General features: G+C 71.2%; 52 protein-coding genes, 1 tRNA gene and 1 pseudogene (1 of these 54 running past the window's edge). 33 read left to right on the top strand and 21 right to left on the bottom strand.

The genetic code is table 11. The features are described from left to right. Window positions 1-638 carry the beginning of a trigger factor gene (gene tig, locus MFF64_RS27285; RefSeq protein ID WP_238192854.1) on the bottom strand. 772 nt of this gene lie to the left of the window's left edge, so the window shows 638 of its 1,410 coding nt (coding positions 1-638); it begins with the start codon at window positions 636-638; the stop codon falls past the left edge of the window. A gap of 143 nt (window positions 639-781) precedes the next feature. Continuing rightward, a tRNA-Leu gene (locus tag MFF64_RS27280) sits at window positions 782-866 on the bottom strand. 184 nt (window positions 867-1,050) lie between these two features. Here MFF64_RS27280 and MFF64_RS27275 point away from each other — a divergent pair. Further along, on the top strand, window positions 1,051-2,490 hold the full coding sequence (locus MFF64_RS27275; protein ID WP_238192851.1) for a multicopper oxidase family protein: 1,440 nt from the start codon (window positions 1,051-1,053) through the stop codon (window positions 2,488-2,490). A gap of 240 nt (window positions 2,491-2,730) precedes the next feature. Continuing rightward, complete coding sequence (locus tag MFF64_RS27270; protein ID WP_099906735.1) at window positions 2,731-3,195, top strand: hypothetical protein; 465 nt, start codon at window positions 2,731-2,733, stop codon at window positions 3,193-3,195. 72 nt (window positions 3,196-3,267) lie between these two features. On the opposite strand, the gene rpmG is transcribed toward MFF64_RS27270, so the two are convergent. The 8 genes from rpmG to MFF64_RS27230 form a co-directional block, all read right to left on the bottom strand. After that, on the bottom strand, window positions 3,268-3,435 hold the full coding sequence (gene rpmG, locus MFF64_RS27265) for a 50S ribosomal protein L33 (protein ID WP_048427126.1): 168 nt from the start codon (window positions 3,433-3,435) through the stop codon (window positions 3,268-3,270). Between the two features lie 128 nt (window positions 3,436-3,563). Continuing rightward, window positions 3,564-4,733 carry an MFS transporter gene (locus MFF64_RS27260; RefSeq protein ID WP_099906733.1) on the bottom strand — a complete coding sequence of 390 codons (1,170 nt, stop codon included), beginning with the start codon at window positions 4,731-4,733 and terminating at the stop codon, window positions 3,564-3,566. A gap of 81 nt (window positions 4,734-4,814) precedes the next feature. After that, entirely contained in the window at window positions 4,815-5,555 is a 741-nt protein-coding gene (locus tag MFF64_RS27255; RefSeq protein WP_099906731.1) for an NUDIX hydrolase, read from the bottom strand. Next, window positions 5,509-5,979 (bottom strand): DUF983 domain-containing protein, encoded by a 471-nt coding sequence (locus MFF64_RS27250; RefSeq protein ID WP_099906741.1) that lies wholly within the window; start codon window positions 5,977-5,979, stop codon window positions 5,509-5,511. Before MFF64_RS27250 ends, MFF64_RS27255 begins: the two co-directional genes overlap by 47 nt. A gap of 53 nt (window positions 5,980-6,032) precedes the next feature. Beyond that, window positions 6,033-8,324: a ribonuclease R gene (gene rnr, locus MFF64_RS27245; RefSeq protein WP_099906739.1), complete on the bottom strand. Its 2,292-nt coding sequence runs from the start codon at window positions 8,322-8,324 to the stop codon at window positions 6,033-6,035. A 104-nt stretch (window positions 8,325-8,428) separates the two neighbouring features. After that, the gene (locus MFF64_RS27240; RefSeq protein ID WP_099906729.1) at window positions 8,429-8,770 is read right to left on the bottom strand and encodes a hypothetical protein; all 342 of its coding nucleotides are present in this window, start codon (window positions 8,768-8,770) and stop codon (window positions 8,429-8,431) included. 104 nt (window positions 8,771-8,874) lie between these two features. Then, on the bottom strand, window positions 8,875-10,287 hold the full coding sequence (gene glnA / locus MFF64_RS27235) for a type I glutamate--ammonia ligase (RefSeq protein ID WP_238192850.1): 1,413 nt from the start codon (window positions 10,285-10,287) through the stop codon (window positions 8,875-8,877). Between the two features lie 103 nt (window positions 10,288-10,390). Next, window positions 10,391-10,729 carry a P-II family nitrogen regulator gene (locus tag MFF64_RS27230; protein WP_048427121.1) on the bottom strand — a complete coding sequence of 113 codons (339 nt, stop codon included), beginning with the start codon at window positions 10,727-10,729 and terminating at the stop codon, window positions 10,391-10,393. 202 nt (window positions 10,730-10,931) lie between these two features. On the opposite strand from MFF64_RS27230, the gene MFF64_RS27225 reads away from it, so the two are divergent. Next, window positions 10,932-12,434, top strand: a complete 1,503-nt coding sequence (locus tag MFF64_RS27225) for an NAD(P)H-hydrate dehydratase (protein WP_099907033.1) — start codon at window positions 10,932-10,934, stop codon at window positions 12,432-12,434. Window positions 12,435-12,624: 190 nt separating this feature from the next. Here MFF64_RS27225 and MFF64_RS27220 read toward each other — a convergent pair whose 3' ends face one another. Continuing rightward, window positions 12,625-13,317 (bottom strand): RluA family pseudouridine synthase, encoded by a 693-nt coding sequence (locus MFF64_RS27220; protein ID WP_099907036.1) that lies wholly within the window; start codon window positions 13,315-13,317, stop codon window positions 12,625-12,627. 83 nt (window positions 13,318-13,400) lie between these two features. Here MFF64_RS27220 and ftsY point away from each other — a divergent pair, with 83 nt between their 5' ends. Next, on the top strand, window positions 13,401-14,783 hold the full coding sequence (gene ftsY, locus MFF64_RS27215; protein ID WP_099907038.1) for a signal recognition particle-docking protein FtsY: 1,383 nt from the start codon (window positions 13,401-13,403) through the stop codon (window positions 14,781-14,783). Between the two features lie 24 nt (window positions 14,784-14,807). Here the strand turns inward: ftsY and MFF64_RS27210 are convergent, their stop codons facing one another. Next, complete coding sequence (locus MFF64_RS27210; RefSeq protein WP_099907041.1) at window positions 14,808-15,692, bottom strand: LysR family transcriptional regulator; 885 nt, start codon at window positions 15,690-15,692, stop codon at window positions 14,808-14,810. 92 nt (window positions 15,693-15,784) lie between these two features. On the opposite strand from MFF64_RS27210, the gene MFF64_RS27205 reads away from it, so the two are divergent. From MFF64_RS27205 to MFF64_RS27160, 10 genes and pseudogenes are all read left to right on the top strand, one after another. Continuing rightward, window positions 15,785-16,759, top strand: a complete 975-nt coding sequence (locus MFF64_RS27205; RefSeq protein WP_099907044.1) for an NAD(P)H-binding protein — start codon at window positions 15,785-15,787, stop codon at window positions 16,757-16,759. 130 nt (window positions 16,760-16,889) lie between these two features. Continuing rightward, window positions 16,890-18,467, top strand: a complete 1,578-nt coding sequence (locus MFF64_RS27200) for a sensor histidine kinase (protein ID WP_238192849.1) — start codon at window positions 16,890-16,892, stop codon at window positions 18,465-18,467. 22 nt (window positions 18,468-18,489) lie between these two features. Continuing rightward, window positions 18,490-19,194: a response regulator transcription factor gene (locus tag MFF64_RS27195; RefSeq protein ID WP_099902191.1), complete on the top strand. Its 705-nt coding sequence runs from the start codon at window positions 18,490-18,492 to the stop codon at window positions 19,192-19,194. Window positions 19,195-19,414: 220 nt separating this feature from the next. After that, window positions 19,415-19,504 carry a pyrroloquinoline quinone precursor peptide PqqA gene (gene pqqA, locus MFF64_RS27190; RefSeq protein WP_048426854.1) on the top strand — a complete coding sequence of 30 codons (90 nt, stop codon included), beginning with the start codon at window positions 19,415-19,417 and terminating at the stop codon, window positions 19,502-19,504. Window positions 19,505-19,618: 114 nt separating this feature from the next. Further along, window positions 19,619-19,708 carry a pyrroloquinoline quinone precursor peptide PqqA gene (pqqA, locus tag MFF64_RS27185; RefSeq protein ID WP_099902189.1) on the top strand — a complete coding sequence of 30 codons (90 nt, stop codon included), beginning with the start codon at window positions 19,619-19,621 and terminating at the stop codon, window positions 19,706-19,708. A gap of 18 nt (window positions 19,709-19,726) precedes the next feature. Continuing rightward, the gene (pqqB, locus tag MFF64_RS27180; protein WP_238192848.1) at window positions 19,727-20,626 is read left to right on the top strand and encodes a pyrroloquinoline quinone biosynthesis protein PqqB; all 900 of its coding nucleotides are present in this window, start codon (window positions 19,727-19,729) and stop codon (window positions 20,624-20,626) included. Between the two features lie 247 nt (window positions 20,627-20,873). Next, window positions 20,874-21,955 (top strand): annotated as a pseudogene (gene pqqC / locus MFF64_RS27175) (pyrroloquinoline-quinone synthase PqqC). Window positions 21,956-21,975: 20 nt separating this feature from the next. Then, window positions 21,976-23,115, top strand: coding sequence for a pyrroloquinoline quinone biosynthesis protein PqqE (gene pqqE, locus MFF64_RS27170; protein WP_099905054.1), 1,140 nt, complete (start codon window positions 21,976-21,978; stop codon window positions 23,113-23,115). Next, window positions 23,112-23,798: a hypothetical protein gene (locus MFF64_RS27165; protein ID WP_099905056.1), complete on the top strand. Its 687-nt coding sequence runs from the start codon at window positions 23,112-23,114 to the stop codon at window positions 23,796-23,798. Before pqqE ends, MFF64_RS27165 begins: the two co-directional genes overlap by 4 nt. Window positions 23,799-23,817: 19 nt before the next feature. Beyond that, on the top strand, window positions 23,818-24,147 hold the full coding sequence (locus tag MFF64_RS27160; protein ID WP_207768170.1) for a hypothetical protein: 330 nt from the start codon (window positions 23,818-23,820) through the stop codon (window positions 24,145-24,147). A 171-nt stretch (window positions 24,148-24,318) separates the two neighbouring features. Here MFF64_RS27160 and MFF64_RS27155 read toward each other — a convergent pair whose 3' ends face one another. Next, entirely contained in the window at window positions 24,319-25,230 is a 912-nt protein-coding gene (locus tag MFF64_RS27155) for a LysR family transcriptional regulator (protein WP_238192847.1), read from the bottom strand. Window positions 25,231-25,330: 100 nt separating this feature from the next. On the opposite strand from MFF64_RS27155, the gene MFF64_RS27150 reads away from it, so the two are divergent. Then, window positions 25,331-25,990 carry a L,D-transpeptidase gene (locus MFF64_RS27150; RefSeq protein WP_238192846.1) on the top strand — a complete coding sequence of 220 codons (660 nt, stop codon included), beginning with the start codon at window positions 25,331-25,333 and terminating at the stop codon, window positions 25,988-25,990. A 129-nt stretch (window positions 25,991-26,119) separates the two neighbouring features. Then, window positions 26,120-27,046 (top strand): cyclase family protein, encoded by a 927-nt coding sequence (locus MFF64_RS27145; RefSeq protein WP_238192845.1) that lies wholly within the window; start codon window positions 26,120-26,122, stop codon window positions 27,044-27,046. Between the two features lie 440 nt (window positions 27,047-27,486). On the opposite strand, the gene arfB is transcribed toward MFF64_RS27145, so the two are convergent. Next, entirely contained in the window at window positions 27,487-27,912 is a 426-nt protein-coding gene (gene arfB, locus MFF64_RS27135) for an alternative ribosome rescue aminoacyl-tRNA hydrolase ArfB (protein WP_207768065.1), read from the bottom strand. Between the two features lie 110 nt (window positions 27,913-28,022). On the opposite strand from arfB, the gene MFF64_RS27130 reads away from it, so the two are divergent. Further along, a complete protein-coding gene (locus tag MFF64_RS27130) occupies window positions 28,023-30,584 on the top strand; it encodes a ligase-associated DNA damage response DEXH box helicase (protein ID WP_438823098.1) in 2,562 nt (853 codons plus the stop codon). Window positions 30,585-30,633: 49 nt separating this feature from the next. Beyond that, window positions 30,634-31,347, top strand: coding sequence for a ligase-associated DNA damage response endonuclease PdeM (gene pdeM, locus MFF64_RS27125; protein ID WP_099904638.1), 714 nt, complete (start codon window positions 30,634-30,636; stop codon window positions 31,345-31,347). 202 nt (window positions 31,348-31,549) lie between these two features. On the opposite strand, the gene MFF64_RS27120 is transcribed toward pdeM, so the two are convergent. The 4 genes from MFF64_RS27120 to MFF64_RS27105 all read right to left on the bottom strand — a co-directional run bounded on the left by MFF64_RS27120 (window position 31,550) and on the right by MFF64_RS27105 (window position 36,997). Further along, on the bottom strand, window positions 31,550-31,987 hold the full coding sequence (locus MFF64_RS27120) for a DUF3429 domain-containing protein (protein WP_099904636.1): 438 nt from the start codon (window positions 31,985-31,987) through the stop codon (window positions 31,550-31,552). After that, window positions 31,988-32,785 carry a TIGR02186 family protein gene (locus tag MFF64_RS27115; RefSeq protein ID WP_238192843.1) on the bottom strand — a complete coding sequence of 266 codons (798 nt, stop codon included), beginning with the start codon at window positions 32,783-32,785 and terminating at the stop codon, window positions 31,988-31,990. Then, a complete protein-coding gene (locus MFF64_RS27110) occupies window positions 32,785-33,708 on the bottom strand; it encodes a sulfite exporter TauE/SafE family protein (RefSeq protein ID WP_099904632.1) in 924 nt (307 codons plus the stop codon). The genes MFF64_RS27115 and MFF64_RS27110 overlap by 1 nt, the downstream gene beginning before the upstream one ends. A 136-nt stretch (window positions 33,709-33,844) precedes the next feature. Continuing rightward, the gene (locus tag MFF64_RS27105) at window positions 33,845-36,997 is read right to left on the bottom strand and encodes a hypothetical protein (protein ID WP_309296462.1); all 3,153 of its coding nucleotides are present in this window, start codon (window positions 36,995-36,997) and stop codon (window positions 33,845-33,847) included. Between the two features lie 792 nt (window positions 36,998-37,789). Between MFF64_RS27105 and MFF64_RS27100 the strand changes: the two genes are divergently transcribed. The 7 genes from MFF64_RS27100 (at window position 37,790) to MFF64_RS27070 (ending at window position 46,266) form a co-directional block, all read left to right on the top strand. After that, window positions 37,790-38,251, top strand: a complete 462-nt coding sequence (locus MFF64_RS27100; protein ID WP_238192841.1) for a MerR family transcriptional regulator — start codon at window positions 37,790-37,792, stop codon at window positions 38,249-38,251. Between the two features lie 200 nt (window positions 38,252-38,451). Continuing rightward, window positions 38,452-40,245, top strand: coding sequence for an acyl-CoA dehydrogenase C-terminal domain-containing protein (locus MFF64_RS27095; protein ID WP_099905284.1), 1,794 nt, complete (start codon window positions 38,452-38,454; stop codon window positions 40,243-40,245). Between the two features lie 195 nt (window positions 40,246-40,440). Then, complete coding sequence (locus MFF64_RS27090) at window positions 40,441-41,649, top strand: acetyl-CoA C-acetyltransferase (protein ID WP_099905286.1); 1,209 nt, start codon at window positions 40,441-40,443, stop codon at window positions 41,647-41,649. A gap of 5 nt (window positions 41,650-41,654) precedes the next feature. Then, window positions 41,655-42,185 (top strand): DUF2059 domain-containing protein, encoded by a 531-nt coding sequence (locus MFF64_RS27085; RefSeq protein ID WP_238192840.1) that lies wholly within the window; start codon window positions 41,655-41,657, stop codon window positions 42,183-42,185. Between the two features lie 22 nt (window positions 42,186-42,207). Beyond that, window positions 42,208-44,409 carry a 3-hydroxyacyl-CoA dehydrogenase NAD-binding domain-containing protein gene (locus MFF64_RS27080; protein WP_238192839.1) on the top strand — a complete coding sequence of 734 codons (2,202 nt, stop codon included), beginning with the start codon at window positions 42,208-42,210 and terminating at the stop codon, window positions 44,407-44,409. A gap of 82 nt (window positions 44,410-44,491) precedes the next feature. Further along, window positions 44,492-45,424, top strand: a complete 933-nt coding sequence (locus tag MFF64_RS27075; RefSeq protein WP_238192838.1) for a diacylglycerol/lipid kinase family protein — start codon at window positions 44,492-44,494, stop codon at window positions 45,422-45,424. Further along, on the top strand, window positions 45,421-46,266 hold the full coding sequence (locus tag MFF64_RS27070; protein WP_238192837.1) for a metallophosphoesterase family protein: 846 nt from the start codon (window positions 45,421-45,423) through the stop codon (window positions 46,264-46,266). The genes MFF64_RS27075 and MFF64_RS27070 overlap by 4 nt, the downstream gene beginning before the upstream one ends. A 119-nt stretch (window positions 46,267-46,385) precedes the next feature. Here MFF64_RS27070 and MFF64_RS27065 read toward each other — a convergent pair whose 3' ends face one another. Continuing rightward, window positions 46,386-47,327: an alginate O-acetyltransferase AlgX-related protein gene (locus MFF64_RS27065; protein ID WP_099903341.1), complete on the bottom strand. Its 942-nt coding sequence runs from the start codon at window positions 47,325-47,327 to the stop codon at window positions 46,386-46,388. Between the two features lie 85 nt (window positions 47,328-47,412). Between MFF64_RS27065 and MFF64_RS27060 the strand changes: the two genes are divergently transcribed. The 5 genes from MFF64_RS27060 to MFF64_RS27040 all read left to right on the top strand — a co-directional run bounded on the left by MFF64_RS27060 (window position 47,413) and on the right by MFF64_RS27040 (window position 51,015). Beyond that, window positions 47,413-47,937 (top strand): 2'-5' RNA ligase family protein, encoded by a 525-nt coding sequence (locus MFF64_RS27060; protein ID WP_099903335.1) that lies wholly within the window; start codon window positions 47,413-47,415, stop codon window positions 47,935-47,937. Further along, window positions 47,937-48,677 carry a phosphatase PAP2 family protein gene (locus MFF64_RS27055; RefSeq protein ID WP_099903337.1) on the top strand — a complete coding sequence of 247 codons (741 nt, stop codon included), beginning with the start codon at window positions 47,937-47,939 and terminating at the stop codon, window positions 48,675-48,677. The genes MFF64_RS27060 and MFF64_RS27055 overlap by 1 nt, the downstream gene beginning before the upstream one ends. Window positions 48,678-48,753: 76 nt before the next feature. Further along, the gene (locus tag MFF64_RS27050; RefSeq protein WP_099903339.1) at window positions 48,754-49,527 is read left to right on the top strand and encodes an enoyl-CoA hydratase; all 774 of its coding nucleotides are present in this window, start codon (window positions 48,754-48,756) and stop codon (window positions 49,525-49,527) included. Between the two features lies 1 nt (window position 49,528). Continuing rightward, on the top strand, window positions 49,529-50,485 hold the full coding sequence (locus tag MFF64_RS27045; RefSeq protein ID WP_238192836.1) for a threo-3-hydroxy-L-aspartate ammonia-lyase: 957 nt from the start codon (window positions 49,529-49,531) through the stop codon (window positions 50,483-50,485). Continuing rightward, complete coding sequence (locus tag MFF64_RS27040) at window positions 50,482-51,015, top strand: prolyl-tRNA synthetase associated domain-containing protein (RefSeq protein WP_099903387.1); 534 nt, start codon at window positions 50,482-50,484, stop codon at window positions 51,013-51,015. The genes MFF64_RS27045 and MFF64_RS27040 overlap by 4 nt, the downstream gene beginning before the upstream one ends. 110 nt (window positions 51,016-51,125) lie before the next feature. Here MFF64_RS27040 and MFF64_RS27035 read toward each other — a convergent pair whose 3' ends face one another. Next, entirely contained in the window at window positions 51,126-51,494 is a 369-nt protein-coding gene (locus tag MFF64_RS27035; RefSeq protein ID WP_099903389.1) for a winged helix-turn-helix transcriptional regulator, read from the bottom strand. 135 nt (window positions 51,495-51,629) lie between these two features. Between MFF64_RS27035 and MFF64_RS27030 the strand changes: the two genes are divergently transcribed. Further along, window positions 51,630-52,238, top strand: coding sequence for an NAD(P)-dependent oxidoreductase (locus tag MFF64_RS27030; RefSeq protein ID WP_099903391.1), 609 nt, complete (start codon window positions 51,630-51,632; stop codon window positions 52,236-52,238). A gap of 81 nt (window positions 52,239-52,319) precedes the next feature. After that, entirely contained in the window at window positions 52,320-52,856 is a 537-nt protein-coding gene (locus MFF64_RS27025) for a hypothetical protein (protein WP_238192835.1), read from the top strand. 73 nt (window positions 52,857-52,929) lie between these two features. On the opposite strand, the gene meaB is transcribed toward MFF64_RS27025, so the two are convergent. Next, window positions 52,930-53,907: a methylmalonyl Co-A mutase-associated GTPase MeaB gene (gene meaB / locus MFF64_RS27020; RefSeq protein ID WP_238192834.1), complete on the bottom strand. Its 978-nt coding sequence runs from the start codon at window positions 53,905-53,907 to the stop codon at window positions 52,930-52,932. Window positions 53,908-54,094: 187 nt separating this feature from the next. Here meaB and MFF64_RS27015 point away from each other — a divergent pair, with 187 nt between their 5' ends. Continuing rightward, a complete protein-coding gene (locus MFF64_RS27015; protein WP_099901716.1) occupies window positions 54,095-55,129 on the top strand; it encodes an alpha/beta hydrolase in 1,035 nt (344 codons plus the stop codon). Window positions 55,130-55,796: the final 667 nt, after the last annotated feature.

Below are 55,796 nucleotides of genomic sequence, written 5' to 3'. Positions count from 1 at the left end.
AGGAGCTGGTCCTCGAAGCCCGGGATGAAGGTGCCCGAGCCGAGATCGAGGTTGATGTCCTCGCCGGTGCCGCCCTCGAACGGGGTGCCGTCGATCCGGCCGGTGAAGTTGATGACGACGCGGTCGCCGCTCTCGGCGTACTGGCCCTCCGGCCGGTCCTCGAACGGGCGGTTGGCCGAGGCCATCCGCTCGATCGTCTCGTTGATCTCCTCGTCGGAGGGGGTGACGACCTGCTTGGTCAGGCTCACGTCCGAGAGGTCGACGAGGTCGAAGCTCGGCATCACCTCGAGAGCGATCTTGAACGAGAGGTCGGCCTTGGCGTCGAGCGCCTTCTCGATCTCGTCCTTGTCCTCGGGCATCTGCACCTGAGGCTCGAGGGCGAGCTTGAGCTTGTTGTCCTCGACGATCTTCTGGTTGGCCTCGTTGACGGCGTTCTGGACGACGTCGGCCATCACGGAGCGGCCGTAGACCTTGCGCAGGTGGGCGACCGGCACCTTGCCCGGGCGGAAGCCCTTGAGCTGCACCTTGCCCTTGATCCCGTCGAGCTCGGTCGCGAGCCGGCTCTCCAGCTCGGCCGCGGGCAGGACCACCTGGAATTCGCGCTTGAGCCCCTCGGCCTTGGTCTCGGTCACCTGCATCGTCGTCATTCCGCCTTGCACCTTCGAATCCGGCCTGGCTGCGGGCCCGGACGGCGCTGTCATCGACGCCGTGCGACGGGACCGTCAGGACAAGGGGCCGGCACTGCTGCTTGAACCCAATCCGTCGTGTCGCCTGGCGGAGGTGGTGCGGGCGGAGGGGCTCGAACCCCCACGACTCTCGTCACTGGAACCTAAATCCAGCGCGTCTACCAATTCCGCCACGCCCGCGACGCTCGCGCCCGAGGCCTGACGCACCCGGGCGCGGCTCTATAGCATGGTCGATCGGTCGCGCAGCAAGAATTTTAGGTCACGCCTCGCCCCGCGCCCGCGCCCCGGCTACAAGGCGGATCCCCGCGCAGGCCGCCCGCCCCGCGCGAACGACTCCGCCGAAAACTCCCTTCAGCGAGGTGCCATGCCGTCGTCCCTGCCGCCCTCGCGCCGTGTGCTGCTCGCCGGCGCCGCCCTCTCCCTCGCGCCGGCCCTGGCCCGGGCGCAGGGCGGGACGTCGGGAACAACCTCCTCGCCGGCACCCGGCGCAGCGGAGGCGAAGCAGCTGGTCGCGACGCCCGCGAAGGCACGGATCAAGCCGGAGCCGGCGCCCGAGACCCCGGTCTGGACCTTCGACGGCAAAGGCGATGGATCGGTGGCGCCGCCGGTCCTGCGCGTCAAGCTCGGCGAGGCGGTGCGCCTGCGCCTGGAGAACAAGACCGAGCGGCCCCTGTCGCTGCACTGGCATGGTGTGCGCAACCGCAACGCCATGGACGGGGTCGGCGGGGTGACGCAGGCTCCGGTCGCGCCAGGGGCGAGCTTCCTCTACGAGTTCACCCCGCCGGATGCCGGCACCTTCCTCATCCGCCCCCTCGTGGTCGGCGGATCGAGCGAGCCCGCCGGGCGCGGGCTCTCCGGCATGCTGGTGGTCGAGGAGGCGAAGGCCCCGGTCGTCGACCGCGACGTGCCGCTCATCCTGCAGGATTGGCGCTTGGAGGCCGACGGGACGCTCGCGGCCTTCGGGCAGGTCGCCTTCGCGGCGAGCTCGGGCCGGCTCGGCAACGCGCTCACGATCAACGGAAAGCCGGCGCCGGAGCTGATCGAGGCCGCGCCTGGCACCCGCCTGCGCCTGCGCCTTGCCAATGCCTGCAACGCCCGTGCGACCCGGATCCGCTTCGATGGCCTCAAGGCCTGGGTTGCGGCGGTGGACGGGCAGCCGACCGACACCTTCGAGCCCCTGCGGGCCACCCTCCCCTTCCAGCCCGGCACCCGCTACGACATCCTCCTCGACGTGCCGGGGGCGTCCGAGCCGGCGGGCGCCGTGGTGGCTCTGATCGGCCAGGGGATGCCGCTCGCCCGCATCGTCGCGAAGGGTGAGCCGGTCGCGGCCCGGCCGCCGGTGGCGCCGATCGGCGAGAACAAGCTCCTGCCGCCGGAGATCAAGCTGCAGAACGCCTTCCGGCGCGACGTCGCCGTCGCGGGCGGCGCGGTGTTCGACAAGGCGAAGCCCGAAGCGGCCCCGGTCTTCACCGGCGACCCTACCCGGATCTGGACGCTGAACGGCGCCGCCGGGCGGGCGGAGAACCCGCCCCTGTTCTCGGTCAAGCGCAACACCGCCGTGGTGCTGGCGCTCACCAACACCACCGCCTTCCCGCAATCGCTGCACCTGCACGGCCACGTCTTCCGGCTGCTCCACCCCCTCGACGACGGCTGGGAGCCCTACTGGCTCGACACGTTCCAGCTGCTCGAGGGCCGCACCGCCCGGATCGCGTTCCTGGCCGACAATCCCGGCCGCTGGCTCGTCAGCGCGACGGCCCTGGAGCGGTTCGACACCGGCCTCTGGGGCTGGTTCGAGGTGACCTGACGCCCGGGCCGGCCTGCGTCCGGCGGTCGCAGGCCGGCTGCCGGATGAGCAAAGGCCACGCTTGAAGCGACGTATTCAACCTCTTGTCGCCAACGGCTTTACCGGCGTTTGCTTCAAGCTCGGCAGAAAGGCGATCAAGAGAATGTGTTAACGTGGGCCAATGCATCGGAGAGATGCTTGGCGCATGCTGGCGCACCAGCAGCGCGCAACGGGCTGCCGCGCATCGATGAGGTTCCCAGCATGGAACATCAGCCGCTTCGCCACATCCGCGACATTGCCGACGTCGAGACGGTCCCGGCTCTTCTCGAAGGCCGCCGAGCCCGGCTCGAGCGCTTCGCCGAGATTCTCGAACGCGATCCGGGCCGCAGCTTCATCACCCTGGAGGAGATTGAGTTCGTGCCTCGCAAGATGCGAGCGGCGATCCGGGCCGACAACTCGCCGCTCGCTTTCGCCTATGCCGATCCGGTCCTGCGGGCGAGCGGGCTCACCGGCGACACCTTCGGAGAGGCCCGCAGTTTCTTCGAGTTGAGCACCGGCGAGGCCCATAACCTGCTCTGCTCGTGCGTGAACGGGCGCACCGTCAAGGCCGGGCCGACCGCCAAGCGCCTGCGCCGCCTCGCCGCCCGTCGGCCGGGCCTGTGGCTCGCCTATGGCTGCGCCGCCGGTTTCGTCGCCCTGCCGGGGGCGATGTACCTGTTCGGCTGACGATCGCCCCAACGGAAAAAGGCCGCCCTCGCGGGCGGCCTTTTTCATGCTGCTAAAACCGCAGCCCGAAGATTACTTGATCTTGGTTTCCTTGAACTCGACGTGCTTACGCGCGATCGGGTCGTACTTCTTGAACGACAGCTTGTCGGTCTTGGTACGGGAGTTCTTCTTGGTGACGTAGAAATAGCCGGTATCGGCGGTCGAGAGCAGCTTGATCTTGATGGTGACGGCCTTGGCCATGGCGCGACCTCTTGTGGATGATGGGTGTTGCGCCCGGAGGACCGAAACGCAAAACGGCCGGGCAGGCCCGGCCAGAACGCGGCGCCTTCCTGCCCCATCGCCCCCCGGGCGTCAAGCCCGGCGCGACGTCACGGCGCGGCCCGGATGATCCGCCCGCCCACCACCGCGAGGTAGCCGACGAACAGCAACGCCAGTGACCAGGCGAAGCCGTGCGGCGAGGCGAGGTCCATGCCGCCGCCGACCAGCGGCGGCCCCAGCACCAGGCCGATATTGTAGAGCACCAGAAAGGCGGCGTTGGCACCGGCCAGAGCCGCGCCGTCGAAGCGGGCGCCGAGATGGGCGAGGCCGACGGTGTAGAGCGTGCCGGCGATGCCGCCCCAGACGAACAGGATCGCGCCGAGCAACCGCAGGTCGTCGGCTCCGAGCGGCAGGGCCACGGCCCCGACCGCGCCGAGGAACGCCGCGGCGAGGAGCACCCGGCGCTTGTCGACCTTGTCGGCGATGAGCCCGACCGGGATCTGGAACAGCACATTGCCGAGCGCCGCGAGGCTGACGAGGCCCGCCGCCTGCTCCGCAGTGAGGCCGAGCCGCAGGCCGTAGATCGGCAGGATGGCGAAGCCCCCGGTCTCGACCGCACCATAGACGAGGGCCGCCAGCGTCGCCGAGGGCGCGACCCGCAGGTAGCCGACGAAGCCGCGCCCGCCCTTGTGCGGGATCTCCGGCGAGAGCCCGCGGGCCATCACGAGAGGCAGCGCCCCGGCGCAGAACAGCGCGGCGCCGGCGAGGTACGGCGCCCACCCGGTGGTGCCGAGGACGCGCAGCAGCCCCGGGCCGATGGCGAAGCCGAGCGCCAGCACCGTGGCGTAGACGCCCATCACCAAGCCCCGCCGGGCCGGCGGCGCCGCCTGGTTGATCCAGAACTCGGAGAGGACGAACAGCACGCCGAGGGCGGCCGAGAACACGAACCGCAGCGGGAACCACCAGGCGAAATCGTAGACCGCCCGGAAGCCGAGGAGCGTCAGCGCCCCGACCGCGATGGCGCCGAGGAGCAGCGGCATCACGCCGAGGCGCGCCGCCACCCGCGGCACGAAAGGCAGGACCACGATGCTCGCCACCCCGGCGATCGCCGTGTTGACGCCGATCCAGGTGTTGGACAGGCCCATCCGCTCCATCTCGAGCGAGAGGAGCGGGATCGACAGGCTGAGCCCGACGCCGACCACCGCCACGCAGGCGATGGCCGCTGCGATGGCGGCGAGGCGTGCCGCGTCGAACTCGGAATCGGGGGTGAGGCTGGTCATGGTGGGGCTGGCCGTCAGGGCCGGCCCATATGGATCAGGCAGCCCAGGAAGGCCACCCCGGGTCGCCGACGGCGGCCCGCCCTACAGCTCTTCCCGTGTGTGCTCGCCATCCACGTCGCGGAAGAACGGCACCGGGAGCATCGGGCTGAACCCCGCCGCGAGCCGGGCCTCCAGCTCGTCCAGCACGATTGACGTGATGCGCGGCAAGTCCAGCTTGCGCGCCGCCGCGAGGTCGACCCAGGCGAGCTCGGTCAGTTCCGAATCGGGACCGACGATGCCGGGCGTCTCGGCCACCACCGCATCGCGGTCGACGGCGAAGAAGCGGGTGTCGAAGCGCTTGGGCCGGGAGGGCGGCGTGATCGCCCGGGCGACGAACTGCAGCAGTTCGAGGTCGGGCATCACACCGGCCTCGCGGAAGGCCGACCACGCGCCGGGCGGCGCCGTCTCGGGCGGGCCGTAATCGAGGGAGCCGACCATCAGCCCGGTCTCCTCGTAGGTCTCGCGGATCGCCGCGAGCGCCAGCACCCGGCCGAGATGGAACAGCGGCGGGTGGACCTGCTCGGCCAGGGCGGCTTCGGCCCGGTCGTTGAGGGTGCCGGCCACCGGCATGGAGCGGTCGCCGAGCTCGATCCGTCCGCCCGGAAAGACGAACAGGCCGGGCATGAACTTGTGCCCGGCATGACGCCGGCCCATCAGCACCTTCGGCTGGTCGCCCGAGCGGTCGAGAATGATCAGCGTCGCGGCGTTGCGGATCCGCAGGGGCCGCTTCTTCCGCTCAAGGGTGGCCGGAGCCGAGTTCCCGTCCGTCGGTCCTGCCGCCATCCCGCGTCTCCGTCACGTGCCGGCCCGAGCTGTCCGCTCCTTGAGCCCCGGCGCGGCGTATCGCGGAAAAGCCGTGCATGCCAAGGGCATATTGCAGCCCGACCACCGCCCCCTTGGTCGGCTGGAGCAGGAGCAGCGAGGCGATGAGGGCGAGCGCAGGCCAGAAAGTCATCTGGAACCAGAACGGCACATCGAGGCGCATCTCGGTCTCGAGGACGCCCAAGCCCACGAGATGACCGACGACGAAGATCACCAGGTAGGGCGGCAGGTCGTCGGCCCGATGGTGGTGCAGCTCGAGCCCGCAAGCCTCGCAGGCAGGCCGTACCTTGAGGAAGCGGCCGAACAGCCGGCCCTCGCCGCAATGCGGGCAGCGGTTGCGGAAGCCGCGCCACATCGCCAGCATCCAGGATGGACGAGCGTCCATCCGCGCGGCTTGCGCCTCGACAGGCTCGGCGGCGGGGCCGGCGTGGATCTCGATCATGCGCGTCTCCCGCGGCGCTTGGTCAGGCTGTCCCGGCTCGCCGGTGCGGGCCGGCCCTTGCGCGGGCCGCCGCGGGCCGGAGCGGGCACCCCAGTTCGGCCGCCGCCGGCGATCTCGAAGCGAAGAGCCCCGGCCACCGGGGCGGCTTCCATCAGCTGCACCTCGACCTTGTCGCCGAGGCGGAAGGTCTGGCGGGTGCGCTCGCCGACGAGGGCGTGGCGGCCCTCCTCGTGGCGGAAGTAATCGGCGCCCAGCGTCGAGATCGGCACGAAGCCGTCGGCCCCGGTCTCGTCGAGCTTGATGAACAGGCCCGAGCGGGTCACGCCCGAGACCTGCCCCGAGAAGGTCGCGCCGACCCGGTCGGCGAGGTGGTGGGCGATCAGCCGGTCGATGGTCTCGCGCTCCGCCGCCATGGCGCGGCGCTCGGCGGCCGAGATCTGCTGGCCGATCTCGGCGAGGTCGCCGCTCTCCATGTCCGGCGGCAGGCCGTCGGAGCCCAGGCGAAGCGCCCGGATCAGGGCGCGGTGCACGATGAGGTCGGCGTAGCGCCGGATCGGCGAGGTGAAGTGAGCGTAGCGGCGCAGGGCGAGGCCGAAATGGCCGGCATTGTCGGCGGCGTAGACGGCCTGGGCCTGCGAGCGCAGCACCACTTCGTTAAGGAAGAGCTGGTGCTCGCCGCCCTCCACCATACCGAGGATGCGGTTGAACAGGGCGGGCCGAAGGTTCGCCTCCTTCGGCAGCTTCAGGCCGATCGAGGCCATGACCTCGCCGAGCGCCCGCATCTTCTCCAGCGAGGGCTCGTCGTGGACGCGGTAGATCAGCGGCTGGCCCTTCGCCTCAAGGGTCTCGGCCGCCGCGACGTTGGCCTGGATCATGAACTCCTCGATCAGCCGGTGCGCCTCCAGGCGCTCCGGCACGATCACCCGGTCGACCCCGCCTTCGGGATTCAGGATCACCTTGCGCTCGGGCAGGTCCAGCGCCAGCGGCCCCCGCGCGTCGCGGGCCGCAGCCAGCGCCCGGTAGGCGGCCCAGAGCGGGCGCAGCACCGGCTCGAGGATCGGACCCGTGACCTCGTCCGGCCGACCGTCGATCGCGGCTTGCGCCTGCGCGTAGGCGAGCTTGGCGGCCGAGCGCATGGTGACCCGGTGGAAGCTGTGGCGGAGCTTCCGTCCCTCCGCCGTCACGGTCATGCGGACGGCGAGCGCCGGCCGGTTCTGGCCAGGGCGCAGCGAGCAGAGGTCGTTCGAGATCCGCTCGGGCAGCATCGGCACCACCCGGTCGGGGAAATAGACCGAGTTGCCGCGGACCAGCGCCTCGCGGTCGAGCGCGGTGCCGGGCCGGACATAGGCCGCGACGTCCGCGATCGCCACCGTGACGACGAAGCCGCCCGGATTGGCCGGATCGGGATCCGGGACCGCCATCACGGCGTCGTCGTGGTCCTTGGCGTCCGGCGGGTCGATGGTCACGAGGGGAAGGTCGCGCCAATCCTCGCGGCCGTCGAGCCCGACCTCACGGGTGGCCTCGGCCTCCGCCAGCACCTCGCGCGGGAAGACGTGCGGGATGCCGTGGGCGTGGAGCGCGATCAGGCTGACCGCCTTCTCCGAGCCGAGGCTGCCGAGGCGGTCCTTGACGCGGCCCTGCGTCAACCCGAACCGGTCCTCGCGGCCGAGCGTCACGGTGACGAGGTCGCCGTCCAGCGCATCGCCCTCCCCGCCCGGCGGCACCGCGATCTCGCGTCCCTGCGCCTTCTTGTCGACGGGGACGATCCGCCCGCCCCCGGTCGGGAGCGCCCGGAACACGCCGAGCGTCTCGGCCTTGTTGCGGCCGATCACCTTGATGACCCGGCCGAGATAGCGCCCGGGCGCGTCGCCGTCGGGCTCGATCTTCAGGAGCGCCCGGTCGCCGGTACCGGGGGCCGGCCCGTTGGCACGGCGCCCGCGCGGCATCAGCACGGTGATGAGGGGCGCAGGCCCGGCCTCCGGATCCCACTGCGCCGGCCGTGCGACCAGCTCACCGTCCCGGTCGCGGCGGGTGTCGATGTCGGCGACGACGACCGGCGGCAGCCGGCCGGCCTTGCGCAGGCCGGCGCGGTCCTTCTCGATCGCGCCGTCCTCCTGCATCTCCTTGAGCAGGCGCTTCAGCTCGATCTTGTCCGAGCCCTTGATGCCGAAGGCCTGGGCGATCTCGCGCTTGCCGACCTTCTGGGGCGATTCCTCGATGAAGGCGAGCACGGCCTCGCGGGTGGGCAGGGCGGCGTGCGCCGCTCTCGGATGAATTCGTTTGGCCAACAGCTCGACCCAGGAGAACATGCAAGACGGCCCCGGCCGGCAGCGCGGAGCGTTGCTTCCTGATATGGGACACGCTCAGGTGCCGAGCAACGGCCGACCGCCGTTCAACCGGTGGACGCCGATTTGCGCACCCGGTCGACGGCGCCGTCGACGTCGAAACCGGGCTCCGTCAGCTCGTCGAGGGACAGCGGGCAGGATTGCGGCATCGTCAGCGAGACCTGCGTCTCGTCGGGGCGCAGGTCCGGCACCTCGGCCTCGCGCACCGCCAGCGTCCAGATCCCGTCGAGCTTGAGGGCGGACAGGTCCTGGCCCCCGAGGCGCCGGTGCAGGTCCGCCGCCTCCCGGCGCCAGCCAGCGAGCCGGGCCTCGTCGGCGATCAGCGCAGACTTGACCAGGATGGCGAGGAGTGCGCGCAGGGTCGCGGCGGGGGATGTCGGATCGGTCATCGGGGCTCCGGGGTGTCTCGCCTCGACACGGCAAGCCGGATGCCAAAAAGGAAGGGGCCGGATCGCTCCGGCCCCCTTGTCTCGACGCTCGACGCCGGTGCGGCTCAGAGCGAGTAGTAGTTCACGAACTCGATCGGGTGCGGGGTCATCTCGTACCGCATCACTTCGGTCATCTTCAGCTCGATGAACGAATCGATGAAGTCGTCGTTGAACACGCCGCCGGCCTTGAGGAACTCACGGTCGGCGTCGAGGCTGGTGAGCGCCTCGCGGAGCGAGCCGCACACGGTCGGGATCTCCTTGAGCTCCGCCGGGGGCAGGTCGTAGAGGTCCTTGTCCATGGCCGGACCGGGATCGATCTTGTTCACGATACCGTCGACGCCGGCCATCAGCATGGCGGCGAAGGCGAGGTAGGGATTCGCCATCGGATCGGGGAAGCGGACCTCGACGCGCTTGGCCTTCGGCGAGGTCGTCCACGGAATCCGGCACGAGGCCGAGCGGTTGCGGGCCGAGTAGGCGAGCAGCACCGGAGCCTCGTAGCCCGGGACCAGGCGCTTGTAGGAGTTGGTCGACGGGTTGGTGAAGGCGTTGAGCGCCTTGGCGTGCTTGATGATGCCGCCGATGTACCACAGGCATTCCTGGCTCAGGTCGGCATACTTGTTGCCGGCGAAGAGCGGCTTGCCTTCCTTCCAGATCGACTGGTGGACGTGCATGCCCGAGCCGTTGTCGCCGTAGACCGGCTTCGGCATGAAGGTCGCAGTCTTGCCGTAGCTCTGGGCAACGTTGTGGATGCAGTACTTGTAGATCTGCATCTGGTCGCCCATCAGGGTCAGCGTGTCGAACTTCATGCCCAGCTCGTGCTGGGCAGACGCGACCTCGTGATGGTGCTTCTCGACCTTGACGCCCATCGACTGCATGGCGGCGAGCATCTCGCCGCGCATGTCCTGGGCCGAATCCTGCGGCGGGACCGGAAAGTAGCCGCCCTTGATCTGGACGCGGTGGCCGAGATTGCCGCCCTCGTACTCGGTCTGGCCGTTGATCGGCAGCTCGACCGAATCGAGCTTGAAGCCGGTGTGGTACGGGTCGGCGGAGAAGCGGACGTCGTCGAAGACGAAGAACTCGGCCTCGGGGCCGACGAAGATGGTGTCGCCGATGCCGCTGGCCTTCACGAAGGCCTCGGCCTTCTTGGCAATGCCGCGGGGGTCACGGCCGTAGGGCTCGCCGGTGGCCGGCTCGAGCACGTCGCAAACGATCGACATGGTCGAGGCCGAGAAGAACGGGTCCATGCAGGCCGTCGCCGGGTCCGGCATCAGCAGCATGTCGGACTCGTTGATCGCTTTCCAGCCGGCGATCGACGAGCCGTCGAACATCGTGCCCTCGGCGAAGATGTCCTCGTCGACCAGCGACACGTCGAAGGTGACGTGCTGCCACTTGCCCCGCGGATCGGTGAACCGGAAATCGACGTACTTGACGTCGTTTTCCTTGATTTCCTTGAGGACGTCCGTCGCGGTCTTAGACATTCTCGTTTGATCCCTTCCTAGAACGGCGTTTTGGCCGCCATGAAGCCGCGGTCCTGGGTGTCAGGCCGCGGTTTTCGTCGTCGCAGAGAGAGGGGCAGGCCGGTCAGATCGCGTCCGAGCCGGTCTCGCCGGTGCGGATGCGGATCGCTTCCTCGATCGAGGAGACGAAGATCTTGCCGTCGCCGATGCGGCCGGTCTGGGCCGACTTGCGGATCGCCTCGACGGCGCCGTCCACCAGCGTGTCGGGCAGCACGATCTCCAGCTTCACCTTGGGCAGGAAATCGACCACGTACTCGGCGCCCCGGTAGAGCTCGGTGTGGCCCTTCTGGCGGCCGAAGCCCTTGGCTTCGATCACCGTGATGCCCTGGAGGCCGACCTCCTGCAGGGCCTCCTTCACCTCGTCGAGCTTGAAGGGCTTGATGATCGCTTCGATCTTCTTCATGCCGGGCGGGCCTGGTCTGCAACGGTTCCGGCGGCATTCCTAGCATCGCGCCGCGCCGACCGCCACGGGGGATTTCCCCGGACCGGACCGGGAATGCCCAATCGATAACCAATTGCTGCGCGTTTGTTGCGCAATTCGCCGTTCTCGAGCCTGGTGCCACGGCAAAGATGCCGCGTCCGGGCGCTTCTCGGAGTATGACGCGATGGTCGGGACCGAGCTGCTCACCACCGACGAGATGCGGCAGGCGGATGCCGCCGCGATCCATGCCGGCACGCCGGGCCTGACGCTGATGCGCCGCGCCGGCGCTGCCGTGGCCGAACGGGCCCGGGCGCTCGCCGGCGACGGCCGGATCTTGGTCCTGTGCGGGCCGGGCAACAACGGCGGCGACGGGTTCGTCGCCGCGGCGCTGCTGGCCAAGGCGGGCCTCGTGGTCGAGGTGGCGCTGCTCGGAACGGTCGAGGCCCTGACGGGCGATGCCGCGGCGGCGGCGGCCGAGTGGACCGGGCCGGTGACGGAGGCCGCCGCGGCCGAGCCCGCGGGCTTTACCCTGGTGGTCGACGCGCTGTTCGGGGCGGGGCTCTCCCGGCCGCTCGAGGGCGACGCCGCGGCGCTCGTCGGGCGGATCAACGAATCCGGCGTGCCGGTGCTGGCGGTCGACGTGCCTTCGGGTCTCGACGGCGACACCGGTGCGTCCGCGGGTCCGGTCGTCACCGCCACCGAGACCGTGACCTTCGTGCGCCGCAAGCCCGGCCACCTGCTCCTGCCCGGCCGGCGCCTGTGCGGCCCGGTGACGGTCGCCGAGATCGGCATTGCGGACGACGTCGTGGCGGGGATCGGGCCTGCGGCCCACGTCAACGGGCCGGCTCTCTGGGGTGCCGCCTTCCCGCACCTCGCGGAGGACAGCCACAAATACACCCGCGGCCACGCCGTGGTGCTGTCCGGCCCGGCCCACCGCACCGGCGCGGCGCGGCTCGCCGCCCGCGGGGCCCTGCGGATCGGCGCCGGCCTCGTCACCGTCCTGTCGCCGACGCCGGCGCTCCCCGAGAACGCGGCCCAGCTCACCGCGATCATGCTGCGCCCCTGCGACGGCGCGGACGACCTCGACGACATCCTCACAGACGAGCGCCTGAACGCGATCGTCGCCGGCCCGGGCCTCGGCACCGGAGCCCCGACCCGCGACCTCGTCCGGGTCGCGGCGGAGGCGGGCCGCGGCCTCGTCCTCGACGCCGACGCCCTGACGAGCTTTTCGGGCAAGGCCGGCGAACTCGCGGAGATGATCGCGGCGGGCGGGGCCCGGGCGGTCGCGACCCCGCACGAGGGCGAGTTCGCGCGCCTGTTCCGGGGCGTGTCGGCGGTGCCGGCGGAGGGGTCGAAGCTCGCCCGGGCGCGCGCCGCGGCGTCGGTCCTCGACGCCGTCGTGGTGCTGAAAGGGGCCGACACGGTGATCGCCGCTCCCGACGGCCGCTCCGCCATCAACCCCAACGGCACGCCCTGGCTCGGCACCGCCGGCAGCGGCGACGTGCTGTGCGGCTTCATCGGCGGCCTGCTCGCCCAGGGTATGGAGCCCTTCGAGGCCGCCGCGGCCGCCGTCTGGCTCCACGCCGCGGCCGCCCGCCGGCACGGGCCGGGGCTGATCTCGGAGGACCTGCCGGAAATGATGCCGGGGGTGCTGGGGGAGGTGCTGGAGACGCTCGGGGCGGCGTGAGGGCCGGCAGGCGCGAGCGCCCTCCCCTTGGGGTTTGCCCGCGTTCCTCGACGGTCTCATCACCGTCCGCGACGTCCCGGGGCTCGCCGAAGGCGGGAATCCGGGATCCGTAACCGCTGACGATCCCGGATCAGGCGGATCGCGTTCAGCCCTGTCCTGGACCGTCGGCGGTCATGGATTCCGGATTCCGTTACTCCTCCGCCATCCCACAGGCCCGCAGCCCCTCCCGCATATGCCCCGGCGCGGGTGCCTCCACGGCAATCGCCGGCTTCTTCGGGTAGAGCGGCAGGGCGAGGGCACGGGCATGGAGCTGCAGACCCGGCCCGCCCTGCCGCGGGGCGCTTCCGTAGACCGCGTCGCCGAGGATCGGCCAGCCCATCGCGGCGCAGTGCACCCGGAGCTGGTGGGTGCGGCCGGTCACCGGGGTGAGCGCCACCCAGGTCCGCCCCGAGGAGGGATCGCGCCCCATGACCCGCCAGCGGGTGAGCGAGGGATCGCCGGCCGGATCGGTCTTCATCCACCAGCTGCGCGGGTCCTCGGAGCGGCGCGCGAGCGGGAGATCGATCTCGCCGGATGCCTCCGCGGGCCCCCCCTCGACCAGCGCCCAGTAGGTCTTCTCCGCTTGTCCCTGCGCGAACAGGGCGTTCAGCCGGGCCAGCGCCTTGGCGTGGCGGCCGAGGGCCAGGCAGCCGGAGGTGTCGCGATCGAGGCGGTGGGCGGCTTCCGGACGGCGTGGCAGGCCGAAGCGCAGGGCATCGAGGTGCTGGGTCAGCGTCTCGCCGCCCTTCGGCCCCGGATGCACCGGCAATCCCGCCGGCTTGTCGATGACGAGCACCAGGGCATCGCGGTAGAGGAGCCGCGAGAGTATGTCGTCAACGATCATGAGCCTGTCGCGGTGGCGGCGGATGCGGGCGAAGTTCGGGGCAGGCCGCCCTAGATCGTCCGCAGGGTCTGGAGCAAGTGCGGATGAGTGAGACCAAACAGCCGGGCTGGTTCGGCCGACTGTTCGGCCGGAAGGCCGAGACGCCGACGGAGACCCCTGCCGAAACGCCCGCCGAGGTTCCCGCCGAGAGCCCCGATCCCGCCGTGACGATGCCGACGGAGCCGACCGGCACCCTGTCGGAGGGCGTGCCCGATTTCGCCACCGGGGCCGATGACGTGCTGCCCGCGCCGCCAACCGTGACGGACGCCTCGCCCGAGACCGAGCCGGAGCACGACCTGCCCGACGAACTGGCCGGTGCCGACCTGGAGCCGGTCGAGGGCGTGCAGCCCGAAGGCCTGGCGCCGGCGGCCCCCGAGCCCGAGGCAGACGAGGCTCCGGAGCCCGAGGTTCGAGAATCCGAGGTTCGGGACCCCGGGATCCCGGCCGAGCCCGACTCTCTCGTGATCTACCAGCCCCCGGCGGAGCCCGAGGCGCCGGCGGAGAAGCGCAGCTGGTGGGGCCGGCTGACCGGCGGCCTCAAGCGCACCTCCTCGGCCCTGTCCGACCGGGTGACCGGGCTGTTCACCAAGCGCAAGCTCGACGCCGACACCCTGGAGGAGCTGGAGGACGCGCTGATCCAGGCCGATTTCGGCCTCGAGACCGCGACCCGCATCGCCGAGGCGGTCGGCAAGGGCCGCTACGAGAAGGGCATCGCCCCCGACGAGGTGCGGGCGATCCTGGCGACGGAGGTCGAGCGCGCCCTCGATCCGGTGGCGCAGCCGCTCGTCATCGACACGACGAAGAAGCCGTTCGTGATCCTGATGATCGGGGTCAACGGCGCCGGCAAGACCACGACGATCGGCAAGCTCACGCAGAAATTCCGGGCGCAGGGGCACAGCGTGATGCTGGCCGCCGGCGACACTTTCCGGGCCGCCGCGATCGAGCAGCTGCGGGTCTGGGGCGAGCGCACCGGCGCGCCGGTGGTGGCCCGGCCGCAGGGCTCGGACGCCGCCGGCCTCGCCTACGACGCTCTCCAGGCCGCTCGCGATGCCGGCACCGACATCCTGCTGATCGATACCGCCGGCCGGCTCCAGAACAAGGCCGGGCTGATGGCGGAGCTCGAGAAGGTGATCCGGGTGATCCGCAAGCTCGACGCGGAGACGCCCCACGCCGTGCTCCTCGTCCTCGACGCCACGGTGGGCCAGAACGCGCTGAGCCAGGTCGAGATCTTCCAGAAGACCGCCGGCGTCACCGGCCTGGTCATGACCAAGCTCGACGGCACCGCCCGCGGCGGCATCCTGGTGGCGCTGGCCGCCAAGTTCGGCCTGCCGGTCCACTTCATCGGCGTCGGCGAGGGCGTCGACGACCTCGAGCCCTTCGCGGCGCGGGACTTCGCCCGGGCGATCGCGGGATTGGATAAGGGGTGAGTGGAGGGCCGCATCGGCCCTCCCTCACTCCGCGCAATACGCTGCCATCCCCTCCGCCAGCGCGTCGAAGACCACCCGGCAGCGGCGCAAGGCGCGCAGGTCCTCGTGCATCGCCACGAAGGTCGGCAGCTCCCAGACAATCTCCGGCAGCACCCGGATCAGGTTCGGATCGCGGCCAGCCAGTACCGTGTGGCAGGCGCCGAGGCCGAAGCCGGCCCGGAGAGCCGCGAGCTGCGCCAGCGTGCTGTCGCTGCGCCAGGCGAAGCCGGCCTCGCCGAGGGCGGGGGCCGCCCGCATCATCGCCCGCAGGAACGGCGTCTCGGCGTCGAAGCCGATCACGCTGTGCCGGGCCAGATCCGCCGGGCGCTCCGGTACGCCGCACCGGTCGAGGTAGCGGCGATGCCCGTAGAGGCCGAGGCGGATCGTGCCGACCCGACGCGCCACCAGCGCCTCTTGTGTCGGCGGCGCCATGCGCACGGCGATGTCGGCGTCGCGCCGCAGCAGGTCCTGCATCCGGTCGGTGAGCACCACGTCGACGGCGAGGCGGGGGTGGCGCGCGTGCAACGCGGCCAGGATCGGCGGCAGCACCTCGGCGCCGACCACCTCGGACGCGGTGATCCGCACCCGGCCGGACAGCCCCTCCGCTTCCGCCGTCACCGCTCGGCGCAGGGCCTCGGCGGTCGCCTTCAGGGATTGCGCGTACGGCGCCAGGATCAGCGCGGCCTCGGTCGGCGCGAGGCCGGCGGGCGAGCGGGTGAACAGGGCCACCCCCAAGGACCGCTCCAGGGCCGCGATCTGCCGGCCGAGGGTCGGCTGCGTCAGGCCGAGCGCCCGCGCGGCGCCGGAGAGCGAGCCCTCCTCAAGCACGGCGAGCGCGGCGCGATAATGGTCCCAGCTCGGTTCGGTCATGCGAAAGCGTATAGCCGCTCGCCGGGATTCGGCAATTTTCGTCGTACCGTCGCCCTGGCACATCTTCACCCGCGGCGAACGAGGAGCACGCGATGACGACGAGGATGGCCCTGGTGCTGGGCGCGACGGGCGGGGTGGGCGGCGCGGTGGCGCGACGCCTCGCCGCCGAGGGCTGGACGGTGCGGGCCCTGCACCGCGATCCCGGCCGGGTGCGACGGGAGGCGGACGGACTCGCCTGGGTGCGGGGCGACGCGATGGTGCCCGAAGACGTGGTCGCGGCGGCCGCGGGCGCGTCGCTGATCGTCCACGCGGTCAACCCGCCGGGCTACCGCGACTGGGACCGGCTGGTGCTGCCGATGCTCGATGCCTCGATCACCGCGGCCCGAGCCGTGGAAGCCCGCCTCGTCCTGCCCGGCAACGTCTACGTCTACGGCCGCGATGCCGGCCCGACCCCGGGCGCCGATGCCCCCCAGACGCCCCGGACCAGCAAGGGCCGCATCCGCATCGCCATGGAGGCGCGCCTGCGGGAATCCGGCGTCCGCAGCCTGATCCTGCGCGCCGGCGACTTCTTTGGCCCCCGCACCACCGCCAATTCCTGGTTCTCCGCCGCCCTGGTGCGACCGGGCAGGCCGGTGCGCACGATCCTCGATCCCGGTACGCCGGGGACCGGCCACCAATGGGCCTACCTGCCCGACGTCGCCGAGACCATGGTGCGTCTGGCCGGGCGCGAGGTGGAGCTTCCGCGCTTCGCGACCTTCAACATGGACGGGCACTGGGACCCGGACGGCCGGCAGATGATCGCGGCGATCGCCCGGGCGGTCGGCCGCAAGGTGACGGCGCGGCGCTTCCCCTGGGCGCTCCTGCCGCTGGCCGCTCCGGTCTGGCCGCTGGCGCGAGAGATCCGCGAGATGCGCTACCTGTGGCGGGAGCCCGTGCGGATGAGCAATGCGGAACTCGTGGCGTTCCTGGGGGCCGAGCCGCACACACCATTGGACGAGGCGGTGCGCGAGACGCTGGTGGGGCTCGGGTGCTTGCCGGGGCGCGGCCCGAGCCGAGAGGAGATCTGACTTCGTCGGCGCGTGCTCATCGCGATGCCGGGCAGGGTTGGGAGGCGTTGCGCTCCTGTCGGTCGGCGCCTCGCCCTCCCCCGCGATCCCGTGCAAGGATGGTCGGAACAACGGGAGGACACGGCCAGGAATGAGATCGCTCAGGGTACGCTTCGGGCTGCTGGTCGGGAGCGCGGCCGCCCTCGTGGTGCTGGCGGCTGTCGGCCTCTACGGGGCGATGCACGCCGCCGAGCGCACCCTGGACGCCACGCTCGACGCGCAGGTGCGGCTGGAACTGATCGCCGAATTGTCCGGGCGCCTGACCGAGTTCGGCCTCGCCTCCGTCGAGGCGGTGAGCGACAATCCGGGCCGGCCCGAGCGGCTGGCCAATGCCCGCAACGAGGTCGACCGGGCGCTGAACGCCGTCGACGAGGGCCTGAGCCGGGCGGTCGCCGGGGCCGGCGGCGTCCTCGATCGCACGCAGTACACGGCCCGGGCCCGGCCGCTGGCCCGCCTGCGCGCCGCCCGCGCCATGCTCGACCGGCAAGTGGCGCAGATCCAGCGCGAGCCGGATCAGGGCCGGCGCGCCGACGCGATCCGGGGCGCCCTCAACGCCTTCGGGGCGGTGACGGGCCAACCCCTCACCTTCCTGGTCGAGGCCGAGCGCCGGGCGGTCGAGGCCTCGTCCGCCGAGGTCCGCACGCTCGCGGCCCGGATGCGCGGCGTCGCGGTGGCGGCGGCCGTGCTGATCGTGCTGCTGCTCCTCCTGCTGCACCAGAGCCTGACCCGGCCGATCCTGCGCCGGATCGAGGCGATCCGGGCCGGGGCCGCGGCGATCGGCCGGGGTGAGCTCGACACCCGCCTGCCGGTCGCGAGCCGCGACGAGCTCGGGCTCCTGGTCGCGAGCTTCAACCGGATGGCGGCGCGGCTGAAGCGCCGCGAGGCGCGGGTCGCCGCCGACCGGGCGGCGCTGGAGGAGATCGTCGCCCGCGCGACCGCCGACCTGCGCGGCGCCAATGCGCGGCTCGAGGAGATCGACCGCTCGCGCCGGCGCTTCTTCGCCGATGTCAGCCACGAACTGCGTACGCCGCTGACCGTGATCCTGGGCGAATGCGACCTCGCCGCCCGCTCCCCCGACACGCCGGACCATTTCCGGCCGGTGATCGCCACCATCCGCAAGCGGGCCCTGCGGCTGCACCGCCGGGTCGGCGACATGCTGCGGGTCGCCCGCTCGGAATCCGGCCAGATCGAGCTGGAGCTTCGCCCGGTGAGCCTCGCCGCCATCCTGGCCGAGGCGGTGGAGAGCTGCGCCCCGGAGGCGAAGCGACGCCGCATCGCCCTCGAGCTGGAGCCGAGCGCCGCCGACGTCGAGGTGCCGGCCGATGCCGAGTGGCTGCGCCAGATCGTCGAGGGGCTGATCGACAACGCGCTGCGACACGCCGCCGGCGCGACCCGGGTGGGCGTCGGCTTCGCCGCCCGCGGCAGCGGCGCCACCGTGACGGTGACCGATGACGGCCCGGGCTTCCCGGTCGAGGCCGAGACCCTGTTCGAGCGCTTCCGCCGCGGGGACGGGCCGGGCCCCGCGGCGGCCGGCTTCGGCATCGGGCTCGCTCTGGCGCGCTGGGTCGTTGAGCGCCATGATGGGGCCATCCGCCTGGAATCGGGGGGGCCGGGAGCACGGGTCACCCTGGAGCTGCCCGGCGAGGAAACGAGGGAGGATGCGGCATGAGCGGGCGACCGGGACGGCGCGCATGACGATCGTGCTCATCGTCGAGGATGACGGCGACATCCGCGCCATGCTGGCGCGGGGCCTCTCCGCCGAGGGTTTCGCGGTCGACATCGCAGGTGGCGTCGACGAGGCGCTGACGGCGGCCCGCGAGCGGGTGCCCGAGGCGGTGCTGCTCGACAACATGCTGCCGGACGGCACGGGCCACGACGTCTGCCGTTCCCTGCGCGAGGGCGGCTATCCGGGGGCGATCCTGTTCCTGAGCGCCAAGGACGAGGTCGGCGACCGGGTCGACGGCCTGGCGGTCGGGGCCGACGACTACATCGTCAAGCCGTTCGTGTTCGACGAGCTGCTCGCGCGCCTGCGCACACACCTGCAGCGGCGCCGCACGACGGGCGAATCCCGCACGCTCGTCAGCGCCGGGCGCCTCTCCCTCGACCTCGCCACGCGGCAGGTCCGCTTCGGCGAGGTCACCGCCCGCCTGACCCAGCGCGAGGCGGAATTGCTGGCGATCCTGATGGAGCAGGCGAGCCGCCCGGTCACACGGGGCGACATCTTCGACCGGCTCTGGGCGAGCCAGGGCGGCCTCTCCCTCAACGTGGTCGACGTCTATGTCGGCTACCTGCGCACCAAGCTCGCCGAGATCGTCCGGGCCGGCGGGCCGAGCCTCGTCACGGTGCGCGGCCGCGGCTTCATGCTCGACCTGCATGAGGCGGGATTTCGTCAGTGACAAAATTATTTTGGGCGCAATCGATGCAGGCTAAAGCACTGCCGATCCTGCACAATAAGACCGGTCTGAGAAAGCCGGGCTCCGTCCGTCCCGGACTTACGGCAAAATAGCGCTTGCGCTCCGGGCCTCGATTGCCGATATATCCCGGGGTGACGGAAAACACTGTCATCTCAAAGTCTTAGGAACCTCTTAGAGGTTTCCGCCGCTCAGGAGAAACGCCATGAAGTGGTCGATGCCCGTCGTCGCCGAGGTCTGTGTCGGCATGGAAGTCACCAGCTACGAGTCGGCTGAGATCGATCCCTTCAACTAAGGGCTCGTACGGTTCGCGCCTCCGGCGGCCCCCGCCGGACGGCGCTCGACACGGATGTTCTCAGAAGCCCGGCCGCTCGAGCCGGACCGTCCGCCGAGGTCGAAGGAGGAAATCATGACCTGGTCGCTGCCCGTCGTCGCCGAGATCTGCGTCGGCATGGAAGTCACCTCTTACGAATCCGCCGAGATCGATCCCTTCAACTGACGGGATCGGCCACGGACCATGCACGCCATCGTTCTGGGGTCCGGGGCGGGCGGAGGCGTGCCGCAGTGGAACTGCCGCTGTCCGATCTGCGCCATGGCCCGGGCGGGCGACCGCCGGGTCCTTCCCCGCACCCAGTCGAGCCTCGCCGTCTCGGCTGACGGCGATCACTGGCTCCTGGTGAATGCCTCGCCGGACATCCGCCAGCAGTTGTTCGATACGCCGACCCTGCACCCGCGCGAAGCCTTACGCCACTCGCCGATCCGGGCGGTGCTCCTCACCAACGGCGACGTCGATCACGTCGCGGGCCTGCTCACCCTGCGCGAGGGCCAGCCCTTCCGCCTCCACGCCACGCGCGGCATCCTCGACTCGATCGCGGAGAACCGCGTCTTCGACGTGATGGCGTCCGGCGTGGTGGAGCGCGTCGAGATTGCGTTGAACCAGACCTTCTCGCCGGTGCCGGGCCTCACCGTCACCCTGTTCCCGGTCCCCGGCAAGGTGCCGCTCTGGCTCGAAGACGGCACGCCGGAGATCGGCGCCGAGACCGAGAGCACGGTCGGCGCGATGATCGAGGCCGGGGGGAAGCGCCTCGCCTACGTGCCGGGCTGCGCCCGGGTCACCGAGCGCCTGAAGGAGAGAATTTCCGGGGTCGACGCGCTCCTGTTCGACGGGACGGTGCTCGCCGACGACGACATGATCCGGGCCGGCGTCGGCACCAAGACCGGCTGGCGCATGGGCCACGTGCCGATGACCGGCGAGGGCGGCTCGGTGGCGGCGCTGGCCGAGGTGCCGCTCGGCCGTCGGGTCTTCGTCCACATCAACAACACCAATCCGGTGCTGGTCGAGGGCTCGGAAGAGCGCCGCGGCATCGAGGCGGCGGGATGGGTCGTGGCGCATGACGGGTTGGCGCTGCGGCTGTGAGACGGTTCTGAACACTCTGCGCCGGTCACGAGACGGTGCGGGATCCCCTCTCTCCTGCACGGGTGAGGGGGACCGCGCTCGCCGGCGATAGGGGCAGCCACGTCGATGCGACCCCGTCGGGGGCCTTCCTCAAGCACTTTGGCCCCAAGCACTTTGGTCGCCCTTGACCGGGCCTCGCGGCGGAGCAATCTCCCGCCCACGGGACTGCCGATAACGAAGAAACCGGATACGCCAGGACGCCCGACGCATGACCGCCTCCCTCGCCCACGCCGTGAGCCCGAGCGAGCCCACGGAAAGACTGCTCTCCCCGGCCGAGCTCGAAGCGGCGCTTCGCGACATCGGGGCGCGGCGCTACCACAACCTGCATCCGTTTCACCGCCTGCTGCATGACGGCAAGCTCGACAAGGATCAGGTCCGGGCCTGGGCGCTGAACCGCTACTATTACCAGGCGATGATCCCGGTGAAGGACGCCACCCTGCTGGCCCGGCTGCCCGACGCGAACCTTCGCCGGGTCTGGCGCCAGCGCATCGTCGACCATGACGGCGATCACGAAGGCGACGGCGGCATCGAGCGCTGGCTGAAGCTCGCCGAGGGCGTCGGCTTCGAACGCGACTACGTGCTCTCGACCAGGGGGATCCTCTCCGCCACCCGCTTCTCGGTCGAGGCCTACGTGCATTTCGTCGCCGAGCGCTCGCTGCTCGAGGCCATCGCCTCCTCGCTCACCGAGATGTTCTCGCCGACCATCATCTCGGAACGCGTCGCCGGGATGCTGAAGAACTACGACTTCATCACCCGCGAGACCCTGGCCTATTTCGACAAGCGCCTGACCCAGGCGCCCCGGGACGCCGATTTCGCCCTCGACTACGTGAAGCGCCACGCCGTCACGCCGGAGCAGCAGGCCCAGGCCCTCGACGCCCTGCGCTTCAAGTGCAGCGTGCTGTGGACCCAGCTCGACGCGCTCTACTTCGCCTACGTGTCCCCTAAGATGATCCCGCCGGATGCCTGGCGCCCGGGCGAGGGTCTGCGGGCGGGAGCGGGCGCATGAGCCTGACCCCCGACAGCGTGCCGCATCTGCCCCGCGGGGTACGGATGCGCCACGACACGGTGCGCAACGCCCACGTGCTGCTGGCGCCCGAGCGCACCTTCGACCTCGACCAGAACGCCGTGGCGGTGCTGAGCCTCGTCGACGGCGCGCGCAGCATCCGGGCGATCGCCGAGGCGCTGGCGCAGCAATACGAGACCGAAAGCGGCATCATCGAGCCCGACGTCATCACCATGCTGGACGGCCTGCTGCTCAAGCGCGTGCTCGAGACCGTGCCGGCGCCGTGACGTCCCGGGAAGGAACGCCCATGAACGCCGTCACGCCCACTCTGCCGGCCCCGATCGGGCTCCTCGCCGAGCTGACCCATCGCTGCCCCCTGCGCTGCCCCTACTGCTCGAACCCGCTCGAGCTCGACCGGCGCTCGGCCGAGCTCGACACCGCGACCTGGCAGCGGGTGCTCGCCGAGGCGGCGGGCCTGGGCGTGCTCCACGTCCACCTCTCGGGCGGCGAGCCGACGGCGCGGCAGGACATCGTCGAGATCACCCGCACCTGCGCCGAGCTCGGCCTCTACTCGAACCTGATCACCTCCGGGGTGGCGGGCGCGCTCGACAAGCTCGACGCCCTCTACGAGGTCGGGCTCGATCACGTGCAGCTCTCGGTCCAAGCGGTCGAGGCCGCCAATGCCGAGCGCATCGGCGGCCTCAGGAACGCGCAACCGCAGAAGTTCGCCTTCGCCGAGCGGGTGACGGCGCTCGGCCTGCCGCTGACGCTGAACGCGGTGATCCACCGCGGCAACATCGCCGAGGTGCCGGCGCTGATCGACCTCGCGGTCCGCCTCGGCGCCAAGCGCCTGGAGGTGGCCCACACCCAGTATTACGGCTGGGCCTACGTCAACCGCGCCGCCCTGATGCCGGCCAAGGCCGACGTCGACCGCTCGATCCGGACCGTCGAGGAGGCGCGCGAGCGGCTGAAAGGCCAGCTCGTCATCGACCTCGTGGTGCCGGATTACTACGCCAAGTACCCCAAGGCCTGCGCCGGCGGCTGGGGCCGGCGGCTGATGAACGTGACGCCGACCGGCAAGGTGCTGCCCTGCCACGCCGCCGAGACGATTCCCGGGCTCGCGTTCTGGCACGTCCAGGATCACTCCCTGGCGGAGATCTGGGCCGAGTCGCCGGCCTTCCGGGCCTATCGCGGCACCGACTGGATGCAGGAGCCCTGCCGCTCCTGCGACCGGCGCGAGAAGGATTGGGGCGGCTGCCGCTGCCAGGCCCTGGCGCTCGCGGGCGACGCCGCCGCCACCGATCCGGCCTGCTCGCTCTCGCCCCTCCACGGCAAGGTGCAGGCCCTGGCGATCGCCGAATCGGCGCTGGAGACCGCGCCCGACTATCAGTATCGCACCATCGGCGGCGCACCCCGCACCGCTGTCCCTGAGGGAGCGCCCGTGTGAGACGCCTCGTCCTGGTTGCCGCCCTCTCCGCCCTCCTCGGCGGTCCGGCCCTGGCTCAAGACACGCCGTCCCAGAGCGCACCGCCCGGCGCCACGGCGCTCCTGTTCGAGACCAATCAGGTCGCCAACGCTCCGCCGGGCCGGACCCTGAGCTACCGCTACACCCGTTTCAGCGGCATCGACGGTGCGCCCTTCGGTCCTCCGGTCGAGGACCGCATCCGCGAGGAGGTGGCGCCGGGCGCGAGCGCGGAGAACCGGAACCTGAAGGTCGAGATGTTCTCCGGCGAGCGCCGGATGCCGACCGCGACCTACGAGGACGTGCCGGGCAACCCCGTGCTGGTGCGCTTCCTCGAGCACCATCTCGACGACCTCGCCAAGGTGCTCAAGGGCAACCCGCGCTACATCAAGAATGCCATCCGGCGGGCGCTGCGCGAGAGCGCCACCGTGACCCCGACTGAGGTCGAGGTGGACGGTGCCAGGAAGCCGGGCTGGCGCGTGGTGGCGCGGCCCTTCGTCGACGATCCGGTGCGCGAGCGCCTGCGCGGCTTCGACGGCCTGACCTACACCTTCGTGGTCTCAAGCGCCGTGCCCGGCCAGATCGTCTCGATCGACGCCCGGGCGACGAACCCGGAGGGCGGGATTCTGCTGCAGGAAACGCTGACCTATGAACCGAATGCTGGTTAAGGCGCTGATCGCGGGCGGCATGATGGTCGCGGCCGGACTCACCGCCGCGCGGGCCGACGACAACGACTACCCGACCGAGGCGCGGGCCGATTACGTCTTCGGCTGCATGGCAGCCAACGGCCAGACCCGCGAGGCGCTGACGAAATGCGCCTGCTCGATCGACGCCATCGCGGCGATCCTTCCCTACGACAAGTACGTTCAGGCCTCGACCATTCTCGGCATGCGCCAGGGCATCGGCCAGCGCGCCAACGAGTTCCGCTCGACCAAGATGTTCGACGACAAGGTGGCGGAACTGCGCCGCGCCCAGGCCGAGGCGGAGATCCGCTGCTACCGGCCGACGGCGAACTGACCCGGCGCGATACCGCCGAGCCTCGCGCAGCGATGATCGAGGTGCGGGTGACGCGGGCGCACTGCGTGCAGGTGGCCGGCGTGCCGCGCTTCCTGCCCTCCGATTGCGCCTCGACGTCACGAAGACCGCGCCCGCCTCGACCGGGACGCGCTCACGAGAATGACAGCGTGCCTACGGAGTCGGACCGATGCCCGCCAGTGCCCGGATGCGGGGTACCGCGAAATCGGTGAAGGCGCGGACCGCCGGCCGCATGTGGCGCGTCGAGGGGTAGACCAGGAAGGCTTCCGTCGAGCGGAGCGCGTAGTCCGGAAGCACGCGCACCAGGCGGCCCGCCGCCAGATCCTCGGCGACCAGCAGGAGCTGCACCGGCCCGACGCCGCGCCCGTCCCGCAGGGCGTGGACCAGCACCTCGGCGTTGTTCGTACGCAGGACGGGACGAACCGGCACCTCGACCGTCCCGCCGTCGCCCTGGAGAGCCAGCAGGGTGCGAGAGACGGTCGCCGAGGCGATCGTGACGACGTCGCACGCGGTCAAGTGCTCGGGCCTGTCGATCCCACCCGCCCGCGCCAAGTAGGCGGGTGCCGCGACCAGGATGCGGTGCGACCAGCCGAGCCGGCGGATGACGAGATCCTGCCCCTCCGGCCGGCCGTAGCGCAGCGCCAGATCGTAATCCTCGTGGACGAGGTCCACCACCCGCTCTTCCAGCACGAGGTCGATCGAGACCCGGGGATGCTGTGCCTGGAAGTCGGCCACGATCGGATGCAGGTGCCTGACGCCGATGCAGGACGGCGCGTGCAGGCGCAGCCGGCCCTCGACCTGCGCGCCTTCGGAGCGCACGTCCTCCAGGGCGGCGTCGATGGCCGCGATCGCCGGCTGGCTCGCCGCGTAGAGCCGCTGGCCCTGGGGCGTCGGGCGCACGAGGCGCGCGGAGCGCTCCAGGAGGCGAGCGCCGACATGTGCCTCGAGGTTGCGCAGGTGCTTGCTGATCGCGGGCTGCGACACGGCGAGATCGCGGGCGGCCGCGGTCATGGAGCCGCGATCGACGGTGCGCTGGAAGGCACGCAGGGCGAGAGCAAGGTCCATCGATGCCATCCGGTTATGGGTCGGATCACCGCATGACCGATCGACAGGGCGGAAGCATGGCCGTTTCCTGGAGACCCCCGGATCGATCGAGCCCCCGGCCATGACCCTGACCCGCCGCGTCCTGCTCTCGGGCACGCCCCTCCTCCTCGCCGGCTGCGTCACGCATCGGACGCCGCCCCTGGTGGCGGATCGGCGCCCGCCCGCCGATCCCGGCACCCTCGCGACGTACGCGGCCCTCGACACCGAGCCGTTTCCCGTACCGGCCATCGACCTCACGGAGATCGACCCGCGCTTCCTTCGCCGGGAGGTCGCCTACGCGACGCCGGAGCCGCCCGGCACCATCGTGGTCGACCCCGCCGAGCGCTTCGCCTACCTCGTGCGCGAGGGTGGGCGCGCCATCCGCTACGGGGTGGGAGTGGGCAAGGACGAGGCCTTCAACTTCCGCGGCGAGGCCGTCATCGCGCGCAAGGCCGAATGGCCGCGCTGGACGCCGACACCCGCGATGATCCGGCGCGAGCCGGAGCGCTACGGCCCCGTCGCCGGTGGCCTGCCGGGCGGGCCGGGCAACCCGCTCGGACCGCGGGCGCTCTACCTCTTCCGGAACGGGCAGGACACGCTGTACCGGCTCCACGGCACGACGGAGCCGGACACGATCGGCACGATGGTGTCGTCGGGCTGCGTACGGTTGCTGAACCAGGACATCATCGATCTCTACCGACGCGTCCCGACGGGCTCGCGCGCCGTCGTTCTGCCTGCTTAGAGGTCGGCTACTGGGCGCACGCCCCGATGTCCCTGCCTCGTCCGGCTCGCCGCGGGCTCCCGCGCGGGCGGTTGCGGCCCCGCCCGCCGGCCGGCACTCTGGGCGCCTCTCGATCGGCGGAGATGCACGATGAAGCGGCTTATCGGACTGACGCTGGCGATGGGGTTTCTCGCCCGCCCGGCAGCCGCCGACGACCTTGCGCTCTGGTCGCTCTACGACCAGACATTCCGCTCGGCGAAGTACATCGACCTCACCCACGCCTTCGCGCCGGTGCAGCCGGTCTGGCCGGGCTTCTCCGGCGCCCGGTTCAAGCCGGCCCGGGCCGGCCGCACGCTCGAGGGCTTCGCCAAGGAGGGCGATGTCTTCACCTACGAGACCCATGGCTTCGTCGCCACCGCCTACGATCTGCCGACCGACCAGTACGGCACCCAGCTCGACCCGCCGGCGCACTGGAATCCCCGCGGCGCGACGATCAGCGACCTGCCGGCCACCTACACCCTGCGGCCCCTCGCGGTGATCGACATCTCGCCCCAGGTTGCTCGCGATGAGGGCTATCACCTCCAGGTTGCCGACGTGACGGCGTGGGAGCAGAAGCACGGCCGCATCCCGGCCGGCGCCGTGGTGATGGTGCGCTCCGACTGGTCGAAGCGCTGGGCCGAAGCCGAGCGCTTCCGGCAGAAGCCGTTTCCGGGGGTGAGCCTCGCGGCGCTCCAGTTCCTGCACCTGGAGCGCAAGATCCTGTTCCACGGCCACGAGCCCCTCGACACCGACACGACGCCGAATCTCGAGGGCGAGGCCTGGCTGATGCACAACAACTTCGCGCAAGCCGAGGGCGTGACGAATCTCGACCAGGTGCCGGAGGCCGGCGCCCTGATCGCGATCGGCTTCGCCAAGCCCCTCGGCGGCACCGGCGGCTATGCCCGCTACGTCGCGATCGCACCGGCGAGCTGGCCGCACGGCGTCAGCGTCGACGCGGTGCCGGGCGCGCCGCTGCCGCTGCAGCCGGCGCCCCTGCGGCGCGATGCCGACGGGGTGATGCGGCCGACGGCACCATGAGGAGGCGAGGATGACGATGCAGGGCCGCCTCTCCCCGGCGGCGTTCCGGTCCTTCCAGGACGGTCGGTCCGACGAGGAGCGCTGGGAGCTGATCGATGGAACGCCCGTCATGATGACGCCGCCGATCGATCACAACCGGATCGCCAGCACGCTCGAGCGCCTCCTGAACGATACCCTGGAGCGGCACGATCCCAACCGCGAGGCGGTGCCAGCGCCGGATCGAACTCACGGTCTGGCAGCGCGGGCCGGACGGGTGGGACCAGCGACGGCTCACCGACCCTGGCACCACGCTGGACCTGCCGGATTTCGGCCTGCTCTGCCCGGTTGGATCGCTCTATCCCGGCACGCATCTGCGGCCGCGCGGACGATCGTGAGGCTGTCGTCTCGCCCTCGCTGACGGACCGCCGACGGTACCGGAGACAGACGCCCTGCGCCGTCCGTCACTCCATCCCCGGCTTGCCGCCCCGCAGCTTCTTCACGTCACCCCGCCGGCCCTTCTCCTCCAGGCGCCGCTTCTTCGAGGCCAGCGTCGGGCGGGTCGGGCGGCGCGGGGTCGGGGGCACGGCGGCCTCGCGGACGAGGTCGGCCAGGCGCTCTCTCGCCTCGGCGCGGTTGCGCTCCTGGGTGCGGTGGGTCTGGGCGGTGATGACCAGCACGCCGTCCGCCGTGAGCCGCCGCCCGGCGAGCTTCATCAGGCGGATCGCCACGGCGTTCGGCAGCGAGGGCGAGCGGCGGACGTCGAAGCGCAGCTGCACCGCCGACGAGACCTTGTTGACGTTCTGCCCCCCCGGGCCGGAGGCGCGCACGAAGCTCTCCTCCAGCTCGGACTCGTCGAGGGTGATCCAGGACGTGCATGCGAGACCCACGACGGCGCTCCCGAGAACAGTTTGAGGCCGCCGCCATCCCACGAAACCGGTGCGCGCGCTACATCGGTGGCGTGCCCAAGATCTCCTCCCCCAAGATCTCCTTCCCCGAGATCTCCTCGTCCAAGACATCCTCGTCCAAGCCGGCGTCCCGCAGGGCGTCGCTCCCCGAGCCGTCTGGTTCGCCGCAACATCCCGCCCTCCCCGCCGCCTTCGCCGCCTGGTTCGCGGAACGCGGCTGGGCACCGCGGCCCCACCAGCTCGCCCTGCTCGCGGCGGCGCAAGCCGGGCGCTCGGCCCTGCTGGTGGCGCCGACGGGGGCCGGCAAGACGCTGGCGGGCTTTCTCCCCACCCTGGTCGAGCTGGCGGAAGGGAGCGGCAAGGGAGGCTTGCACACCCTCTACATCTCGCCGCTCAAGGCGCTCGCGGTCGATATCGCCCGCAACCTCGAGGCGCCGGTCGCCGGCATCGGACTGGAACAACGGATCCGGATCGAGACCCGCACCGGCGACACCCCGTCGCACAAGCGCAGCCGCCAGGTCGCCCGCCCGCCGCACATCCTCCTGACCACGCCCGAGCAGCTGGCGCTGCTGGTCGCCCACCGCGAGGCGGCCGACCTCTTCCGCGGACTCAAGCGGGTGGTGCTCGATGAGTTGCACGCCCTCGTCACCTCGAAGCGGGGCGATCTGCTGAGCCTCGGCCTCGCCCGGCTGCACCGGCTGGCGCCCGGCCTCGCCATGACCGGGCTGTCGGCGACGGTGCGCGAGCCCGACGCGCTGCGGCGGTACCTGGTGCCGCAGGTGCCCCAACCCGCGATGGCCGATCTCATCACCGTCCAGGGCGGTGCCCGGGCCGACCTGCGGATGCTGGAGACCGGCCGCACCCTGCCGCTCGCCGGCCATACCGCGTGGCAGTCGATGCCGGCGGTCTACGACCTGATCCGGCAGCACAAGCTGGTCCTGGTCTTCGTCAACACCCGGCTCCAGGCCGAGTACACGTTCCAGGAACTCTGGAACCTCAACGATGACGGCCTGCCGATCGCCCTCCATCACGGCTCCCTTGATGCCACCCAGCGCCGCCGGGTCGAAGCCGCGATGGCGGCGGGCGTCTTGCGGGCCGTGGTCTGCACCGCCACCCTCGATCTCGGCATCGACTGGGGCGACGTCGACCTCGTGATCAACATCGGGGCGCCCAAGGGGGCGAGCCGGATCATGCAGCGGATCGGGCGGGCCAACCACCGCATGGACGAGCCCTCGAAAGCCTATCTGGTGCCGGCCAACCGCTTCGAGATGCTGGAATGCCGCGCCGCCCTCGACGCCGTCGAGGAAGCGGCGCAGGACACGCCCGATCCGCGCATCGGCGCCCTCGACGTGCTGGCCCAGCACGTGCTCGGCATGGCCTGCGCCGGACCGTTCGGGGAGGAGGATCTCTACGACGAGGTGCGGGCCGCCTCGCCCTACGCGGATCTCACCCGGGACGACTTTCTCCTCGTCCTCGATTACGTCGCCACCGGCGGCTACGCCCTGCGGGCCTATGAGCGCTTCGCCAAGATCCTGCGCGGGCCGGACGGGCTGTGGCGGGTGCGCGATGCCCGCACCGCGCAGCAATACCGGATGAATGTCGGCACGATCATCGAATCGACCACCGTCAAGGTGCGGCTCGCCCGTCGCAACCGCACCAAGCCCGGCAGCGTGCTGCCGGCGGGCGGCCGGGTGCTCGGCGAGATCGAGGAGGACTTCGCCGAGACCCTGACGGTGGGCGACACCTTCCTGTTCGCCGGCGAGATCCTGCGCTTCGAGGGCCTGCACGAGGACGAAGCACTCGTCACACGCGGCCCCCCCGGTAGCGACCCGGCGATCCCGAGCTATGCCGGCTCGAAATTCCCGCTCTCGACCTTCCTCGCCGCCCGGGTGCGGGCGCTGATCGCCGATCCGTTCGAGTGGGATCGGCTGCCGGCGCAGGTGGCCGATTACCTCGTGCAGCAGCGCCGCCGCTCGGTGCTGCCCGGCCCCCGCGATCTCCTGGTCGAGACCTTTCCGCGCGCCAACCGTTACTATCTCGCCTGCTTCCCGTTCGAGGGGCGGCTTGCCCACCAGACTCTGGGCATGCTGCTGACGCGACGGCTGGAGCGGGCCGGGATGCGTCCGCTCGGGTTCGCCGCCAACGATTACGGCCTGGCGGTCTTCGGCAACCGCGACCTCTCGGAGCGCATCGGCCGCGAGCCAGGCTTCCTCGACGGGCTCTTTGCCCAGGACATGCTCGGCGATGATCTGGAGGAATGGCTCGACGAATCGGCGATGATGAAGCGCACCTTCCGGCAATGCGCGGTGATCGCCGGGCTGATCGAGCGCCGGCATCCGGGCCAGCGCAAGACCGGGCGCCAAGTCACGATCTCGACCGACCTGATCTACGACGTCCTGCGCAAGCACCAGCCCGGCCACCTCCTGCTTCGCGCGGCGCGGCAGGATGCGGCAACCGGACTCCTCGACGTGGCCCGCCTCGGCGTGATGCTTGCGCGGATTCAGGGGCGAATCATCCACAAGGCCCTCGACCGGGTTTCGCCGCTCTCCGTGAACGTGATGCTCGAGATCGGGCGCGAGCGGGTCTACGGCGAGGGCGCGGACGAGATCCTGGCCGAGGCCGAGGCGGCGCTGCTCGACGAGGCGCTGGCGTGAGACAGGACAGACCGGAGGCGCCCCGCTCCGCTTGAAGGACGATGACACCGTGGCGCTGCCGCTGAAGCTCGAGAAGACCCACAAGACCCCCGGCGCGACGCTGGCCGGAGAGACCCTCGCATTCGATCTCAGCGGCGGGCTGTGGCTGCCGGAGCACCGCACGCTCGTGGTCTCCGATCTGCACCTGGAGAAGGGCTCGGCCTTTGCGGCTCGCTCGGGCCAGTTCCTGCCGCCCTACGACACCCGCGAGACCCTGGCGTCCTTGCACGAGGCGGTGGCCCGCCTCGACCCGGCCCGGCTGGTGTGCCTGGGCGATTCCTTCCACGACGCGCAGGGCCCCGCCCGCCTCGACGTCGCCGACCGTGCCCTGATCGCTGCCCTGCAGGATGGCCGCGACTGGGTCTGGATCTCCGGCAACCACGACCGGGCGGTGCAGGACGGCATCGGCGGTTGCTTCGCCGACACCCTGACGATCGGCGGTCTGACGCTCCGGCACGAGCCGGCGGCGAAGCCCGAAATCGGCGAGGTCGCCGGCCACTTCCACCCGGTCGGCAAGGTGGCGATGCGCGGCCGCGCCGTGCGCCGGCGCTGCTTCGTCCTCGACGGCACGCGCCTGGTGATGCCGGCCTTCGGCGCGCTGACCGGCGGGCTCAACGTGCGCTCCGAGACGTTCGATAAACTCTTCCCGGGCGGGTTCACCGCGCATCTGATCGGGGATGGTCGGGTCTTCGCCATCGCCCGGACGATGCTGACGCGGGATTGAGCGGCGGGCCGGGTCTCGCTGGTTCGGCTTCGGCAGCTCATCATCCCACCCGCGCCCTCACCCCGAGATGCCGAGCGATCGAAGATCGACTCGCCTCGAGATTTCTGGCGCCCTCCTTCGAGGCTCCCGGCTCACTCGGGCTGAGGGTGCGGGTGGGATTTGAGCATTCCTCGGCTCTGCAGGCCAAGAGCTGCCGACGGTCTCACGCCGCTCCCAGGAAGCCCGCTGCCAGGAGCGCCAACCCGGCCACCCCCGACAGGACGAGCCGCAACCGCCCGAGCCACGCCGGCACCAGCCCGCGCCGGGGCAGGTCCTGGTCGACGAGGCCCCAGGCCAGGACCAGGGCACCGAGCGCCCGCAGGTCCCACGGCGCCGGGGCGAACAAGGCCGCCCAGGCGACGAGCGAGGGCACCACCGACACGGCGTAGTCGACGCCCCTGCCCTCCGGCGAGGCGGCGGCCGCGCCCCAGCGCAGGCCGCCGAGGAACGACGCGATCACGGCACCGTAGGCCGCGAGCAGCGGGCGCGGCGCGAGGCCGAGGAGCGACTGGCCCAGGATCACCAGGGCGCTGAGCCCCAGGAACGGAATCAGTCCCGCGCCGCCGAGGATCAGGGCGGCGGGGGGCGCGGCGCGGTGCATTCAGTCTCTCCGGAAGATCACGCTGGCGAGCCAGCCGGAGATGAGCGCGAGCGCGCCCGCGGCAAGCCCGTAGGCCAGCGACCAATCGCGGGCCGCCGTCGCGATCCCCTGCTCGACGCCGGACTTCACGAGGTCGAACCGCGCCTCGTGCCGCGCCAGCGGCACGCCGCCAGCGAGCAGCACCACCTCGACGTCGTAGGCGCCGACCGGCGCAGTGGCCGGCAGCGGCGCGGTCGCGCGGAAGACCGTGGGCGACAGGAACCGCACTCCCGCCTCGGCCTCGGTGAACAGGCGTTCCCGCCGGCGCAGGCGCAGCAAGGCCTCGCGGAAGGGATCGTCCGGCTTCGGCGCCGTGAGGGTGAGATCGGGGGCGGCCACGATCGCCTTGAGCCCGAGCCGCAGGCGCCGGCGCGTCGCCTCGTCGGCGATCTCGGCCACGGGACGGGAGGACAGCACCGCCAGGAAGCTCGGCACATCGGCGAATTTCTGCTGCGCCCGATTAACCCAGACCGGCCCCAGGGCCTCCTTCTCGCGCACCGTCAGGGCCTGGCGCGGGCCCCGGATCGTCACCACGACGTCGTAGCCGCCGGAGCGGGCGCCCGCCTGCCCGTCGCGCTCGATGACGCCGAACACCGCGACGGAGGTTCCCGTATACGTTGAGGTGACGGCGAGCCGGTTGAACGACAGGCTGACCACCAGGGATTCCGCCCGCGCCGGGGCCAGGCCGAGCAGGCTCAGGATGACGGCGAGGGCGGCGCGCATCAGCGCGCCTCCATGAAACAATGGAACGGCGCGCATCAGCGCGCCTCCTGGACCACGATCGAGAACGGTTCCTCGGGCCGCAGCACCAGCTCGACCGCGAAGCGCAGGCCCACCGCCAGGACCAGGATGGCGAGGAGAAAACGAAAATACTCCGAGCGCAGGTTGCGCCCGGCCCGTGCCCCGAACTGCGCCCCGAACACCCCGCCGGCGATCAGGATCACCGCCAGCACGATGTCGACCGCCTGGTTCTGCACCGCGTGCAGCACCAGCGCGACGAAGCTGGTGCAGACGATCTGGAACTGCGAGGTGCCGACGACCACCCCCGTCGGCACCCGCATCAGGTAGAGGAGCGCCGGGACCAGGATGAAGCCGCCGCCGATGCCGAGCACCGCGCCGGCGAAGCCGACGAACAGGGCGAGGCCGAGGATCGGGATCACGCTGGCATAGAGGCGGGAGCGGGGAAAGCGCATCCGCAGCGGCCAGGCCATGTAGGCGGCGTGGTCACCGCCGAGCCGCGCGGGGCGGGGCCGGCCTCGGTGGCGCGCCCAGGTGCTGCGCACGCTCTCGGCCAGCATCAGCCCGCCCACCACCGTGAACAAGGTGACGTAGGCGACCGTGATGACGAGGTCGAGCTGGCCGGCCCGCCGCATGGCGGCGAAGAACCAGACGCCGAGGCTGGTGCCGACGAAGCCGCCGAGGACCAGGACGAGGCCGAGCCGCAGGTCGAGGGCGTTGCGCCGGAGCGCCGCCAGCACGCTGGTGGCCGAGGAGGCGACGATCGGGGCGGCCTGGGTCGCGACGGCGATCGCCGGCGGGATTCCCATCACGATCAGGATCGGCGTCATCAGGAAGCCGCCGCCGATGCCGAACAGCCCCGACACGAAGCCGACCGCCGCGCCGAGCCCGATGAGGACCAGGACGCTGACCGGCATCTCGGCGATCGGAAGGTAGATCTGCAACGACGGGAGGGTCCGGGACGGCGGGGGTCCCCGATCTAGACCATGTTTCGCCGCAGGGGAAACCGCGGGCGCCGGACGCGGACGGGCGCGAACCGGCTGGTCCGCGCCCGTCGATCGCCGATGCCGCCTCGCGCGGCTACACCTTGCCGGTGCCCGTCCCCTTGGCGACGCCGAGGGGCGGCGGCGCGCCGATCAGCGACATGGCGCCCGGACTCGCCGCGGTCTCGATGCGGGCGGCCGGAGGATCGTTCACCGCCGGGTCGGGCGTCCTCGGTTTCCAGGCCTCGGCCGCGCTGCGGGCCGCCGCCAGGTCCTTCGGCGTCAGCTTGCCCGCCACCTCGTCGCGCTTGCGGCCGGCATCGTCGTCGCCTTGCGCCGCGGCCGCCGCGAACCAGCCATAGGCCTGGTTGAGGTCCTGGGTGACGCCGAGGCCGCGGGCGAGCAGCACCGCGAGGTTGTACTGGCTGTCGCGCACCCCGTACTCGGCGGCCTTGCGGAACCAGGTCGCCGCGGAGGTGTAGTCGGGCTTGCCGCCGGCGGCGCCGGACTCGGCCAGCATCACCGCGAGGTTGTGCATCGCCCGGACATGGCCCTGCGTCGCCGCGCGGCCGTACCAGAGCCGCGCCTTCTCCTGGTCGCGGACCAGGCCGAGGCCCTTCTCGTACTGGCTGCCGAGGCGGTACTGCGCCGGGGCGTAGCCGGCGCCGGCCAGGCGGTCGAACAGCTTGGCGGCGAGGGCGGTGTCCCGCGGCAGGCCGCGGCCATCGACGGCGCGGCTGGCGAGCTCGTAGATCGCGGCGCCGTCGCCCTCAAGGGCCGCCTGGCGCAAGGACGCGGCGCCGGCCGGGATGCCGGCAAGCTCGCCGCTCAGGGACGCCATGTCGGTCACCCGCGGCGTCGTCGGCCGGGCCACGAGGGCGGGCTTGGACACCTCAGGGGCCCCCGTCTCCGGGCCCTTCTGGAGGGCGGATTCGGGCTTGGCGGAGGCCGGCTTCGCGTCGGCGGCCTTGTTGGGATCGGGAGCCTTGGGATCGGGAGCCTTGCCCTCGGGCGCCGTCGTGTCGGCCGGCACCGCGACCGGGGGCGTGCCCTTGGGAAGGGCGGGCGCGCCGGTGGCCTGGGTCGTCGCCGGGTCGACCGGCGCCGTCGCCTCCCGGGAGGCCGTCGGGGTGTTGGTCCGCGGACCCGCGCTCTGCAGGGCCTGCAGCGTCCCGAGCGCCAGCACGATCGCCGCGATGCCGAGGAGCAGCGGCCGGCGCCGGCGCTCGATCGCGGCCCGCAGCCGCTCGACCAGGCTGCCCCGTGACTCGACGCTCCGGTCGGTGGCGGGCGCGGCCTGACCGCCACCGGCGGCCTCGGCCGCCGCGGCCTGGGCGGCGCGGCGGGCCGCCGCGATGAAGCTCGCCTTGATGTCGCCGGCCGGCATCTCCGGCGCGGCGGCGACCTCCCCTGGCGGCTGGCGCGGGCGCACCGCACCGGGCTCGATCATCTCGTCCGCCGGGCTCGGCGGGCCGGCTCGGGGAGCTTCCGGCCGCCGGGCCGGACGCGGCTCCGGCGCCGGGGTGGTGGTCTCGCGCAGAGTGTCGCGCAGGTTGCGGGCGGTGCGGGGTGCCGCCGCGGCGGCGGCTGGGGCCGCCTCGCTCCGACGGTCGCCGTCGAGATGGGTCAGCCGGGCAACGAGTTGCTCGAGGGCGGAATGCACGCCCTCCATGGTGGCCTGGAGGCGCTTGTCGGACGCCGCCTGCTGCGCCCGCATGTCGGCCAGGGCCGCCTGCAGCCCGCCGAGGCCCTGGGCCTCCGCCGCACCCTTGCGCTCGGCCCCGATCGAATCGGCGACGCTGCGGGCGGCGCGCTCCGCCGCGGCCTGGATCGGCGCCTCGTCGCGCAGCAGCGCGACCTGGGCCAGGAGGTCGCCCATGGTGCGCTCCAGGCCCGCCAGGGCCGGATCGCTGCCGCGGGTGTCGATGCGGCTCGCCAGCGCCAGCACCTGCCGCTCGAGGCCGTCGAGGGTCTCGCCTCCCGCCCCTTGCCCGACCCGGTCGAGCTTGTCGGCGAGGCTGCGCAGCATGCCGTGGATCGACGCGAGATCACTGCTCGGCAGCGCCGGCTGGCGCAGGGCCTCGCCGATCTGCTCCAGCCGCTCCATCACGTCGCCGACGGTGGTCACCGCTGCAACCTGGTCGACCTTGGCCGAGAGGGCATCGATGCGGCCGAGAATGTCGCCGGCCGCGTTGGGCTGCTCGCGCCGCTCGGCCCGCAGGTCGTCGAGCTTGCGGTCGAGATCGGCGATGCCCTGCGCCAGGGCCGGCGCGTCGGCGCCCGGGGCGCGCACGCCCTCGCGGATCTCCTCCAGGAGGGGCCGCAGCTCGTTCATCAGGGCGGGGCTGTCGAGCATGCCGTTGCCGAGCCGGGTCACCGTCTCGGTGAGCTCGTCGACCGACCGGGCCAGATTCTGCACCCGGGCCGGCTCGGCGAGCGCCGCGATCCGGCCGCGGATCTCCTCGAGTTCGCCGAACAGCTTGGCGACCGCGTCCCGGTCGGCGAGCCCGGCCCGGTCGGCCCCGAATGTCCTGTCGAGGGCGCCACCCACCTGCTGCGCCAGGCGCTCGACGTCCTGCGCCACCCGGGCGTGCACGTTGGCGGCCACGTCGTTGGCGAGGCGGCCGACCTGGACCCGCATCAGGTCGATCGGCCCGGCGACGGCGACGAGATCGGCCGGGTCGCGGGCCCGCTGCACCTCGTCGGCCAGCGTCCGGACCGCTTGCTCCAGGGTCACGACATCGCCGCTGGTGGCAAGCGTGCCGATCGACTCGCGCAGCCGCGAGGTCTCTGCCTGCAGCCCGGCGATCGCCGGCGAGAGCTTGTCGGCGGCGGCCTCGGTCGTCTCCATTACCCGGGCGAGGTCCCGCCGCAGGCCGTCGACCAGGAGATCCTGGTCTTCCTCGGGAGTGCCGTCGTCGAGCTGCTGCTGGCGCAGACGGATCTCCGCCACGGCGGCAGCGAGGCTGTTGGGCACCGGGCGGGCGCGGCGGCCGGCCGGCCGTGCCGCGGGTTCCTGCTCGGCGAGGCGGGTCTCGTCACCCTGCCCCGCCTTGCCCTGCGCGGCCTTCATGCCGTGCACCGCCTTGATGACGGCTTCGTCGGTGGCCTCGCGGCTCTCGCCGATACGGCGGTCGATCGCGTCGAGACGGCGGCCGATCGCCGCGACCGCCTCGATCAGCTGCGTATCGACGGCCGGCGGCGGGGCGGCCGGGATCGGGGCTGTCTGCAGCGGTGCGGGCTCGGCCACGGGGCCGCGCCCGTGGCGGGGACGCTGTGCGCGGGGCGCCTCGTGCTGCCAGGTCCGGTCCGCCCGCCGGCCTTCGGCGTCGACGTCCGGGAAGGCTTGAGACTGGACGATCTCGTGACGTGCGCGACGGGAGCCTGCCGCTCGTCGAGATTGCTGCCGCACGCCCGCGCGTGCCGAGCCCTCGCTGATCGCTTCGGCCAACCACTCGTCCACCGATATGCCGGCGCGACGCGCGGCCTCACGGGCGGCGTCGCGCAGCTCCGGATCGAATGCATCGAGTGTAGGAGCGGTCCGTCTCATAGCGGGCTCTGCGCAAGGGGCCGATGGATCTCGCGGATAGGCGCCGGTTCACCACCGGCAGGAACCCCGCGCTCTGCTCGATCGTGAAGATCCGGTCAGTGGCGGGAGCCTGAAAAGGTTCCTGACTTCACTTTCGAGGGGCACGGTAAACAAGCGGTTAAGGGAGGACCTTACGTCCGTCCCAGCGCGCGGCGAGTCCCCAATCGTTGCACGCGCAACTCAATGATGGTCGATTTCTGTTCACAACCTAACGGCGATTGCACGCAAGGCGCACGGGCATTTCGCGTCGTTCCTGCCCTGACCTGCCCACGTAACGGTAATGTGATTTCAGGCATAAAGGCTTGATACATCAAGCTTTTTACCGTAAGTAACACACGCTCAAGTTGACGTTACCTTTCCCTTAGGTAGGTCATTTGACCTTCTTTGTGTCACAGGGCGTCCGCGGGACGTCGCTGGTATGCGCAGTCTGCGTGTCTCAACGGGGGGAACGGCATGGCTTATGATCGGCAGACCGAGAGCAGCAGGGGGGCGTCCGTCCGCTCCGGCGGATCCGCTTCGCGCACCGGCCGGCCGGCCGGCCGCTCGACGGCTCCGGCGACGCTCACGATCGGCGATCTCGCCGAGGAATTCGGGGTGACCTTGAGGGCTCTGCGCTTCTATGAGGCGAAGGGTCTCCTGCATCCACAGCGCCGCGGCACGACCCGGCTCTACACCGAGGACGATCGTTCGCGCCTCGCAACCATCCTGCGCGGCAAGGAGCTCGGCTTCACCCTGCGCGAGATCGCCGCGATGGTCGATGGCGACGAACTCGCCGAGGCGGGCACCGGCGCGACCCTCGCTCTCTCCCCGGCCCAGGTGGCCGAGCAGATCGCTCATCTGGAGAACCAGAAGGCCGAGATCGAGCGGGCGCTCGAGGCGCTGCGGAGCTACGGCAAGACCGTCGCGACCGCCTGAGCGACCTCAGCACCAGGCGGCGCCCTGCGGGGGCGGGCGCCGCCCGGATCGAAACATCGCCGTTATCCCGCGTCAACCGTGTCCGGTTCTAATCCCGGCGGCGCGCCGACAGGCCCTTGTCGTTCCACACTCAGATAGTTTACATGTGAACTATCTCGCCGCGGGAGCCGCCGCGGATCATGCGTGGGAGCGGGGGAAACATGCCGAGCTACAAGGCGCCGGTGGAGGACGTGCTGTTCCTCCTCAACGACGTGTTCGGGATCGCGCGCTACAGCAACCTGCCCGGCTTCGCCGAGGCGACGCCCGACGTGATCGAGGCGGTGATCGCCGAGGGCGCGAAGCTCTGCGAGGAGGTGCTAGCGCCCCTCAACCGCGTCGGCGACACCGAGGGCTGCACCCGTCATCCGGACGGCAGCGTGACGACGCCCAAGGGCTTCAAGGCCGGGTACGACGCCTATGCGGGCGGCGGCTGGATGGGCCTGTCGATGCCGGCCGAGTATGGCGGCCAGGGCCTGCCCCATACCCTCAACAGCGTGATGCAGGAATTCGCGTCCAGCGCCAACCTGGCGCTCGGCATGTATCCAGGCCTGACCCAGGGCGCGATGGCGGCCCTGCTGGTCCACGGCACCGAGGAGCAGAAGCGGACCTATCTGCCGAAGATGGTCGAGGGCACCTGGACCGGCACGATGAACCTGACCGAGCCGCATTGCGGCACGGATCTCGGCCTGCTCAAGACCAAGGCGGTGCCGAACGGCGACGGCTCCTACGCGCTGACCGGCACCAAGATCTTCATCTCGGCCGGCGAGCACGACCTGTCGGAGAACATCGTCCATCTGGTGCTGGCCCGGATCGAGGGCGCGCCCGCGGGCACCAAGGGCATCTCGCTCTTCGTGGTGCCCAAGTTCCTGGTCGGCCCGGACGGCACCTTGGGCGGCCGCAACGGGGTGTCGTGCGGGGCCATCGAGCACAAGATGGGCATCCACGGCAACGCCACCTGCGTGATGAACTACGACGGCGCCACCGGCTGGCTCGTCGGCGAGGCCAATCGTGGCCTCAACGCGATGTTCGTGATGATGAACGAGGCCCGCCTCGCCGTCGGCATCCAGGGCCTCGGCCAGTCCGAGGTCGCCTACCAGAACGCCGTCGCCTACGCCCGCGACCGGCTCCAGGGCCGGGCGCTGACCGGCGCCGCCGCGCCCGACAAGCCCGCCGACCCGATCATCGTCCACCCGGACGTGCGGCGGACGCTGATGACCATCCGCGCCTTCAACGAGGCGGCCCGGGCGCTGGTGATCTGGACCGCGCTCCAGGCCGACATCGCCCACCGCTCCGAGGACCCGGCCGCCCGCCAGGCGGCGGAGGACCACATGGGCCTGCTCACCCCGGTGGTGAAGGGCGTGCTCACCGACCGGGGCTTTTCCAACGCGGTCGACGCCCAGCAGATGTTCGGCGGCCACGGCTACATCGAGGAATGGGGGATGTCGCAATTCGTGCGCGACGCCCGCATCGCCCAGATCTACGAGGGCGCCAACGGCATCCAGGCGATGGACCTCGTCGGCCGCAAGCTGCCCCGCGACGGCGGCCGGGCGATGATGCGTTTCCTCGCCGAGGTCGAGGGCTTCTGCAAGGAGAACGCCGAGGACGAAGCCCTGAAGGCGTATTGCGCGCCGCTGATGAAGAGCCTCGGCCACCTGCAGCAGGCGACGATGTGGCTGATGCAGAACGCCATGGCGAAGCCCGACAATGCGGGTGCGGCGGCGACCGACTACATGCACCTCATGGGCCTCGTCGCCATGGGCTACATGTGGGGCCGGATCGCCAAGGCGGTCGCCGAGAAGAAGCGGTCCGGCGAGGGCATCGCCGAGCGCCTCGACGCCCGGCTCGCTACCGGCCGATTCTACGTCGAGCGCGTGCTGCCTGAGACCGGCACCCGCCTCGCCCGGATCTCGGCCGGCTCGGATGCCGTCATGGCGGTGCCGGCGGAGCTGTTCTAGGTTCAAGGTTCCGCGCGTCATCCGCCCGACCGATACGGGTCCGAGAAAGGCGCGGGATCCCCTCTCCCACACGGGAGAGGGGAGGCGCGCTTCGGCTCCCTCGGGACGATCCCGCGGAAGGTATATCAAGAACCATCGCCTCCCGGCGCCGCCCGTCCCTCGGGCCGCCGCACGACAATTCCGGGAAGACGCCTCATGCCCGACGCCTACATCTACGATCACGTCCGCACGCCCCGCGGCCGCGGCAAGCCCGACGGTTCGCTGCACGAGGTGACGGCGCTCCGCCTCGCCGAGACCGCGCTCCGCGCCCTCAAGGACCGCAGCGTCCTCGATACGACCCTCGTCGACGACGTCGTGCTCGGCTGCGTCGATCCGGTCGGAGAGGCCGGCGGCGACATCGCGCGCGCCGCCGCCCTGGTGGCGGATTACGGCACCCACGTGCCGGGCGTGCAGATCAACCGGTTCTGCGCCTCGGGCCTCGACGCGGTGAACTTCGCCGCCGCCCAGGTGATGAGCGGCCAGCACGACATGACGGTCGGCGGCGGCGTCGAATCGATGAGCCGCATCGGGATCGGCGCGTCCGGCGGCGCCTGGCCGGTCGATCCGGCCATCGCCATCAAGTCGTACTTCATGCCGCAGGGCGTCTCGGCCGACCTGATCGCCACCAAGTACGGCTTCTCCCGCGATGAGTGCGACGCCTACGCGGTCGAATCGCAGAAGCGCGCCGCCCGCTCCTGGGAGGACGGCCGGTTCAAGAACGCGGTCGTGCCGGTGCGCGACGTCAACGGCCTGACGCTGCTCGCCCATGACGAGCACATGCGGCCGAACACCGACATGCAGTCGCTCGCCGCGCTCAAGCCCTCCTTCGTGCAGATGGGCCAGATGGGCGGGTTCGACGCGGTCGCGGTCGACGCGCATCCGGACGTCGAGGCGGTCGAGCACGTCCACCACGCCGGCAACTCGTCGGGCATCGTCGACGGTGCCGCCGCGGTGCTGATCGGCTCCGAGGAGGCCGGCGCGGCGGCGGGCCTGAAGCCCCGCGCGCGAATCCGGGCCTTCGCCAATATCGGCTCGGACCCGGCCCTGATGCTGACCGGCCCGGTCGACGTGACCCGCAAGGTGCTCAAGCGCGCCAGCATGAGCATCGGTGACATCGACCTGTTCGAGGTCAACGAGGCCTTCGCGGCGGTGGTGCTGCGCTTCCTCCAGGCCTTCGACGTCGATCCGGCCAAGGTCAACGTCAATGGCGGCGCCATCGCGCTCGGCCATCCCCTCGGTGCCACCGGCGCGATGATCCTCGGCACCGTGCTCGACGAATTGGAGCGCACCGGCAAGCAGACGGCCCTGGTCACCCTCTGCATCGGCGCCGGCATGGGCACCGCCACGATCATCGAGCGGGTGTGAGAGCGATGCGCACCCTCCCCCACCTCGCCGCCGGCCTCGTCCTCGCCCTGGCACTGGCCCTCGCCGGACCGGCCCGGGCCGACGACGAGCGCCTGACCCTCGCCCGCGACATCGTCACCAAGACGGTCGCCCGCAACCTCACCCAGGCGTTCAAGCAGGCCGAGGAGAAGACCCTCGCCTCGATGAGCGCCGAGCAGGCCGACAAGCTGCGCCCCGAGCTGGACAAGACCTTCGCCCAGGAGCGCGACACCCTCGTCGACGGGCTGTCGAAGGAATACGCGCAGAAGTTCGATGGGCCTGAGCTGAAGCGCCTGGTCGCGATCTACGACGACCCGGTCTACCAGAAGTTCCAGGCGCTCAACGCCGACCCGACCTCGATGGTCACCACGATCACCAAGGACGCGGTGACCAAGATGATGAACCTGCTCTCGCTGGCGGCCCTGTCGCAGCAGGGCAACGGCCAGACGCCAGTCCCGCAGGGTGTTCCGGCGCCGACGCCCGCGCCGTCACCGGTGCCTGCACCGGTCAAGCCGTAATCGATCTCACGAGGCCTTCGCCATGAACCTCACGAATTTCCGCTTCGAGACCGATGCCGACGGCGTGGCGCTCGCCACCTGGGACATGCCGGGCCGCTCGATGAACCTCGTCACCCCGGAGGTGATGGACGAGCTGAACCGGATCATCGACGCCGTGGTGGCCGATCCGGCGATCAAGGGCTGCGTCGTCACCTCAGGCAAGGACACCTTCTCGGGCGGCGCCGACCTGACGATGCTGCAGGGCCTCGGCGCCGAGCATGCCCGGCTGGCCCGCGAGCGCGGCGAGGAGGAGGCGATGGCCTTCTTCTTCGAGGAATCGCGCCGGCTGACCCTGCTCTACCGCAAGCTCGAGACCTGCGGGAAGCCGTTCGCGGCGGCCGTGCACGGCACCTGCCTCGGCGGCGCCTTCGAGCTGGCGCTCGCCTGCCACCACCGGGTGCTGTCGGACGACGACAAGACCCGGGTCGGCCTGCCGGAGATCAAGGTCGGGCTGTTTCCGGGCGCCGGCGGCACCCAGCGCGTCGCCCGCCTGATGCAGACCGGCGACGCCTTGCAGATGCTGTTCAAGGGCGAGCAGATCCGCCCGCTGATGGCCCGCAACATGGGCCTCGTCCACGCCGTGGCGCCGCGGGCGGAGATCGTTCAGAAGGCAGGTGAGTGGATCAAGGCGGGCGGCTCGGCGGTCGCGCCTTGGGACCAGCCGAAGTTCAAGGCGCCGTCGGGCAAGGTCTACTCGCCCGCCGGCATGATGACCTGGCCACCGGCCAACGCCATCTACCGCCGCGAGACCCACGACAACTATCCCGCTGCCAAGGCGATCCTCCAGGCCGTGTACGAGGGCCTGCAGCTGCCGATGGACCTCGCGCTCAAGGTCGAGAGCCGGTACTTCGCCAAGATCCTGCGCTCGCCGGAAGCGGCGGCGATGATCCGCACCCTGTTCCTGTCGATGGGCGAGCTGAACAAGGGCGCGCGGCGACCGAAGGGCGTCGGGACGGTCCCGCTCAAGACGGTGGGCGTCGTCGGCGCCGGCTTCATGGGTGCCGGCATCGCCTACGTCTCGGCCAATGCCGGGCTCGAGGTGGTGCTGGTCGATCAATCCGTCGAGGCGGCCGAGAAGGGCAAGGCCTACGCCCACAAGCTCGTCTCCGACCAGATCATGAAGGGCCGCGCCAAGACCGCCGACCGCGACGCGCTCCTCGGGCGCATCACCGCGACCGGCGATTACGCGGCGCTGGCCGGCTGCGACCTCGTGGTCGAGGCGGTGTTCGAGGACCCGAAGGTCAAGGCCGAGGTGATCGCCAAGGTCGAGGCGGTGATCGGGCCGGACGCGATCTTCGCCTCCAACACCTCGACCCTGCCGATCAGCGGGCTCGCCAAGGCCTCGGGCCGGCCGGAGCAGTTCATCGGCATCCACTTCTTCTCGCCGGTCGAGAAGATGATGCTGGTCGAGATCATCATGGGCAAGGCGACGGGGGAGCGGGCGCTCGCCGTTGCCCTCGACTACGTCCGGGCAATCAAGAAGACCCCGATCGTCGTCAACGACGCCCGCGGCTTCTTCGCCAACCGCTGCGTCGGCGCCTACATCCTCGAAGGCCACCTGATGCTGGGCGAGGGGATCCCGGCCACGATGATCGAGAATGCCGGGCGCCAGGCCGGCATGCCGGTCGGCCCGCTCTCGCTCAACGACGAGGTTGGCGTCGACCTCGCCCTCAAGATCGTCAAGGCGACGAAGGCGCAGGTCGGCGAGGCCGCGGTCAACCCGACCCAGGAGCGCCTGCTCACCGCGCTGGTCGAGGGCGAGGGCCGGCTCGGACGCAAGAACCGCAAGGGCTTCTACGATTATCCCGAGCAGGGCTCGAAGAAGCTCTGGCCGGGCTTGGCGGGCCTGCAGGAGACCAAGGTCGATCCCGACGCGGTCGATTTCCCGGAGCTGAAGCAGCGCCTCCTCGTCACTCAGGCGCTGGAGGCGGCCCGAACCTTCGGCGAGGGCGTCGTCACCGATCCGCGCGAGGCGGATGTCGGCTCGATCCTCGGCTTCGGCTTCGCGCCGTTCACCGGCGGTGCCCTGTCCTACATCGACTTCATGGGGGCGGCGCACTTCGTCGACCTGTGCCGCAAGCTCCAGGCCAAGCACGGCGCCCGCTTCTCCCCGCCGGAGACGCTGGTGGCGATGGCGGAGAAGGGCGGCACCTTCTACGGCGGGTCGGCCAAGCAGGCGGCGTGAGGGGCATCCGGCCCTGCCATCTGCCTGAGATGCAGGGCCGGCATCCTGCCCGGGCGGCACTTTCGCCGTCCGGGACAGTCGTGTGACGAAGCAGAGCAGCGAAACACCGGCCCGCCGGGTCGTGCTGGTGACGAACGTGGCGGCGGGCTCCCTGGTCGACGGAGGCTTGACGCCGGAAGCCTTGCACGGGCTCCTGGAGGCGGCGGGCCTGACCGTCGTGCCGGAGCCACGTCCCGACGCGCCCCTCCCGGAGCGGCTGGCGGCGGCAGCGGCGATCCCGGGCATCGACGCCGTGGCGGTCGCGGGCGGCGACGGGACACTGACCTGCGCGGCGCAAACGCTTGCGGCCCAAAAGATTCCCCTTGGCATCCTGCCGCTCGGCACGCTGAACCTGCTCGCGAAGGATCTCGGGCTGCCGCTCGATCTCGACGCGGCCTTGGCGGTGCTGGCGACCGGTTCCGTCCGCACGATCGATGCCGGCGAGGTCAACGGCCACGTCTTCCTGATCAACTCGGTGCTCGGCATGCCGGCGCGGATGGCGCGACATCGCGAGGCGAGGCGCGGCCGGATGGGCGCCCTCGACCTCCTGCGCATGGCCGCCGGCCTGCTGCGCCATCTCGGCCGCTACCCGCGGGAGCGGGCGACGCTCACGCTCGACGGCCTGACCCGGCAAGTCCGCTTCCGGGCGCTCGCGGTGGTCTGCGGCGACTACCGGGAAGGTCTAGGCCAGGTTCTGTCGCGGGCGGGCGTCGACGACGGCCACCTCACGCTCTACCTCGTCGAGACCCTGTCGGCGGCGCGGCTCGTGCGCCTCGGGCTCGGTTTCGCGGTCGGCGAGTGGCGCCGCCTGCCGGACCTGGAGCGGCACGAGACCGACGCGCTGACCCTCGACTCCCGCCGGCGCGCGCTGCGGGTCATGAATGACGGAGAGGTCGTGCTGATCGTCCCACCCCTGCGCTACCGCCTCCTTCCGGGCGCCCTGCGGGTCCTCGTGCCGACGGAGGATCCCCGGTGAAGCGGATCGCCCACATCTCGGACCTGCATTTCGGCCGCACCGACCCGGCGGTGGTGGAAGGCCTGGTGGCGGAGCTGAACCGCGACCAGCCCGACCTGATCATCATCTCGGGCGACTTCACCATGCGGGCCCGCACCCGGGAATACCTGGAGGCGAGAGCCTTCCTCGACCGGCTGCCGAATCCCTGGATCGCGGTGCCGGGCAACCACGACATCTCGCCGTTCCGGCTCTGGCAGCGCTTCTTCCATCCGTTCCGGCGCTACCGCCGCTACGTCGCGCCGGAGACCGAGCCGGTCTTCCAGGACGACGAGATCGCGGTGATCTGCCTCAACACCGTGCGGACCTGGGCGCCGGAGACCGACTGGTCGCAGGGCAAGATCACCCGGGCGCAGATCAGGCGCACCGAAGCCCGGCTCGATGCCCTGCCGCCGGGCTTGTTCCGGATCGTGGTCGGCCACCACCCCTTCATGCCGCCGCCCTGGGACGAGGAGGCGCGCCTGGTCGGCCGCGCCGACGAGGCGCTCGACGCCTTCCAGCGCCACGGTGTCGGCCTGACGCTCGCCGGCCATCTCCACCGCGGCTACGCCCGCTTCGCCGAGCCGACCCCGGACGGCCACAAGGCCGAGATCGATCGGCCGGAGGCCAAGGCCAGCGCCCGGCGCCTGCTCGCGGTCCAGGCCGGCTCCGCCACCTCGACCCGCCTGCGCGGCAACGAGCCCAACGCCTATAACCGCATCACCGTCGCGAACGGCGTCGCCACCGTGCAGGTGCGGCTGTGGACCGGCAAGGATTGGTGCGATGCGGCGGAATCGGGCGCGGCGCGGTGCGCGGTGGAGGAGTGAGAAGGCTTCAGCTCGATCGGTGCCGGAGGAAGTAAAGCTCAGGCCTTCTCCTCTCCCCGCGGGCGGGGAGAGGGGAGATACGCTCGACCTTTACTGGATCAGATCAGGCGGAAATCACGTCAGATCCCGGCTCCGCCCCCCTCCCACCCATCGAGGCGCCGCGCGCCCTCGGCCTCGACATCGAACTGATCCATCGGCACGCGCGCCAGGAAGCGCTCCGCCACCTCGACCAGCAGCAGGTGCGGGCGCACCCGCTCGACGTAAGTCCAGTCGAGGCTCGCAGACCAGACGAAGTGTAGCTCGCGAAAGCTCTCGGCGAGCAGCCCGGTCAGGAAGATCGGGTGGAAGTGCGAGCATGAGTCACCGAACAGCATCAGGGTCCGGGGATCGGCGGCCGCGCTCTCGTTGCGGAACACCACGTGGGCGCCGACATGCAGGTCGGCCGCCGTGCCCCGCGCCTCGTGGCCCTCGACCAGCGGGTTGGCGTAGACCCGCACGGCATCGCGCTGGACCTGGTAGACCCGCATCGTCTCGCGGAGGGGCGGATCGAACTTGGCGCCGAGGTCGCGCACGCCGTCATGGTCGTGGAACGGCCGTGCCCCGAGATCGGCGGGCGGCACGGCGCCGAGGGCCCGCATGATCTCCCCGTAGGCGAGGCGGCAGCCCTCCTGGCTCCAATGGGTATCGGTGCGGAGATACAGCGGAGGCTCGGCATCCCGCGCCGCCCGCAACGGCCCGACGAGATCGATCCAGGCTCTCGCTGCGGGCGAGCGGGCGAGGCGCGCGCCAAGGCGGCGGGCCGGCGACAGCGCGGGATCGATGGCGAGACCGTCGAGGCGGTCGTCGTAGATGCTCAGCTTCTCCGGCACCACGACGTGGAAGGCGCGCGAGCCCAAGCCTGCGGCCTTCGCGGTGCGCGCCTCGATCAGCCGGCGCCAGCGCCACAGCCGCCACGCCATCCGCAAGCTCGCCCGGTATTGCTGCCGCACCCTGTTGGTGCCGCCGGTCAGGAAGAGCCAGCCATCCCGGCCGAGATGGACCATGTCGGTGCTGTCGCGCATCGCCGCCGTGTAGCGGGAAGTCCTCGAGCTGAACAGCACCGCCGGCTCTGGCCATTCCCGCCGCCCGCGCCATTTCGCCGGGAGGATGCCAAACCCACCTCTCCCTCATCCCCTGATCCTCACCCTGGAGCTCGACGAGGCCGCCTTCGCGGACTTCGACGGCCAGCGTCGCCGCCACTTTCCGGCAGCGATCAACCACATCCCGGCCCACGTCACCCTCTTCCACCACCTGCCGGGTGAGGAGGAGCGCGGGATCGTCGAGACCCTCGCCGCGGAGGTGCGGGCGGAAGGCCCGATGCCGGTCAAGGTCGCGTCCTTGCGCTTCATCGGCCGCGGCGTCGCCTACGCCCTCGAATCGCCCCGCCTGTCGGGCCTGCGCGGGCGGCTCGCCGCCGCCTTCGCGCCCTGGCTGACGCCGCAGGACCGCCAGGGCTACCGGCCGCATGTCACGGTGCAGAACAAGGTCGCGCCGGAGGAGGCCCGGGCGCTCCACCGCGACCTCGAGGCCGCCTTCGTGCCGCGGGAGATCGCCGGCACCGGCCTGCTGCTCTGGCGCTATCTCGGAGGGCCGTGGGAGGCCCGCGGCCGGTTTCCGTTCGGGGGCGCGTGATGGTCCAGATTCCGTTTCGCCATCACGCCACGGCGGTGTGGCGGCGCCTGCGCCTCAACGAGATCGGGCCGCTCGCCTCGCTGCTCGCCGTCAGCCTGTTCGGCTTCGGGTTCTTCCGGCTCGCCGACGAGATCCGCGAGGGCGGGTCCTTCGGCTTCGACGACCGCCTCCTGCTGGCGCTCCGGGTGCCGGGCGACCTCGCCCAGCCGATCGGCCCGTCCTGGCTGCCGGAGACGATGCGGGACATCACCGCCTTCGGCAGCGTGTTCGGCATCGTCTACGTCACGGCCTGCGTGGTGCTCTACCTGGCGATCACGGCGCGGCGCCGCGCCGCCCTGTTCGTCGTGGTGGCGGTGGGCGGCGGCGAGATCCTGTCGACCGGCCTGAAGCTGTTCTTCCACCGTCCCCGGCCGGACCTGGTGCCCCACGGCATGGAGACCTTCACGGCGAGCTTCCCGAGCGGCCACGCCATGCTGTCGGCGATCGCCTACCTGACGATGGCGATCCTGCTCGCCCGGGTCGAGCGCTCGCGCAAGGTCAAAGCGTTCGTGATGGGGCTCGGCGTCGTCACCACGCTCCTCGTCGGGATGAGCCGGGTCTATCTCGGGGTGCATTGGCCGAGCGACGTGCTCGCCGGCTGGTGCATCGGCGCCGCCTGGGCATCGTTGTGCTGGTTCGTCGCGCTCCAGCTCCAGCGCCAGGACGTGGTCGAGGCGCCGGATCCGCCGCCGCCGGCCTGACAGGCGCTCACGCGGACGCTTGCGCCCCGCCCCTCCCTCCCCTAGCCAAGCGGGGGAGACGAGCGGGAGAAACGCCGTGGAGTACGAGAACATCCGGGTCGAGACGCGCGGGCGGGTGGCGCTCATCACCCTGCACCGCCCGGCGGCGCTGAACGCCCTGTGCAACGCATTGATCGCCGAGCTGAACCACGCCCTCGACGGCTACGAGCGCGACGACGGCATCGGCTGCATCGTCATCACCGGCTCGGAGAAGGCCTTCGCGGCCGGCGCCGACATCCGCGAGATGCAGGACCGCACCCATCCCGAATTCTACATGGCCGATCCGTTCGGCGAGTGGGACAAGGTCGGCCGGCGCCGCAAGCCGATCATCGCCGCGGTGGCGGGCTACGCCCTCGGCGGCGGCTGCGAACTGGCCCTGATGTGCGACTTCATCCTGGCCGCCGACACCGCGAAGTTTGGCCAGCCCGAGATCAAGCTCGGGGTGATCCCCGGCGCCGGCGGCACCCAGCGCCTGACCCGCGCGGTCGGCAAGGCCAAGGCCATGGAGTTGTGCCTCACCGGCCGGATGATGGACGCGGCCGAGGCCGAGCGCTCCGGCCTCGTCGCCCGGGTGGTGCCGGCCGCCGACCTCCTCGCCGAAGCATTGGGCGCGGCCGAGACCATCGCGTCGATGTCGCTTCCCGCCGTGATGGTGGCGAAGGAAAGCATCGACCGGGCCTTCGAGACCACCTTGACCGAGGGTATCCGCTACGAGCGCCGGGTGTTCTACGGGCTCTTCGCCACCCACGACCAGAAGGAAGGCATGACGGCCTTCGTCGAGAAGCGCAAGCCCAACTTCGAGAACCGCTGAGATGAGCGTCACCTACGCCGACGTCGAGGCCGCGTCCGGCCGGATCGAGGGCATCGCCCACCGCACCCCGGTGCTCACCTCCCGCACCGCCGATGCGCGGACGGGCGCCGCTTTGTTCTTCAAGGCCGAGCCGCTGCAGCGGGCCGGCGCCTTCAAGTTCCGGGGCGCCTGCAACGCCATCGCGGCGCTCTCGCCCGAGCAGCGGAAACGCGGCGTGCTCGCCTTCTCGTCCGGCAACCACGCCCAGGCGATCGCCTATGCGGGGGCGCTCCAGGGCGTGCCGACCGTGATCGTGATGCCGCACGACGCACCCGCCATCAAGGTCGCGGCCACCCGCGGGTACGGCGCCGAGATCGTCACCTACGACCGCTACAAGGAGGACCGTGAGGCGGTGAGCCAGGCGCTCGCCGAGGCGCGCGGCCTCTCGATGATCCCGCCTTACGACCATCCGGACGTGATCGCCGGCCAGGGCACGGCCGTGAAAGAGTTGATCGAGGAGGTTGGCCCCCTCGACGTCCTGCTCGTCTGCCTTGGCGGCGGCGGGCTGCTCGCCGGCTCGTGCCTCTCGGCCAAAGCCCTGTCACCGGGGGTCGAGATCTGGGGCGTCGAGCCCGAGGCCGGCAACGATGGCCAGCAATCGCTGGCCAAGGGCGAGGTGGTGCGGATCCCGGTTCCGGTCTCGATCGCTGACGGCGCGCTGACGACGCATCTGGGCCGCCACACCTTCCCGATCATCCAGCGCGAGGCCGCCGGCATCGTGACGGCGACGGACGCGCAGCTCGTCGCGGCGATGCGGTTCTTCGTCGAGCGGATGAAGCTCGTGGTCGAGCCGACCGGATGCCTCGCGGCGGCTGCCGCCTTCGAGGGCGCGGTGTCGGTCAAGGGCAAGCGCGTCGGCGTGATCCTGTCGGGCGGCAACGTCGATCCGGCGGCGCTCGCTCGTCATCTCGCCGCATGAGCGCGGCGACGACCCCGGAGGAGTTGTTCGCCTTCCTCGACCGCCTCGGCGTCGCCCACGCCACCGTGGAGCACGTGCCCGTGCACACGGTGGCGGAATCCCGCGACCTCAAGGCGGCGATGCCGGGCGGCCACTCGAAGAACCTCTTCCTCAAGGACAAGCGCGGCCGCCTGTTCCTCGTCGTGGCGGAGGCCGAGGCGCGAATCGACCTCAAGCGCCTGCACGGGCCCCTCGGCGCCACCGGCCGCCTCTCCTTCGGCTCGGCCGACCTGCTCTATGAGCGGCTCGGCGTGCGCCCCGGCTCGGTGACGCCGTTCGGGCTCATCAACGACCGCGACGCCACGGTCGCGGTGATCCTCGATGCCGGGCTGATGGCGCACGACCCGGTCAACTTCCATCCGCTCCACAACGGGGCCACGACGGCGGTGAAGCCTGGCGACCTGATCCGCTTCCTGGAGGCGACGGGGCACCCGCCGCGGGTGATGGCTCTGCCGGAGCCGGCGGGGGAGGATGAGGAGCAGCCGGCCTGATTGGAGTGCAGGGCTCACGACACCCTCTCCCTTTCCCGGATCTCCTTCCGCTTCGCCTCAGTCATCCGGGAAAGGGTTGGTGCGCTCGCCGTGGCGTCGTCGGGACGCGATCACCTCGCCTCCGCCCCCCGCCGCGCCGCCTGGATCGCCGCCTGGTTCGCCTCCGCCCAGCGGATCAGTTCCCGCATCGGCTCCAGGAACGAGCACCCCAGAGCCGTCAGCCGGTACTCGACCCGGGGCGGCACCTCGGCGTGGACCTCCCGCGCCACGAAGCCGTCCTGCTCCAGCCGGCGCAGGGTCTTCGACAGCATCTGCTTCGAGATGTCGCCGATCTCGCGCTCGAGCTGGCTGAAACGCCTCACCCCCGGCGCCAGCGTTGCCAGCACCAACAGGCTCCACTGATCGCCGATCCGGTCGAGGACATCGCGGATCGCGCAAGGTTGGTCGACGCTCTTGGCTGTCCTCACTTCGTCGAGCAAAGAGATCTCCCGATGGTCATCGCGCGCTGACCTGGTCGCGCGCCGGTGACGTCTTGCGTGGTCCGCCGCGAGGGTCTAGCTCTGTCATCGGTCTCGAACATAGACCAGATCGCGAAGCCAAACCAAGAGAGCATCATGGCCAAGGTTGCCGTCATCGGCGCGACCGGGAATGTCGGCGCGCGCCTCGTCGCCGAGCTGGTCGCGCGGGGCCACCGCGTCACTGCCATCGCCCGCAACCCCGCGAAGGCGGCCTCCCCGCAGGTCGAGGCGGTCGTCGGCGACGTGCGGGATCCCGCCGGCCTCGCCCGCCTGCTCGCCGGCCACGACGCGGTGGTGAGCGCGGTGCGCTTCGGCGACAGCGATCCGCAGGCGCTGATCGGCGCCGTGCGGGACTCAGGGATCACGCGCTATCTCGTGGTCGGCGGCGCCGGCTCGCTCGAGGTCGCGCCCGGTCAGCGGCTGGTCGACCAGCCCGATTTTCCGGCCGCCTACAAGGACGAAGCCCTGAAGGGCGCGGCCTTCCTCGACGCGCTGCGCGGCGTCACCGACCTCGACTGGAGCTTCCTGTCGCCCTCCGCGCTGATCGAGCCGGGCGAGCGCACCGGCCGCTTCCGCCTCGGCGGCGACGCGCTGCTCGTCGGCGAGGGCGGAAGCCGCATCTCTTACGAGGATTACGCCGTCGCCCTGGTCGACGAGATCGAGCGGCCGGCGCATCTGCGCCAGCGCTTCACCGTTGGCTACTGACGCGGGCAACGAAGCGAGGGGTCATGTCCGACCGTCTCACCGTCACCGGCCTGTACGATCCGCTCTGCGGCGGGTGCTACGGTGCCCATCGGCGCTCGCCTGGCTCGGCGCCAGCGACGACGTGGCCCTCGCCCTGCTCCCGGTCGGCCTGTTCGCCGGGCCGGGGCCTTCGCGAGGGATGCGGGGTTCGCCGCCCATGCCTGGCCGGCCGATCGGCGCATCGCCGCGCTCACGGGCCAGCCGTTCAGCGAGGCCTACCGGAGTGAGGTTCTGGCAGCGCGCGGAGGCAGGGTCGATTCCGGGCCGGCGACCCTGGCCCTGACCGTGATCCACCTGACCGCGCCCGACCGCGAGCTGGAGGCCCTCTCGGCGATCCAGGCGGCCCGCTACGTCGGCGGACGCGACATCGCCGATCCGGCGATTCTGGCGGTGATTCTCGAGGAGAACGACTTCGCGCCTGCCGCCGCCCGCCTGCGGGCGCCCGATGCGGCTTTGCACGAGGCGGCCACCGCCCGCATGGCCGCGGGGCCGCATGGCCGCGGGGCGCGCGGCGATGATCCGGCACGCCTTGCGCGGGGTGCCGGCCCTCTTGGTCGGCGACGATGGGGCCGGCGATGAGGGCCGCGGCCTCGACGCCGACGCCCTCTTCGACGACCGCGACGGCCTCCTGCGCGCTCCGGGACGCGGCGGCTTAGAGTCCGATCAGCTCGGCGATCAGGTCTGCCCCCGCGGCGGGCGAGCGCTCGCCCGCCGCGACCCTCCGCTCGGCCTCCGCCGTCCGGCGGCGCACCTCGGCGCTTCCGGTGAGGCGCTGGTGCAGCCGCTCGTGGACGAGGGCCCACATCCACTTCACGTCCTGGCTTCGGCGCTTCGCGGCGATCTCGCCGGTGGCGGTGAGCTTGCGGCGGTGATCGAGCACCGCCTCCCACAGGGCGTCGAGCCCCTGGCCCGAGAGCCCCGAGATGGTCGTCACCGGCGGCGCCCAGGTGGCGCTCGCCGGCGTCAGGATGTGGAGCGCCGCGCGGTACTCGGCGGCCGCGGCCGTGGCGCGGCGCATCCCCTCCTCGCCGTCGGCCTTGTTGACGGCGATCATGTCGGCGAGTTCGAGAATGCCCTTCTTGATGCCCTGCAGCTCGTCGCCGGCGCCGGGCAGCATCAGCACCAGGAAGAAGTCGGTGAGGTCGGCCACCGCGGTCTCGGACTGGCCGACGCCGACGGTCTCGACCAGCACCACGTCGAAGCCGGCGGCCTCGCAGAGCAGCATCGTCTCGCGGGTCTTGGCGGCGACGCCCCCGAGGGTGCCGGAGGAGGGCGAGGGCCGGATGAAGGCGTTGGGATCGACGGCGAGCCGCGCCATCCGGGTCTTGTCGCCGAGGATCGAGCCGCCGGTGCGCGACGAACTCGGATCGACCGCCAGCACCGCGACCTTGTGGCCCCGCGCCGTCAGGCTCGCGCCCAGCGCGTCGATGGTGGTGGACTTGCCCACCCCCGGCACGCCGGTGATGCCGACCCGCACGGCCTTGCCGGCATGCGGCAGGGCGGCATCGAGGAGTTCGCGGGCGGCGGCCCGGTGATCGGCCCGCTTCGACTCGACCAGCGTGATGGCGCGGGCGAGGGCGGCGCGGTTGCCGGACAGGAGCTGGGCGAGGTCGGGGGCCGGAACGGTCATGCGGCCTTTCTGCCGGCTCCCCGCCCGCCCGTCGAGGGCTTGCGCTGTGGACGAAGGGCCAGTGGGCGTGACCTGCGGGCAACAGGCGCGGCTTTGCCCGAGAGCGACGCGCCACGGTCACGATCATGCCGCATCACCGGCCTGAAAGCGCGGGAAGGCCGGCCGCGCCGGGGACGAGTGAGACGACATGACAGCGAACGCCGCGCCGACGCGCCGGGGCCTGGCCCGCCTCGGCCTCTCCGCCCTCGCCAGCCTGTCGCTGGGCGGCTGTCTGGACGGCGGGCTCGGGGTTGGGCTCCTGGGCGACTCGGCGGGCCCGGAGAAGCAATCGGCCCTCGATGTCAGCCCGGTCCTGCTCGTCGCCACCACGCGCCGCCCGGCTGATCCCGCCGGCCGCCCGCCCTACTTCACCGACCAGCGCGGCCGCGGCCTCGCCTTCGCGACCGTGCGCCTGTCCGCACCCGACCGCTCGCTGATCGGCAAGGTCTCGGCGGTGGTGACCGGTGATTGGCGCATCGCCGCGGCGCCGCGGGTGGTGACAGGCCCGGAGGCCGCCACCGCCTTTGCGGAAGCGGCGCTCGGCCGCGACGTGCTGCTCTACGTCCACGGCTACCGCGAATCGTTCGAGACCGCGGCGGTGAGCGCGGCGCAGCTCTCCGACGGCATCCGCTTCCGCGGCGTCTCCGGCCTGTTCACCTGGCCCTCGGCGGGCAAGACCTTCGATTACGGCTACGACCGCGAGAGCGCCCTGTGGTCGCGCGACGCCTTCGAGGACCTGCTGCGGGCGCTCGCGACCGCGCAGGGCGGGCGCATCCACATCGTCGCCCACTCGATGGGCACGCTCCTGACCCTCGAGACCCTGCGCATGCTGCGGGCCGATGCCGGCGAGGCGGCCCTCGATCGGATCGGCGCCATCGTGCTCGCCGCGCCCGACATCGACATCGACCTGTTCACCAACGGCATCGAGCGGCTGGGCATTGCGGCCCAGAAGATCACGGTGATCTCCTCAACCAACGACCGGGCGCTCGAACTCTCGAGCACCATCGCGGGCGGCGTGGTGCGGGCCGGCGCGGCGGATCGCAGCCGCCTGGAGGCTTTGGGCGTGCGCGTCGCCGACGCGTCGGATTACGGCAGCGGCCTCATCAACCACGACCTCTTCCTGTCGAACGTCGAGGTGCAGCAGGTGATCAAGCGCGCGGTGGCGCGGGCGGATGGGCGGTGAGACGCGCGATACATCAAACTCAATCTGCAAGATCTCCTGCTCGGGCGGAACCGCTTTTCACCATTCTGCCGACTGTCGATCTTTGGAAAACATTTTATCTGTGGTTTACTCTATAGGCGGATAAAAGTAGATATTTTGCGTCTTTGCTGTTTTCTATATTTGTTTTATTCTCGGCGAGCACGAAGGGTCTTGAATACTCATTTTATGCACAAACACAGCGCTCAAAGCCCCGGAACGGCGGCGCTTGATTTTTATCCGCTGTGTTGCCAAGTTGTGTCTCAGATGGTGACGAGATGATAGAAGGCCGATCCGGGAGCCAGTCTCTGCTGTGTTCAGAGCTTGCTTTCTGAAATATAATTGCCTTGATCATATCACGGCGGCATACGCGGCACTAGCGCGCGATCCTTTCTTGCGGCCTTGATGTCGAAATACTGACTTTGATTGATATGGCGACCAGAGTGATGCCCAAATTATGTTGTCAACACAGCTTGATAACTTGCGCATTTGCAAATTTCAGTCTATACAATAGTCGGGCCAGAAAAAATAACGACTGGCCATGCAGCGGAGGAAACTATGCCAGACCTTCTGAAACAATATCCCGGCGTCCAGGAGCGTAATTACTCAGGGGTGCGCTCGGTCGCGGCGTGAGGCCGGCGAGGAGCCGATG

This window comes from Methylobacterium frigidaeris (assembly GCF_022179185.1).
GTDB lineage: Bacteria > Pseudomonadota > Alphaproteobacteria > Rhizobiales > Beijerinckiaceae > Methylobacterium > Methylobacterium frigidaeris.
The sequence above is the reverse complement of the archived record's forward strand: the minus strand, read 5'-3'. Positions and strand labels throughout refer to the sequence as shown.

What these genes read in the sequence shown, in the direction of transcription:
- MFF64_RS27275 (WP_238192851.1), top strand. Translation starts at nt 1,051, where the DNA reads ATGCCGTCGTCCCTGCCGCCCTCGCGCCGTGTGCTGCTCGCCGGCGCC.
- MFF64_RS27270 (WP_099906735.1), top strand. Translation starts at nt 2,731, where the DNA reads ATGGAACATCAGCCGCTTCGCCACATCCGCGACATTGCCGACGTCGAG.
- rpmG (WP_048427126.1), bottom strand. Translation starts at nt 3,435, where the DNA reads ATGGCCAAGGCCGTCACCATCAAGATCAAGCTGCTCTCGACCGCCGAT.
- MFF64_RS27260 (WP_099906733.1), bottom strand. Translation starts at nt 4,733, where the DNA reads ATGACCAGCCTCACCCCCGATTCCGAGTTCGACGCGGCACGCCTCGCC.
- MFF64_RS27255 (WP_099906731.1), bottom strand. Translation starts at nt 5,555, where the DNA reads ATGGCGGCAGGACCGACGGACGGGAACTCGGCTCCGGCCACCCTTGAG.
- MFF64_RS27250 (WP_099906741.1), bottom strand. Translation starts at nt 5,979, where the DNA reads ATGGACGCTCGTCCATCCTGGATGCTGGCGATGTGGCGCGGCTTCCGC.
- MFF64_RS27240 (WP_099906729.1), bottom strand. Translation starts at nt 8,770, where the DNA reads ATGACCGATCCGACATCCCCCGCCGCGACCCTGCGCGCACTCCTCGCC.
- glnA (WP_238192850.1), bottom strand. Translation starts at nt 10,287, where the DNA reads ATGTCTAAGACCGCGACGGACGTCCTCAAGGAAATCAAGGAAAACGAC.
- MFF64_RS27230 (WP_048427121.1), bottom strand. Translation starts at nt 10,729, where the DNA reads ATGAAGAAGATCGAAGCGATCATCAAGCCCTTCAAGCTCGACGAGGTG.
- MFF64_RS27225 (WP_099907033.1), top strand. Translation starts at nt 10,932, where the DNA reads ATGGTCGGGACCGAGCTGCTCACCACCGACGAGATGCGGCAGGCGGAT.
- MFF64_RS27220 (WP_099907036.1), bottom strand. Translation starts at nt 13,317, where the DNA reads ATGATCGTTGACGACATACTCTCGCGGCTCCTCTACCGCGATGCCCTG.
- ftsY (WP_099907038.1), top strand. Translation starts at nt 13,401, where the DNA reads ATGAGTGAGACCAAACAGCCGGGCTGGTTCGGCCGACTGTTCGGCCGG.
- MFF64_RS27210 (WP_099907041.1), bottom strand. Translation starts at nt 15,692, where the DNA reads ATGACCGAACCGAGCTGGGACCATTATCGCGCCGCGCTCGCCGTGCTT.
- MFF64_RS27205 (WP_099907044.1), top strand. Translation starts at nt 15,785, where the DNA reads ATGACGACGAGGATGGCCCTGGTGCTGGGCGCGACGGGCGGGGTGGGC.
- MFF64_RS27200 (WP_238192849.1), top strand. Translation starts at nt 16,890, where the DNA reads ATGAGATCGCTCAGGGTACGCTTCGGGCTGCTGGTCGGGAGCGCGGCC.
- MFF64_RS27195 (WP_099902191.1), top strand. Translation starts at nt 18,490, where the DNA reads ATGACGATCGTGCTCATCGTCGAGGATGACGGCGACATCCGCGCCATG.
- pqqA (WP_048426854.1), top strand. Translation starts at nt 19,415, where the DNA reads ATGAAGTGGTCGATGCCCGTCGTCGCCGAGGTCTGTGTCGGCATGGAA.
- pqqA (WP_099902189.1), top strand. Translation starts at nt 19,619, where the DNA reads ATGACCTGGTCGCTGCCCGTCGTCGCCGAGATCTGCGTCGGCATGGAA.
- pqqB (WP_238192848.1), top strand. Translation starts at nt 19,727, where the DNA reads ATGCACGCCATCGTTCTGGGGTCCGGGGCGGGCGGAGGCGTGCCGCAG.
- pqqE (WP_099905054.1), top strand. Translation starts at nt 21,976, where the DNA reads ATGAACGCCGTCACGCCCACTCTGCCGGCCCCGATCGGGCTCCTCGCC.
- MFF64_RS27160 (WP_207768170.1), top strand. Translation starts at nt 23,818, where the DNA reads ATGATGGTCGCGGCCGGACTCACCGCCGCGCGGGCCGACGACAACGAC.
- MFF64_RS27155 (WP_238192847.1), bottom strand. Translation starts at nt 25,230, where the DNA reads ATGGACCTTGCTCTCGCCCTGCGTGCCTTCCAGCGCACCGTCGATCGC.
- MFF64_RS27150 (WP_238192846.1), top strand. Translation starts at nt 25,331, where the DNA reads ATGACCCTGACCCGCCGCGTCCTGCTCTCGGGCACGCCCCTCCTCCTC.
- MFF64_RS27145 (WP_238192845.1), top strand. Translation starts at nt 26,120, where the DNA reads ATGAAGCGGCTTATCGGACTGACGCTGGCGATGGGGTTTCTCGCCCGC.
- MFF64_RS27120 (WP_099904636.1), bottom strand. Translation starts at nt 31,987, where the DNA reads ATGCACCGCGCCGCGCCCCCCGCCGCCCTGATCCTCGGCGGCGCGGGA.
- MFF64_RS27115 (WP_238192843.1), bottom strand. Translation starts at nt 32,785, where the DNA reads ATGCGCGCCGTTCCATTGTTTCATGGAGGCGCGCTGATGCGCGCCGCC.
- MFF64_RS27100 (WP_238192841.1), top strand. Translation starts at nt 37,790, where the DNA reads ATGGCTTATGATCGGCAGACCGAGAGCAGCAGGGGGGCGTCCGTCCGC.
- MFF64_RS27095 (WP_099905284.1), top strand. Translation starts at nt 38,452, where the DNA reads ATGCCGAGCTACAAGGCGCCGGTGGAGGACGTGCTGTTCCTCCTCAAC.
- MFF64_RS27090 (WP_099905286.1), top strand. Translation starts at nt 40,441, where the DNA reads ATGCCCGACGCCTACATCTACGATCACGTCCGCACGCCCCGCGGCCGC.
- MFF64_RS27085 (WP_238192840.1), top strand. Translation starts at nt 41,655, where the DNA reads ATGCGCACCCTCCCCCACCTCGCCGCCGGCCTCGTCCTCGCCCTGGCA.
- MFF64_RS27080 (WP_238192839.1), top strand. Translation starts at nt 42,208, where the DNA reads ATGAACCTCACGAATTTCCGCTTCGAGACCGATGCCGACGGCGTGGCG.
- MFF64_RS27065 (WP_099903341.1), bottom strand. Translation starts at nt 47,327, where the DNA reads ATGCGCGACAGCACCGACATGGTCCATCTCGGCCGGGATGGCTGGCTC.
- MFF64_RS27060 (WP_099903335.1), top strand. Translation starts at nt 47,413, where the DNA reads ATGCCAAACCCACCTCTCCCTCATCCCCTGATCCTCACCCTGGAGCTC.
- MFF64_RS27055 (WP_099903337.1), top strand. Translation starts at nt 47,937, where the DNA reads ATGGTCCAGATTCCGTTTCGCCATCACGCCACGGCGGTGTGGCGGCGC.
- MFF64_RS27045 (WP_238192836.1), top strand. Translation starts at nt 49,529, where the DNA reads ATGAGCGTCACCTACGCCGACGTCGAGGCCGCGTCCGGCCGGATCGAG.
- MFF64_RS27040 (WP_099903387.1), top strand. Translation starts at nt 50,482, where the DNA reads ATGAGCGCGGCGACGACCCCGGAGGAGTTGTTCGCCTTCCTCGACCGC.
- MFF64_RS27030 (WP_099903391.1), top strand. Translation starts at nt 51,630, where the DNA reads ATGGCCAAGGTTGCCGTCATCGGCGCGACCGGGAATGTCGGCGCGCGC.
- meaB (WP_238192834.1), bottom strand. Translation starts at nt 53,907, where the DNA reads ATGACCGTTCCGGCCCCCGACCTCGCCCAGCTCCTGTCCGGCAACCGC.
- MFF64_RS27015 (WP_099901716.1), top strand. Translation starts at nt 54,095, where the DNA reads ATGACAGCGAACGCCGCGCCGACGCGCCGGGGCCTGGCCCGCCTCGGC.